The organism is Cupriavidus sp. 05T41 (assembly GCF_056396525.1).
In genome coordinates this window covers 1-57,671 of sequence record NZ_JBFTLQ010000044.1, presented here as the reverse complement: position 1 = coordinate 57,671, position 57,671 = coordinate 1, and the positions used below count along the sequence as shown (strand labels likewise).

At 66.8% G+C, this 57,671-nt stretch carries 51 protein-coding genes, 1 tRNA gene and 1 pseudogene (1 of these 53 running past the window's edge); 22 read left to right on the top strand and 31 right to left on the bottom strand.

Annotated features, from left to right (window positions below; genetic code table 11):
* The 5 genes from AC1DKV_RS24270 to phaC all read right to left on the bottom strand — a co-directional run.
* Positions 1 to 325: the beginning of a tRNA dihydrouridine synthase gene (locus AC1DKV_RS24270; RefSeq protein WP_441616027.1), read on the bottom strand. Its footprint begins 656 nt before the window's first position; the window shows 325 of its 981 coding nt (coding positions 1-325); its start codon is at positions 323 to 325; its stop codon lies off the left edge, out of view.
* Positions 326 to 788: 463 nt separating this feature from the next.
* On the bottom strand, positions 789 to 1,340 hold the full coding sequence (phaR, locus tag AC1DKV_RS24265; protein WP_006155938.1) for a polyhydroxyalkanoate synthesis repressor PhaR: 552 nt from the start codon (positions 1,338 to 1,340) through the stop codon (positions 789 to 791).
* A gap of 427 nt (positions 1,341 to 1,767) precedes the next feature.
* Positions 1,768 to 2,508: a 3-ketoacyl-ACP reductase gene (locus tag AC1DKV_RS24260; RefSeq protein WP_477138173.1), complete on the bottom strand. Its 741-nt coding sequence runs from the start codon at positions 2,506 to 2,508 to the stop codon at positions 1,768 to 1,770.
* Between the two features lie 118 nt (positions 2,509 to 2,626).
* Entirely contained in the window at positions 2,627 to 3,808 is a 1,182-nt protein-coding gene (locus AC1DKV_RS24255; protein ID WP_477138172.1) for an acetyl-CoA C-acetyltransferase, read from the bottom strand.
* A gap of 76 nt (positions 3,809 to 3,884) precedes the next feature.
* Positions 3,885 to 5,681, bottom strand: a complete 1,797-nt coding sequence (phaC, locus tag AC1DKV_RS24250; RefSeq protein ID WP_477138171.1) for a class I poly(R)-hydroxyalkanoic acid synthase — start codon at positions 5,679 to 5,681, stop codon at positions 3,885 to 3,887.
* 393 nt (positions 5,682 to 6,074) lie between these two features.
* On the opposite strand from phaC, the gene AC1DKV_RS24245 reads away from it, so the two are divergent.
* Positions 6,075 to 6,383: a hypothetical protein gene (locus AC1DKV_RS24245; RefSeq protein ID WP_441616036.1), complete on the top strand. Its 309-nt coding sequence runs from the start codon at positions 6,075 to 6,077 to the stop codon at positions 6,381 to 6,383.
* Between the two features lie 12 nt (positions 6,384 to 6,395).
* On the opposite strand, the gene pgeF is transcribed toward AC1DKV_RS24245, so the two are convergent.
* Complete coding sequence (pgeF, locus tag AC1DKV_RS24240; RefSeq protein WP_477138170.1) at positions 6,396 to 7,190, bottom strand: peptidoglycan editing factor PgeF; 795 nt, start codon at positions 7,188 to 7,190, stop codon at positions 6,396 to 6,398.
* Positions 7,180 to 8,397 carry an RluA family pseudouridine synthase gene (locus tag AC1DKV_RS24235; protein WP_477138169.1) on the bottom strand — a complete coding sequence of 406 codons (1,218 nt, stop codon included), beginning with the start codon at positions 8,395 to 8,397 and terminating at the stop codon, positions 7,180 to 7,182. The genes pgeF and AC1DKV_RS24235 overlap by 11 nt, the downstream gene beginning before the upstream one ends.
* A gap of 16 nt (positions 8,398 to 8,413) precedes the next feature.
* Here AC1DKV_RS24235 and AC1DKV_RS24230 point away from each other — a divergent pair, with 16 nt between their 5' ends.
* Positions 8,414 to 9,244 (top strand): outer membrane protein assembly factor BamD, encoded by an 831-nt coding sequence (locus AC1DKV_RS24230; RefSeq protein ID WP_477138168.1) that lies wholly within the window; start codon positions 8,414 to 8,416, stop codon positions 9,242 to 9,244.
* Between the two features lie 71 nt (positions 9,245 to 9,315).
* On the opposite strand, the gene AC1DKV_RS24225 is transcribed toward AC1DKV_RS24230, so the two are convergent.
* The 3 genes from AC1DKV_RS24225 to AC1DKV_RS24215 form a co-directional block, all read right to left on the bottom strand.
* Positions 9,316 to 11,523, bottom strand: a complete 2,208-nt coding sequence (locus AC1DKV_RS24225; protein ID WP_477138167.1) for an ATP-dependent DNA helicase — start codon at positions 11,521 to 11,523, stop codon at positions 9,316 to 9,318.
* Positions 11,524 to 11,590: 67 nt separating this feature from the next.
* On the bottom strand, positions 11,591 to 11,794 hold the full coding sequence (locus tag AC1DKV_RS24220; protein WP_477138166.1) for a DUF465 domain-containing protein: 204 nt from the start codon (positions 11,792 to 11,794) through the stop codon (positions 11,591 to 11,593).
* A 125-nt stretch (positions 11,795 to 11,919) separates the two neighbouring features.
* Positions 11,920 to 12,639: a hypothetical protein gene (locus AC1DKV_RS24215; RefSeq protein ID WP_441616047.1), complete on the bottom strand. Its 720-nt coding sequence runs from the start codon at positions 12,637 to 12,639 to the stop codon at positions 11,920 to 11,922.
* Between the two features lie 260 nt (positions 12,640 to 12,899).
* Here AC1DKV_RS24215 and AC1DKV_RS24210 point away from each other — a divergent pair, with 260 nt between their 5' ends.
* Positions 12,900 to 15,251 (top strand): Tex family protein, encoded by a 2,352-nt coding sequence (locus AC1DKV_RS24210; protein ID WP_477138165.1) that lies wholly within the window; start codon positions 12,900 to 12,902, stop codon positions 15,249 to 15,251.
* An 11-nt stretch (positions 15,252 to 15,262) separates the two neighbouring features.
* On the opposite strand, the gene AC1DKV_RS24205 is transcribed toward AC1DKV_RS24210, so the two are convergent.
* The 10 genes from AC1DKV_RS24205 to AC1DKV_RS24160 all read right to left on the bottom strand — a co-directional run bounded on the left by AC1DKV_RS24205 (position 15,263) and on the right by AC1DKV_RS24160 (position 26,788).
* Complete coding sequence (locus AC1DKV_RS24205; protein WP_477138164.1) at positions 15,263 to 16,606, bottom strand: type II toxin-antitoxin system HipA family toxin; 1,344 nt, start codon at positions 16,604 to 16,606, stop codon at positions 15,263 to 15,265.
* Positions 16,607 to 16,616: 10 nt separating this feature from the next.
* Positions 16,617 to 16,877, bottom strand: a complete 261-nt coding sequence (locus AC1DKV_RS24200; RefSeq protein WP_477138163.1) for a helix-turn-helix domain-containing protein — start codon at positions 16,875 to 16,877, stop codon at positions 16,617 to 16,619.
* A 165-nt stretch (positions 16,878 to 17,042) separates the two neighbouring features.
* The gene (locus AC1DKV_RS24195) at positions 17,043 to 18,941 is read right to left on the bottom strand and encodes a potassium transporter Kup (protein ID WP_477138162.1); all 1,899 of its coding nucleotides are present in this window, start codon (positions 18,939 to 18,941) and stop codon (positions 17,043 to 17,045) included.
* A gap of 360 nt (positions 18,942 to 19,301) precedes the next feature.
* Positions 19,302 to 20,012: an ABC transporter ATP-binding protein gene (locus AC1DKV_RS24190; protein ID WP_441616057.1), complete on the bottom strand. Its 711-nt coding sequence runs from the start codon at positions 20,010 to 20,012 to the stop codon at positions 19,302 to 19,304.
* Positions 20,009 to 20,818: an ABC transporter ATP-binding protein gene (locus AC1DKV_RS24185; protein ID WP_441616059.1), complete on the bottom strand. Its 810-nt coding sequence runs from the start codon at positions 20,816 to 20,818 to the stop codon at positions 20,009 to 20,011. The genes AC1DKV_RS24190 and AC1DKV_RS24185 overlap by 4 nt, the downstream gene beginning before the upstream one ends.
* Positions 20,815 to 21,759 (bottom strand): branched-chain amino acid ABC transporter permease, encoded by a 945-nt coding sequence (locus AC1DKV_RS24180; protein WP_477138177.1) that lies wholly within the window; start codon positions 21,757 to 21,759, stop codon positions 20,815 to 20,817. The genes AC1DKV_RS24185 and AC1DKV_RS24180 overlap by 4 nt, the downstream gene beginning before the upstream one ends.
* An 87-nt stretch (positions 21,760 to 21,846) precedes the next feature.
* On the bottom strand, positions 21,847 to 22,713 hold the full coding sequence (locus AC1DKV_RS24175; protein WP_477138161.1) for a branched-chain amino acid ABC transporter permease: 867 nt from the start codon (positions 22,711 to 22,713) through the stop codon (positions 21,847 to 21,849).
* A 146-nt stretch (positions 22,714 to 22,859) separates the two neighbouring features.
* Positions 22,860 to 24,041, bottom strand: coding sequence for an ABC transporter substrate-binding protein (locus tag AC1DKV_RS24170; RefSeq protein WP_477138160.1), 1,182 nt, complete (start codon positions 24,039 to 24,041; stop codon positions 22,860 to 22,862).
* Between the two features lie 154 nt (positions 24,042 to 24,195).
* A complete protein-coding gene (locus tag AC1DKV_RS24165; RefSeq protein WP_477138159.1) occupies positions 24,196 to 25,011 on the bottom strand; it encodes an alpha/beta fold hydrolase in 816 nt (271 codons plus the stop codon).
* A 127-nt stretch (positions 25,012 to 25,138) separates the two neighbouring features.
* On the bottom strand, positions 25,139 to 26,788 hold the full coding sequence (locus AC1DKV_RS24160) for a benzoate-CoA ligase family protein (RefSeq protein ID WP_477138158.1): 1,650 nt from the start codon (positions 26,786 to 26,788) through the stop codon (positions 25,139 to 25,141).
* A 225-nt stretch (positions 26,789 to 27,013) separates the two neighbouring features.
* Between AC1DKV_RS24160 and AC1DKV_RS24155 the strand changes: the two genes are divergently transcribed.
* From AC1DKV_RS24155 to AC1DKV_RS24085, 15 genes are all read left to right on the top strand, one after another.
* A complete protein-coding gene (locus AC1DKV_RS24155) occupies positions 27,014 to 27,952 on the top strand; it encodes a helix-turn-helix transcriptional regulator (protein WP_477138157.1) in 939 nt (312 codons plus the stop codon).
* A 113-nt stretch (positions 27,953 to 28,065) separates the two neighbouring features.
* Positions 28,066 to 29,757 carry a 2,3-epoxybenzoyl-CoA dihydrolase gene (boxC, locus tag AC1DKV_RS24150; protein ID WP_477138156.1) on the top strand — a complete coding sequence of 564 codons (1,692 nt, stop codon included), beginning with the start codon at positions 28,066 to 28,068 and terminating at the stop codon, positions 29,755 to 29,757.
* Between the two features lie 48 nt (positions 29,758 to 29,805).
* Positions 29,806 to 31,242, top strand: coding sequence for a benzoyl-CoA 2,3-epoxidase subunit BoxB (gene boxB, locus AC1DKV_RS24145; RefSeq protein ID WP_477138155.1), 1,437 nt, complete (start codon positions 29,806 to 29,808; stop codon positions 31,240 to 31,242).
* A gap of 95 nt (positions 31,243 to 31,337) precedes the next feature.
* Positions 31,338 to 32,585: a benzoyl-CoA 2,3-epoxidase subunit BoxA gene (boxA, locus tag AC1DKV_RS24140; RefSeq protein WP_477138154.1), complete on the top strand. Its 1,248-nt coding sequence runs from the start codon at positions 31,338 to 31,340 to the stop codon at positions 32,583 to 32,585.
* Positions 32,586 to 32,719: 134 nt separating this feature from the next.
* Positions 32,720 to 33,133 (top strand): antitoxin Xre/MbcA/ParS toxin-binding domain-containing protein, encoded by a 414-nt coding sequence (locus tag AC1DKV_RS24135; RefSeq protein WP_477138153.1) that lies wholly within the window; start codon positions 32,720 to 32,722, stop codon positions 33,131 to 33,133.
* Positions 33,093 to 33,845: an RES family NAD+ phosphorylase gene (locus AC1DKV_RS24130; RefSeq protein ID WP_477138152.1), complete on the top strand. Its 753-nt coding sequence runs from the start codon at positions 33,093 to 33,095 to the stop codon at positions 33,843 to 33,845. Before AC1DKV_RS24135 ends, AC1DKV_RS24130 begins: the two co-directional genes overlap by 41 nt.
* 127 nt (positions 33,846 to 33,972) lie before the next feature.
* A tRNA-Met gene (locus AC1DKV_RS24125) sits at positions 33,973 to 34,048 on the top strand.
* Positions 34,049 to 34,241: 193 nt separating this feature from the next.
* On the top strand, positions 34,242 to 34,826 hold the full coding sequence (locus AC1DKV_RS24120; protein WP_477138151.1) for an NUDIX hydrolase: 585 nt from the start codon (positions 34,242 to 34,244) through the stop codon (positions 34,824 to 34,826).
* A 58-nt stretch (positions 34,827 to 34,884) separates the two neighbouring features.
* Positions 34,885 to 35,637: a leucyl/phenylalanyl-tRNA--protein transferase gene (aat, locus tag AC1DKV_RS24115; RefSeq protein ID WP_441616082.1), complete on the top strand. Its 753-nt coding sequence runs from the start codon at positions 34,885 to 34,887 to the stop codon at positions 35,635 to 35,637.
* 91 nt (positions 35,638 to 35,728) lie between these two features.
* Complete coding sequence (locus tag AC1DKV_RS24110; protein WP_441616084.1) at positions 35,729 to 36,571, top strand: arginyltransferase; 843 nt, start codon at positions 35,729 to 35,731, stop codon at positions 36,569 to 36,571.
* A gap of 107 nt (positions 36,572 to 36,678) precedes the next feature.
* On the top strand, positions 36,679 to 37,746 hold the full coding sequence (locus AC1DKV_RS24105) for a quinone-dependent dihydroorotate dehydrogenase (RefSeq protein WP_477138150.1): 1,068 nt from the start codon (positions 36,679 to 36,681) through the stop codon (positions 37,744 to 37,746).
* Positions 37,747 to 37,803: 57 nt separating this feature from the next.
* A complete protein-coding gene (locus tag AC1DKV_RS24100) occupies positions 37,804 to 38,862 on the top strand; it encodes an aldo/keto reductase (protein ID WP_441616088.1) in 1,059 nt (352 codons plus the stop codon).
* A gap of 282 nt (positions 38,863 to 39,144) precedes the next feature.
* Complete coding sequence (locus AC1DKV_RS24095) at positions 39,145 to 40,116, top strand: ABC transporter substrate-binding protein (RefSeq protein ID WP_477138149.1); 972 nt, start codon at positions 39,145 to 39,147, stop codon at positions 40,114 to 40,116.
* A gap of 161 nt (positions 40,117 to 40,277) precedes the next feature.
* Positions 40,278 to 41,171 carry an ABC transporter permease gene (locus AC1DKV_RS24090; RefSeq protein ID WP_441616092.1) on the top strand — a complete coding sequence of 298 codons (894 nt, stop codon included), beginning with the start codon at positions 40,278 to 40,280 and terminating at the stop codon, positions 41,169 to 41,171.
* Position 41,172: 1 nt separating this feature from the next.
* Positions 41,173 to 41,967 carry an ABC transporter ATP-binding protein gene (locus AC1DKV_RS24085; protein WP_441616094.1) on the top strand — a complete coding sequence of 265 codons (795 nt, stop codon included), beginning with the start codon at positions 41,173 to 41,175 and terminating at the stop codon, positions 41,965 to 41,967.
* A gap of 102 nt (positions 41,968 to 42,069) precedes the next feature.
* Here AC1DKV_RS24085 and AC1DKV_RS24080 read toward each other — a convergent pair whose 3' ends face one another.
* From AC1DKV_RS24080 to AC1DKV_RS24070, 3 genes and pseudogenes are all read right to left on the bottom strand, one after another.
* Positions 42,070 to 42,345, bottom strand: coding sequence for a hypothetical protein (locus AC1DKV_RS24080; RefSeq protein WP_441616095.1), 276 nt, complete (start codon positions 42,343 to 42,345; stop codon positions 42,070 to 42,072).
* A pseudogene (locus tag AC1DKV_RS24075) lies at positions 42,342 to 43,754 on the bottom strand (LutB/LldF family L-lactate oxidation iron-sulfur protein). Before AC1DKV_RS24075 ends, AC1DKV_RS24080 begins: the two are co-directional and overlap by 4 nt.
* A 73-nt stretch (positions 43,755 to 43,827) precedes the next feature.
* Positions 43,828 to 44,553: a (Fe-S)-binding protein gene (locus tag AC1DKV_RS24070; RefSeq protein WP_477138148.1), complete on the bottom strand. Its 726-nt coding sequence runs from the start codon at positions 44,551 to 44,553 to the stop codon at positions 43,828 to 43,830.
* Positions 44,554 to 44,792: 239 nt separating this feature from the next.
* On the opposite strand from AC1DKV_RS24070, the gene AC1DKV_RS24065 reads away from it, so the two are divergent.
* From AC1DKV_RS24065 to AC1DKV_RS24055, 3 genes are all read left to right on the top strand, one after another.
* Positions 44,793 to 45,578, top strand: a complete 786-nt coding sequence (locus AC1DKV_RS24065) for an IclR family transcriptional regulator (RefSeq protein ID WP_477138147.1) — start codon at positions 44,793 to 44,795, stop codon at positions 45,576 to 45,578.
* Positions 45,579 to 45,781: 203 nt separating this feature from the next.
* Entirely contained in the window at positions 45,782 to 46,510 is a 729-nt protein-coding gene (locus tag AC1DKV_RS24060; RefSeq protein ID WP_477138146.1) for a FadR/GntR family transcriptional regulator, read from the top strand.
* Positions 46,511 to 46,539: 29 nt separating this feature from the next.
* Positions 46,540 to 47,952, top strand: coding sequence for an FAD-binding oxidoreductase (locus AC1DKV_RS24055; protein WP_477138145.1), 1,413 nt, complete (start codon positions 46,540 to 46,542; stop codon positions 47,950 to 47,952).
* A gap of 121 nt (positions 47,953 to 48,073) precedes the next feature.
* On the opposite strand, the gene AC1DKV_RS24050 is transcribed toward AC1DKV_RS24055, so the two are convergent.
* The 5 genes from AC1DKV_RS24050 to AC1DKV_RS24030 form a co-directional block, all read right to left on the bottom strand.
* Positions 48,074 to 49,282 carry a serine hydrolase gene (locus AC1DKV_RS24050; RefSeq protein WP_477138144.1) on the bottom strand — a complete coding sequence of 403 codons (1,209 nt, stop codon included), beginning with the start codon at positions 49,280 to 49,282 and terminating at the stop codon, positions 48,074 to 48,076.
* Positions 49,283 to 49,569: 287 nt separating this feature from the next.
* Positions 49,570 to 50,271 (bottom strand): nitroreductase, encoded by a 702-nt coding sequence (locus AC1DKV_RS24045; protein ID WP_441616109.1) that lies wholly within the window; start codon positions 50,269 to 50,271, stop codon positions 49,570 to 49,572.
* A gap of 26 nt (positions 50,272 to 50,297) precedes the next feature.
* Complete coding sequence (locus AC1DKV_RS24040; protein ID WP_441616111.1) at positions 50,298 to 50,750, bottom strand: acyl-CoA thioesterase; 453 nt, start codon at positions 50,748 to 50,750, stop codon at positions 50,298 to 50,300.
* 20 nt (positions 50,751 to 50,770) lie between these two features.
* Positions 50,771 to 51,676 carry a DMT family transporter gene (locus AC1DKV_RS24035; RefSeq protein WP_477138143.1) on the bottom strand — a complete coding sequence of 302 codons (906 nt, stop codon included), beginning with the start codon at positions 51,674 to 51,676 and terminating at the stop codon, positions 50,771 to 50,773.
* Positions 51,673 to 52,626 (bottom strand): histone deacetylase family protein, encoded by a 954-nt coding sequence (locus AC1DKV_RS24030; RefSeq protein ID WP_477138142.1) that lies wholly within the window; start codon positions 52,624 to 52,626, stop codon positions 51,673 to 51,675. The genes AC1DKV_RS24035 and AC1DKV_RS24030 overlap by 4 nt, the downstream gene beginning before the upstream one ends.
* 398 nt (positions 52,627 to 53,024) lie before the next feature.
* Between AC1DKV_RS24030 and phaP1 the strand changes: the two genes are divergently transcribed.
* Entirely contained in the window at positions 53,025 to 53,603 is a 579-nt protein-coding gene (phaP1, locus tag AC1DKV_RS24025; protein ID WP_477138141.1) for a TIGR01841 family phasin PhaP1, read from the top strand.
* 411 nt (positions 53,604 to 54,014) lie between these two features.
* Here phaP1 and lpdA read toward each other — a convergent pair whose 3' ends face one another.
* From lpdA to AC1DKV_RS24010, 3 genes are all read right to left on the bottom strand, one after another.
* Positions 54,015 to 55,799, bottom strand: coding sequence for a dihydrolipoyl dehydrogenase (lpdA, locus tag AC1DKV_RS24020; protein ID WP_477138140.1), 1,785 nt, complete (start codon positions 55,797 to 55,799; stop codon positions 54,015 to 54,017).
* Between the two features lie 28 nt (positions 55,800 to 55,827).
* Positions 55,828 to 56,445 (bottom strand): MFS transporter, encoded by a 618-nt coding sequence (locus AC1DKV_RS24015; RefSeq protein WP_477138139.1) that lies wholly within the window; start codon positions 56,443 to 56,445, stop codon positions 55,828 to 55,830.
* A 95-nt stretch (positions 56,446 to 56,540) separates the two neighbouring features.
* Positions 56,541 to 57,671, bottom strand: a 1,131-nt coding sequence (locus tag AC1DKV_RS24010; RefSeq protein WP_477138138.1) for a dihydrolipoyllysine-residue acetyltransferase, incomplete at its 5' end; no start/stop codon positions are given.

The following is a 57,671-nucleotide window of genomic DNA, read 5'->3' as shown; positions in this document are numbered from 1 at the left end:
CGCCGTGCCGGTTGACGAGCTTGGCGGGGCAGCCGAAGTTCAGGTCAAGACCATGCGGCGACAGCGTAGCGGCCTGGGCGGCATTGCGTGCCAGCCACTCGGGATCACTGCCGAGCAGCTGGATCACCATMGGCGTGCCGCCGGGTGTATGGCCGCCGTCGAGAACCTCGGGGGTATCCCGCTCGTAGACGCGATCGGGAAGCAAGGAGCCCGTCACCCGGACGAACTCAGACACGCAGCCGTCGTACCCGCCCGTGCCGGTCAGCACGTCGCGCAGCACGTAGTCCGCCAGCCCTTCCATGGGGGCAAGGAACAGCCGGCTCATGCGAAAGCCGCCGCCGCTGGGCAGCGCTTCTGCCGGCGCCCAGCCGGAAGACCGGAGAACGGGCAAGCGGCGCCTGGAACGGGCCTGGCCGCGGCGGCAAGCGCGTGGCGAATGTCTGGGAATTCGGGGGGCATTGCGATTCGGGCTTTGCAGGCGAGTCCGCAAAATGAATCGCCACATTTGTGATGGATGGCCGGCGCGGGATTCCGCGCGTCAGCCGAATAGGCGTGATTTTAACCGATTGCCCGTGGGGCCCCAGGCGACGGGCCATGGGGAGCGGCATCGAGTCGCCAGCCAGGCGGCGAAAGCGATCAGGAGTCGACGCCATAACACGACGCCACCACACGGCGCGGCACTGGCCGTATCCACCGTGCGGGCACGCCGCGCCCCCGCGAACGGGAGCRGGCGAAAGGGGGCGAAAGGGGGCGAAAGGGGGCAGGCAGGAAGCCGGTGAACGCCCGCCCTACTTCTTGTCGGGCTGGTTGAACGGGAACGTGCCGAACATGTTCTTGGCCTGGCTCTGCATCTGTTCCTGCATCTGCACGAACAGGTTCTTGCTCTGCTCGATGTAGTTGCTCATCATCCCCTGCATCATCGGGCCCTGCATGTTCATGAACTGGGACCACATGTCCGGGCTGAACGGCTCGCCCGAGTACAGGCCCTTGGAGTTCTCGGCCAGCTTGCTCTGGATGTCGATGAAGGCCTGGATATTCTTTTCCAGGTAGGTGCCCATCATGCCCTGCATGGCATGGCCGTAGTAGCGGATGATCTGCGAGAGCATCGAGCTGGAGAACATCGGTACCCCGCCGGTCTCTTCTTCCAGGATGATCTGCAGCAGGATGCTGCGCGTGAGTTCGTCGCCCGACTTGGCGTCGATMACCTTGAAATCCTCGGTGTCCATCACGAGCTGCTTGACGTCGGCCAGCGTGATGTAGGTACTGGTTTGCGTATCGTAGAGCCGGCGATTTGGATACTTCTTGATCAGTCGCTCTGCGCCTTTCTTGGTGGTAGCCATCGGTGCTCTATCCTTTATCGTCGCTGTTGCATGCTGCTGCACCGCATGCTGTGCGGTGCGCAATGGGAACCGGCAGCGGGGGATGCAACGTGTTTGACCTGCAACGCATGATCTATTTTGGTGCGGGCAAGCCGCTGCCCTGATTCTATGCCCAACAAGGCACTATTGAAAGCCGGAGCCTTTAAGGAAAACCCGCACGGGGCAACGGATTGCGGGAAGTCAGACGGCAAAGACCGCCGTTTGCAGCGCAGCGTTGATGCAGTGCGGGCGGTGCGATGCAATATCCGCGACCGGAGGGCATCCGGCCGCCCCGCCCTGTGCCGGTCGCGTTACGCCAACCGGCCTTCGCCCCAAAAGAAAGAGCCCTCCTGAGAGGGCCCTGCAGAGCAAGAAAGGCCACCCCGCACAAAGAGGTGGCCTGCCGGACTCAACCCATGTGCAGACCGCCGTTCAGCGAGAAGTCCGCACCGGTCGCGAAGCCCGACTCGTCMGAGGACAGCCATGCGCAGATCGACGCGATCTCCTCCGGGCCGCCGAGGCGCTTGACGGGAATCGTGCCGACGATCTTGTCCAGCACATCCTGGCGGATCGACTTGACCATGTCGGTGGCGATATAGCCCGGCGACACCGTGTTCACGGTCACGCCCTTGGTCGCCACTTCCTGTGCCAGCGCCATGGTGAAGCCATGCAGGCCAGCCTTGGCGGTGGAATAGTTGGTCTGGCCGAACTGGCCCTTCTGCCCGTTGACCGACGAGATATTGACGATGCGGCCGAAACCGCGGTCGGCCATGCCGTCGATGACCTGCTTGGTCACGTTGAACAGCGAGGTCAGGTTGGTGTCGATCACCGCATCCCAGTCGGCGCGCGTCATCTTGCGGAATACCACGTCGCGGGTGATGCCGGCGTTGTTGATCAGGATATCGACTTCGCCCACTTCGKACTTGACCTTGTCGAACGCGGACTTGGTCGAATCCCAGTCGGCAACATTGCCTTCGGACGCAACGAAATCGAAGCCCAGAGCCTTCTGCTGCTCGAGCCACTTCTCGCGGCGCGGCGAGTTCGGGCCGCAACCGGCCACCACCTTGAAGCCTTCCTTGGCCAGGCGTTGGCAGATGGCGGTTCCGATGCCGCCCATGCCACCCGTTACGTATGCAATGCGCTGAGTCATATCTACTCCTTGATGGCTAATTGTTATTTAAGCTGGCGGCGGGAAAAGCCTTCGCGCCGCCGGCACACCCCTCTGATAGGCCAGTCCGCCACGTATCGCGGGCCGGCCGTCCGCTTCCTTACTTGCGCTCCACCGCGAGCGCCACGCCCATGCCACCGCCGATGCACAGCGAGGCCAGGCCCTTCTTGGCGTCGCGGCGCTTCATCTCGTGCAGCAGCGTGACCAGCACGCGGCAGCCCGACGCACCGATCGGGTGGCCGATGGCGATKGCGCCGCCATTGACGTTCACCTTGGAGGTATCCCAGCCCATCTGCTTGTGCACGGCCAGGGCCTGCGCGGCGAAGGCTTCGTTGATCTCCATCAGGTCCAGTTCTTCCACGCTCCAGCCGGCGCGCGACAGGCAGCGCTTGGATGCCGGAACCGGACCCATGCCCATCACCTTCGGATCGACGCCGGCGGTGCCGTAGGCGCGGATGGTCGCCAGCGGAGTCAGGCCGAGTTCCTTGGCCTTGGCCGCGGACATCACCACCACGGCGGCGGCGCCGTMGTTCAGGCCCGAGGCATTGGCCGCGGTGACCGAGCCGGCCTTGTCGAATGCCGGCTTGAGGCCGGACAGGCCGTCCAGCGTGACACCATGACGCACGAACTCGTCGGTGGCGAACTGCACCGGATCGCCCTTGCGCTGCGGAATCGGCACCGGGACGATTTCCTCGTCGAAGCGGCCGGCCTTCTGGGCGGCTTCGGCCTTGTTCTGCGAAGCGACCGCGAACTCGTCCTGCGCCTCGCGCGTGATGCCGTATTCCTTGGCCACGTTCTCGGCGGTGACGCCCATGTGGTACTGGTTGTAGACATCCCACAGACCGTCGACGATCATGGTGTCGACCAGCTTGGCATCGCCMATGCGGAAGCCGTCGCGCGAGCCCGGCAGCACGTGCGGCGCGGCGCTCATGTTCTCCTGGCCGCCCGCCACCACGATCTCGGCATCGCCGGCGGCGATGGCGTTGGCGGCCAGCATCACGGCCTTCAGGCCGGAGCCGCACACCTTGTTGATCGTCATGGCCGGCACCATCACCGGCAGGCCTGCCTTGATCGCGGCCTGGCRCGCCGGGTTCTGGCCGGAGCCGGCGGTCAGCACCTGGCCCATGATCACTTCGCTGACCTGCTCGGGCTTGACGCCAGCGCGCTCGAGTGCAGCCTTGATGACGATGGCGCCCAGCTCCGGCGCGGGGATCTTGGCGAGCGAGCCGCCGAACTTGCCAACCGCGGTACGGGCAGCGGATACGATGACAATGTCAGTCATTGGGAGGTCCTCTCGAGGTAAATGCGTGAAATGAGTGAATCAGACCGGCGCCGCACGGCGCCGGCACGGACGAATCTCATGCCTTGGCCTTGACGTAGCGGCCGGGCGCGGGCTCGATGGCGCGATAGTCCTTGTTGCCGTAGTCGGCAGGGGCGGCCTTGCGCGCGCCGGCATGCTTGGCCAGCCAGGACGCCCAGTCCGGCCACCAGCTGCCGGCATGCTCGGTGGCATCGGCCAGCCATTCCTGCGCCGAGGCAGCGACCTTGTCATTGGTCCAGTGGCTGCGCTTCTTCTTGGCCGGCGGATTGATGACGCCCGCGATATGGCCGGACGCGCCCAGCACGAAGCGCACCTTGTTCTCCAGCAGCCCGGTCGAGGCATAGGCCGACGTCCACGGCACGATGTGGTCCTCGCGCGAACCGTAGACATAGGTGGGCACGTCGATGCTGCCCAGGTCCACCGGCGCGTTGCACACGGTCAGCTTGCCCGGCACCTTCAGTTCGTTCTGCAGGTAGGTGTGGCGCAGGTACCAGCAGTACCAGGGGCCCGGCAGGTTGGTGGCATCGCCGTTCCAGAACAGCAGGTCGAACGGCACCGGCGTGTTGCCCTTGAGGTAGTTGTCGACGACGTAGTTCCACACCAGGTCGTTGGGACGCAGGAAGGAGAAGGTATTGGCCAGCTCCACCCCGCGCAGCAGCGCGCAGGGCGTGCCCGCGGCACCGCCGAGGGTGGCCTCGCGCAGCGCCACATGCGCCTCGTCGACAAAGACATCCAGCACGCCGGTATCGGCGAAATCCAGCAGCGTCGTCAGCAGCGTCAGGCTGGCCGCGGGGTGCTCGCCGCGCTGGGCCAGCACCGCCAGTGCCGTGGCGACAATGGTGCMGCCGACGCAGAAGCCGAGCACGTTGATCTGGTCCTGGCCGCTGATCTCGCGCGTGACGTCGATGGCGCGGATGGCCGCGTGCTCGATGTAGTCGTCCCAGCCCAGCTCGGCCATCGATGCGTCCGGATTGCGCCAGGACACCATGTAGACCGTATGGCCCTGCGCCACCATGTAGCTCACCAGCGAGCTTTCCGGCTGCAGATCGAGGATGTAGTACTTGTTGATGCAGGGCGGCACCAGCAGCAGCGGACGGGCAAACACCTTGTCGGTGGTGGCCTTGTACTGCAGCAGCTGGAAGTAGGCGTTCTCGTAGACCACCGCGCCTTCGGTGACCGCCACGTTGCGGCCCACTTCGAAAGCGGATTCGTCGGTCTGCGAGATCTTGCCGCGGCCCAGGTCGTCGAGCATGTTGCGCACGCCGGCACGCAGCGATTCCCCGCCCGATTCGATCAGCCGCTTCTGCGCTTCCGGATTGGTGGCGAGGAAGTTGGCCGGCGACATGGCGTCGACCCACTGCGAGACCGCGAAGCGGATGCGCTGGCGCGTCTTGGCGTCGGCTTCCACCGCGTCCGCCAACTCGTTCATGGCGCGCGCATTGATGAGGTAGAAGGCGGCCGCGTAGTGGAAGGCCGCGCTGCTGCGCCAGGCCTCGCCGGCGAAACGKCGGTCGCGCAGGGCCGTCGAGGGATTGCCGCCCCCCTCGGCCATGCCGCGCCACAGTTCGCTGAAGTCCTTCATGTAGCGCTGCTGGATGTCGGCAAGCTGGTMGGGCGCGAACTTCACGCCCGCCAGGGCGGAACCCGCCAGCGCCTCCAATCCAGGCAGGCCGGGCATGCCCTGGGGCATTGCCGCGCCGTTGCCGTTACCGTTGGCCTGTGCCTGACGGGACCATGCCAGCCATGCAGCTGGATCGAATGGCCCCGGTGCAAATGAAAACGGTTGGGACTTGTCTTCCTTGGCGGAAGCTGCCGCACCTTTGCCGGTTGCCATGATGTTTCGTCTCTCTGCCGTCACTTATTTGAAGGCTGGCCGGGCGCATGCCGCCACTGCGGACTGCCCCGCCGCCAGCCTCKAAACCGGCCCGCGCTGACGCCCTMGGCTGGTGACRCCATGCGGTATGCTTGCCGGACACGCCGCGCCGCCGACCGAAAGGTCCCGGCGAAGCCTGCGAATGCCTGCGAACTGACCTGCCTCGCAATACATTCGAGGCCATTGTTGCCTTGCAATGTTGTGCCTGTCAATGCGGAAAATTGCGCGGACCGGCGCCGCGGGCAAAATGCACCCTGCGCGCCCGGCGCCCATGCTGCGCGCCCCACCCGCACCTCGTGCCCGCCGCTCGCACCGGCCAAAGGGACGAGCTTGCCCGAGAAKGATGACGTTCTGATGTACATCGTTGCAATCGGCTGGATCTATGTGGTCCTGATGATGGCCATTACCGAGCACACCGTGGTCGCGGGCGTGGCCACCTTCGTCTTTTACGGCCTGGGGCCGGTCGCCATCCTGATGTACATCATGGGCACGCCGGGCCGCCGGCGGCGGCGCAAGGCCGAAGAAGCGAGACAAGAGCAGGCGGCAGTGCAAGCGCAGGCGCGGCCCACGCCGCCGGCTGGCGAGGCAGCGGAGGCAGCGGAGGCAGCAGCAGGCGCGGCGCCGCCCGCCAGCGCAGAGGGCCGCCCCGCTGCCCGCGAGTAAACCCGGCAGGCCTCAGGCGGCCAGCCAGACAAGGCTGGCCATGCGGCCGGTGACGCCGTCCCGGCGGTAGGAATAGAAGCGCTGCGCGTCGGTGACGGTGCAGGTATCGCCGCCATGCACGTCGGCGCAGCCGGCACGGGCCAGCCGGGTCCGGGCCAKGCCATAGATGTCGGCAAAGTATTTCCCGGGCGCGCCGGGACGGAAAGCCGCCTCGACGGCAGCCATCTCCTGCGGCAGTGCCGCGGCCAGGAAAGCCTGGCGCACTTCCGCCCCCACCTCGAACGCTTGCGGCCCGATGGCCGGCCCAAGCCACGCCAGCCACCGCGCCTGCGGTCCGGCCCGGGTGCTCATGCCTGCCAGCGTGGCCTCGATCACGCCCGCGCACAGCCCGCGCCAGCCGGCATGCGCCGCGCCCACCACGGTGCCGGCACGGTCGCATAGCAGCACCGGCAGGCAGTCGGCGGTCATCACAGCGCAAACGCGGCMCGGCGTCGTGGCGATGCTTGCGTCAGCCTTCGGCACCACGGCATCGCCGCCGGCGAATTCGTCCCCGCTCGCGACGGCGCAGCCATGCACCTGCTCCAGCCATGCCGGCGCGCTGGGCAGCCGCGCCGCCAGGCGCGCACGGTTGCCGGCCACGGCCGCGGGGTCGTCGCCCACATGCGTGCCCAGGTTCAGCCCGCCCTGGCTGCCGTCCGCCAGGCCATAGGGGCTGACGCTCAGGCCACCCTGGCGCGTGGTCGACAGCGCGCGCACGCGCGCGGGCGCCGGCCAGTCAGGCACCAGCCAGGCGGGGTCAGTCGTCATCGCCGTACACCCACACGCCGTCTTCGCCCTCCACCCAGCCATCGTCCTCATCGTCGGCATCGTCGCCTTCGAAGTCGAGGACGTCGATAAGCGCCTGCAGGTCGTCGGGCKGCGGCGCCTCCCACGAAATGTCCTTGCCCGTGACTGGGTGCACCAGCCCGAGCCGGAATGCGTGCAGGGCCTGACGGCCCAGCGGCACGGGCAGCGGCGCCTTGATGGCCGGACGCTGGCCGCGCCGCGTGGCGGCGCGGTGATAGACCGTGTCGCCGAGCAGCGGGTGGCCGATGGATTCGAAATGCACGCGGATCTGGTKKGTACGTCCGGTCTCGAGCTGGCACATGACCATGGAGACATTGCCGCGTCCAAGCGGCACCGTGCCCAGCGTGCGGAAATGCGTGCGCGAAGGCTTGCCGCTGTTGGTCAATACCACGCCCATGYGTGTGCGCTCGCGCGGATCGCGGCCGATCGGCGCGTCGATGGTGCCGGAGTCGGGCGTCGTGCCCCACACCAGCGCCAGGTAGCGGCGCTTGACGGTGCGCGCCTGCAACTGCCGCACCAGGTCCGTCTGCGCGGTCAGCGTGCGCGCCACCACCATCAGCCCCGTGGTTTCCTTGTCGAGCCGGTGGACGATGCCCGCACGCGGCAGTCCCACCKCCTCGGGATAGCGATGCAGCAGGCCGTTGAGCACGGTCCCGCTCCAGTTGCCGGCAGCCGGATGGACAACCAGGCCGGCGGACTTGTTGATGACCAGCAGCGTGGCGTCTTCGTACACCACGTCCAGTTCGACGTCTTCCGGCACGAAGGCGCGCGATTCGGGCGCGACCTGGGGCCGGACCTCGATGCGCTCGCCCATCTGCACGGCATCGCGCGAACGGCGCGCGGTGCCGTTGACCAGCACCGAGCCGCCTTCGATCCATTGCTGCAGGCGGCTGCGCGAGAAGCCGCTGAGATGGCGGGCCAGCAGCTTGTCGAGGCGCTCTCCATGTGAGGCACTATCGACATCGAACGACACCGGCTGCATTTCGGTCTCGATCGGCGACAGCTGCGCGCCGGCCGGCAGGCCGTCCAGCGCGGCCACGTCGACCAGGTCTTCGAGATCCTCCACCTCGTTCAAGGTGTCGGCAAGATCCTCGGCTTGCTGTGTGGGGCCCTTGGCCGCGGTTTCGGGCAAGGGGCTTGGGCTATAATGCTTGATGCTATTTTTCATCCGGGATACGTTGCCCATGCAATTGATGAGCATGAAGCGCGCCAGCTGGCGCGCAAGAATTGGAGCGATTCTGCTCGCAGGCGGCTGCGTCATGCTGTCGGCATGCGGCCTGCTGTCGGATCAACCAGACKAGACTGCCGGCTGGTCGGCTAACAAATTATATTSTGAAGCCAAGGAAGCCCTCGATTCAGGTGACTTTACCCGCGCAGTCAAGCTGTACGAAAAGCTCGAAAGCCGCTACCCGTTCGGCCGTTTCGCGCAGCAGGCACAGATCGATACCGCCTATGCCAACTACAAGGATGGCGAGACCGCCGCGGCACTGGCTTCGGTCGATCGCTTCATCCAGCTGCACCCKAGCCACCCGAATATCGATTACGCCTACTACCTCAAGGGCCTGATCAACTTCAACGACAACCTGGGATGGCTGGGCCGCTTTTCCGGCCAGGATCTCAGCGAGCGCGACCCGAAGGCCGCGCGCGCCGCGTATGACGCGTTCAACACACTGGTCTCGCGCTTCCCGGAAAGCAAGTACACGCCCGACGCCGCGGCACGCATGCAGTACATCGTGAATTCGCTGGCACAGCATGAGGTCCATGCGGCACGCTACTACTACCGCCKCGGCGCCTACCTGGCCGCCGCCAACCGGGCCCAGCAGGCKCTCAAGGACTATGACGGCGCGCCGGCCAACGAGGAAGCGCTGTACATCATGATCCGCTCGTACGATTCGCTGGGCATGAAGGATCTGCGCGACGACACCGCCCGCGTGATGGAAAAGAACTTCCCKAACAGCGATTACATCAAGTACGGCGAGCGCCGCAAGGACAAGTCCTGGTGGGAAGTGTTCTGAAAGTCAGCCACCCGGCCGCAAAAAAGCCCGATTCCGATCGGGCTTTTTTATTTTCGTTGTCCCCGCCGGCCTCAGTCGGCGGGTGATGCATCGCCGTCACCGGCGCCGACCGCGTCTTCCACSGCCTGCGCGGGCTCGCCGCCATTGCGCAGCGTTTCCAGGAAATGGATCACCGTCTCGGCCTCGCGCGTGCGCTTGAACGGCGGCAGGCTTTGCCAGATTTGGCGGCCATAGGGCTTCTCCACCAGCCGCGTGTCGCAGATCACCAGCACGCCGCGATCCGTCTCCGAGCGGATCAGGCGCCCCGCGCCCTGCTTCAGCGTGATCACCGCGTGTGGCAGCTGATGCACGGCAAACGGACTCAGGCCCTTCTTCTGCAGCACYTCCATCCGSGCGGCCAGCACCGGATCGTCGGGTGGCGCAAACGGCAGCTTGTCGATGATCACCAGCGATAGCGCCTCGCCACGCACATCCACCCCCTCCCAGAAACTCTGGCTGCCAACCAGCACGGCATTGCCCAGTTCGCGGAAACGGTCGAGCAATTCGGTGCGGCTGGCCTGGCCCTGCACCAGCAGCGGCAGTTCGAGGCCACGCTCGGCGAAGGCGTCATAGAGCAGGTCCGAAGCACGCTGTACCGCGCGCAGCGTGGTACAGAGCAGGAAGGCCCGCCCTCCGGCCGCCTCGATCAGCGGCAGCGCGGCCTGCACCACGGCGTCGGTGAACTGCGGCGACTGCGGCGCCGGGAGATMGCGCGGCACGTAGAGCAGGCCCTGCTCCGCATAGTCGAAGGGGCTGGGCAGGGTCAGCGATTTGTCCTTGTCCAGGCCGAGCTGCGCGGCGTAATGGCTGAAATTGCCCTTCACCGACAGCGTAGCCGAGGTGAAGACCCAGGCCCGCGGATGCCCTTCGCGCTGGCGAGTGAAGATCGGCGCGATCGACAAGGGCGTGCGGTGCAGCTGCACGGTATGGGAGAACACCTCCACCMAGCGCACCGTGTCCGGCCCGAAGGCGGCTTCCGGCGCGGCAGCGGTTGCAGCCTCGTCGCCGGCCGGCGCGGGTTTCGGCGCGGCCTTGGCCTCGCTGCGCCAGGCAGCCAGGCGCTGCTCCAGCTCCACCGCGCGCCGATGGCACTGTTCGAGCGATTCGGCGCGCTCGGCCTGGCTCTCGAGCAAGGCCACGAATTCCCCCAGCGCGGCTTCCAGCGCGTCCAGCGTTTCGAAGAACGGCTTGCTGATGCGGGGGTCGGCCTCGATCTGGCTGACCGCCAGGCGCGCATTGTCCTTGGTGAAGGCCAGCCGCAGGTCGCGCGCGGCGCGCTCCAGCGGCGCGGCAATGCGCACCCAGTCGGCCGCGTCCCGCGCGTGCGAGAGGCCCTCGGCCACGGTGTCGCGCGCGATCTCCAGCAACTGGCTGGTCGACAGACTCTCGCCGAAGAACAGCGTGGCGGTTTCGGGCAGCTGATGGGCTTCGTCGAAGATCACCGTGTTGGCCGCCGGCAGCAACTCGGCCATGCCGGTATCGCGCAGCACCACATCGGCAAAGAACAGGTGATGGTTGACCACCACCATGTCCGCCTGTTGCGCCTCCTTGCGGGCACGCATGACGAAGCACTCTTTGTAGTTCGGGCACTCCGTGCCAAGGCAGTTGTCGCGCGTCGAGGTGACGAGCTGCCAGACCGGCGCATTCTCCGGCACCGAGGCCAGTTCGGCCTTGTCGCCCGAAGCGGTGACCTTGGCGAAGCGCGCGATCTCGCGCAGCCACGCCGCGTCCTGGCGCGATGCCAGCCGGCCCTGGGCCTCGGCGCGTTCCAGATGGTAGTGGCAGAGGTAGTTGGCCCGCCCCTTGAGCAGGGCGACCGACACGGGCACATTGAGCGCCCGCCGCACGGTGGGAATGTCGCGCAGGAAGAGCTGGTCCTGCAGGTTCTTGGTGCCGGTCGAAAGGATCACCTTGCCGCCCCACAGCATGGCGGGCACCAGGTAGGCAAAGGTCTTGCCGGTGCCCGTGCCGGCCTCGACGATGACGGTGTCGCTGGTTTCGATCGCACCTGCCACGGCCGCGGCCATGCGCTCCTGCGCATCGCGCGGACGATAGCCCTCGATGGCCTGCGCCAGCGTGCCGGTCTTGGCGAAGATGGTGGCAAGCTGGGCCGCCTGGGCGGCCGCGTTGCCGGCAGGCACGGCGGCGCCGGTGCCGCTGGCGGCACCGCCGTGCGCGTCGCTCGGCGCGGGCGTCAGGGCGKCKGCCGGCGCGTCTGGAATGTCTTCGGAAGCAGGCAAGGCAAGGCTTTCTGGCGAGCCGGCTCAGCGCCGGCCCGGGGATGAGAGGAATGGCAAGGTGATCAGGTCAGGCCGGCACGTCCRGCTCGAGCTGCAACTGGAGCAGCGTGATCGCATCCTTGAGCTTGAGACGGCGCTTTTTCAGGCGCCGCATCTGCAGTTCGTCATGGGTGGCGTCAGCCGCCATGCGGTCGATCAGGTAGTCGAGATCGCGATGTTCGATCTGCAACTCCATGATCTGTCGCTCCAGGGTATTCAGATTGCGGTCCATGGGCTCCCCCGCTCAATGCCGGCGCTGGCGCCGGCGGGCCGGCATGGTGTCGGGCACCGGCTGTTGTCGCCAATCAGGCTATTGTCGCCGGTATTGCCCCCGGCCGTGGGCGCGGCTCGCACCGCTCAGAAACCGAAGGGCCGCGGCGCGGACGCCGGCCCTTGCTGCTCCTTGGCCTTGGCGCGACGCTCGTCGACATCCTTCTGCCGTTGTTCGGCGTCGTGCTGCTTGGCCTCGAAGGCCTTTACGTTCTCTTGCCGCTGCTGCGCCTTCTGCGCGCCCTGCTCCTGCGCTTGCCTGACGCGGGCATCGAAGTCGGCCTGCTTCTTGTCATAGGCCTGCGCATTGGCTGCGCGCTGCGGGGCGCCCGCCTGGTGCTCGGCGTCGCGCAGCTGCTGCTCCTGCTGCTTGCGCTCGAAGCTCGCGCGGCTGGCCTGCTCGTTGGCCTGGCGCTTGGGTTGATCGGCCTCGTATTCGGCACGCCGGATGGCCTGTTCGCGATCGCGCTCGACCGCCTTGAACGCGCGCTCCGCATCGCCCACCTCGAGCTCGCGCTTGCGCAGCACCTGCAGTTCCGCGCGCTGCACGTCCTTGGCCTTGTCCACGCAGTGCGTGACGAAGAACTTGGCGTAGCAATCGTGCGCCGCCTGGCCGTAGCGGTAGTTGGTCCAGTCGCGCGAATCGTTGATGGCCTTGCGCTCGGCGGCGAAGTCCCGGGGCGGCGCCTGCGGCGCTGCAGCTTCGGCGGCAGGCGCAGCACTCTGCGCGGCGCCCGGCACCGGCGCCAGCAAGGCTGCCGCGCTGGCAACCAGCAGGATGAAGTGAGCCCGCAGCGAGCGAGGCATGCGGGTCGCCGCGCGGGTAGCGCGAAGGGCTGGGAACGCGGGCGCGCAAGCGGCCGGATGTGGCTTGACGATCATGCCCCGATTCTAACATCCGGCCTGCTTGTTGCCCCACTGGGGCCGCACCGGGGCCGCACCCGGGCCGCATTGATATCACGCCGGCCGCATGCCGGCGTGGCGGCACCACGCCGGCTTGCGCGCACCGCGTCTCGCCGCGTCGCGCTTGTGGCAAAATGCCCCGCTTTCGACTGACTGTTTTCCTGATGTCCAAACTGCCAGCTTCCGTCACGCAAAAGATCGTGTCGCTCATCGCGGCCGAACTGTCCGTCCAGCCCCGCCAGGTKGCGGCGGCCGTTGAACTGCTCGACGAAGGCGCGACCGTGCCTTTTATCGCCCGCTACCGCAAGGAAGTGACCGGCAACCTGGACGACACGCATCTGCGTACGCTGGAAGAGCGCCTGCTCTACCTGCGCGAGATGGAAGAGCGCCGCGCCGCCATCCTGGCCTCCATCGAGGAACAGGGCAAGCTCACGCCCGAGCTGCGCGCCGCCATCGAAGGCGCCGAGACCAAGCAGACGCTGGAAGACCTCTACCTGCCCTACAAGCCCAAGCGCCGCACGCGCGCCCAGATCGCACGCGAATGCGGGCTGGAGCCGCTGGCCCAGGCGCTGCTGGCCGACCCCACGCTGGATCCGCAGGCCGAGGCCGCCAAATACGTCAACGGCAACCCCACCGCCGACGGCGGCGTGCCCGACGTCAAGGCCGCGCTGGACGGCGCGCGCGACATCCTCTCCGAGCAGTTCGGCGAGACCGCCGAGTTGCTCGGCAAGCTGCGCGAGCACCTGTGKAGCAACGGCCTGGTCAGTTCTTCCGTGATGGAAGGCAAGGAAAACGCCGAAGAAGAAAAATTCCGCGACTACTACCAGTACAGCGAAACCATCCGCACCGTGCCGTCGCACCGCGCGCTGGCGCTGTTCCGTGGCCGCAATGCCGGCGTGCTGATGGTCAAGCTGGGCCTCGGCGAAGAACAGGACGCGCTGGTGCCGCATCCGTGCGAAGGCATGATCGCGCGCCATTTCGGCATCCAGAACCAGAACCGCCCGGCCGACAAGTGGCTCGGCGACGTCTGCCGCTGGTGCTGGCGCGTCAAGGTGCAGCCGCACCTGGAAACCGAACTGCTGACGCAGGTGCGCGAGAGCGCCGAGAACGAGGCCATCAAGGTGTTCGGCCGCAACCTGCATGAACTGTTGCTGGCCGCGCCGGCGGGCCCGAAGTCCGTGATGGGCATCGACCCGGGTATCCGCACCGGCTGCAAGATCGCCGTKGTCGACACCACCGGCAAGCTGATCGACACCGCCACCATCTACCCGCACGAGCCGCGCCGCGACTGGAACGGCTCGCTCGCCACGCTGGCGCGCCTGGCCCGCCAGCACAACGTGATGCTGGTCTCGATCGGCAACGGCACCGCCAGCCGCGAGACCGACAAGCTGGTGCAGGACCTCATGAAGCAATTGCCCGAAGCCAAGCTGACCAAGATCGTGGTCAGCGAGGCAGGCGCTTCGGTCTACTCGGCATCCGAGCTGGCGGCCAAGGAATTCCCCGACCTCGACGTGTCGATCCGCGGCGCGGTCTCGATCGCGCGCCGCCTGCAAGACCCGCTGGCGGAACTGGTGAAGATCGACCCCAAGTCGATTGGCGTGGGCCAGTACCAGCATGACGTCAACCAGCGCGAGCTGGCGCGCGCGCTGGACGCCGTGGTCGAGGATTGCGTGAACGCCGTGGGCGTGGACGTCAACACCGCCTCGGCCCCGCTGCTGGCGCGCGTGTCGGGCCTGAACACGGTGCTGGCGCGCAATATCGTCGACTACCGTGACGCCAACGGCGCCTTCCCCAACCGCGATGCCCTCAAGAAGGTGCCGCGCCTGGGCGACAAGACCTTCGAGCAGGCCGCCGGCTTCCTGCGCGTCAACGATGGCGACAACCCGCTGGACCGTTCCTCGGTCCACCCCGAAGCCTACCCGGTGGTCACGCGCATCCTCGAACACATCAAGAAGGGCCTGCCCGACGTGATGGGCAACCGCGAAGCCTTGCGCGGCCTGTCGCCGACGGCTTTCACCGACGAGACCTTCGGCCTGCCGACGGTGCGCGACATCCTGTCCGAGCTGGAAAAGCCCGGCCGCGATCCGCGCCCCGAGTTCAAGACCGCCACCTTCCAGGACGGCGTGGAAGACATCAAGGACCTGCAGCCGGGCATGGTGCTCGAAGGCGTGGTCACCAACGTGGCCGCCTTCGGCGCGTTCGTCGATATCGGCGTGCACCAGGATGGCCTGGTCCACATCTCGGCGCTGTCCACCAAGTTCATCAAGGATGCGCACGAGGCGGTCAAGGCCGGCCAGATCGTCAAGGTCAAGGTGATGGAGGTGGACGTCAAGCGCAACCGGATCGGGCTGAGCATGCGGCTCGACGACGAACCCGGCCAGGGCCCGGCGCGTGCCGGCCAGGGCGAGCGCGGCAACGCGCCGCGCCAGGGCCAGAACAAGGGCGCTGGCGGCGGACGCCGGGAAGCCGAGCCGAGCGGCGCGATGGCGGCCGCCTTCGCCAAGCTCAAGCGCTGAAAGGCGGGGGGCTACCGCCCCCCTCGCTTGCCCATCAGGCCGGACCGTCCGATCACGGTCCCCGTCTTGTGCGCCGGCTCCGGGTCAGAGAAACCGGCCGCCTCGATGGCMGGCGACAGTTGCCGCAAGCCGGCATTCCTGCGCGCGCTGCGCAGCGACTCCATGCCGTCGTTCCACGCGTGCAGCATCTGCTTGGCCACGTCTCGCCATTGCGGCTCGTTGCGCGACGCCGCGATGAGTTCATGGCCGACCGCCACCGCCGAATCGCACAACGCCTCGACCATGGCCGCATAGCGGCGCGGCGCGATGCCCATGCGTGTGTTCAGCAACCGCTCCAGCGCCTTGCCTGCCGCCCAGGTCTTGCGTCCGTCGATGAAGAGTCCGGGCGGGTTGCTGGCGTAGCGCGGGTAGGCCTGGGTCGTGACGATGTCGTAGACCGGGGTGAACCTCACATCGTCCACGCCCGAGTAGTACAGCGCGATGTTCTTCGCGTGGCAATCGGCATTGCGCACCACATAGTTGACCAGCAGATGCCAGGCCAGGTGTTCCATCTGTGCCTGCAAGGCATCGCGCGCCAGGTAGKAGCGGGCCGCCGCCAGCACCTTCTCCGTGGTGGCAGCGTACTTCTCGTGCGGCGGCAAGCCGAGCAGGCCGCACATGTCTTCCACGCCGTACACCGGCAGGCCCGCTTCATCCACGTCGAAACGCTCGACCACCAGCGCGCGGCCATCGTCCGACATGCGCGTGGCGGCCACCGGCACCACGCCCAGGCGCTCGAGCACGCGCATCGAATGGAACTCGTTGAAACCGAGGAACGGCGTGCTGTCGTCCGATCCCTTGACGATATAGCGGCTGGTGCGCAAGGTGGGCTTGCCAAGCGGCATCGCCTCCTCGTCACGCGCGTCCGGCGCGATGAATTTCGGCACCGCGCCGGAAATGGCCGCGCGGGCATATTCCCTGACCAGGGCCGCGAAATGCGCTTCGGTGTTGTCACCGTGCAGGATACGCTGCACGTCCAGCCCCTGCAGTTCCGTGCCGGGCGCCACGCCCTCCGGCGTGACCGTGACGCGGCCGATGCCCATGGCACCCACCACCGCCAGCAGCGACAGATCGGTGCCGTCGAGCAAAGGCCCGAACTGCTCGCGGATCAGGTTGAGCAGGAAGCCCTCGGGCAGGTTCTGGCGAAAGAAGGGATGCAGGTCGCGCGGCCAGCGCCAGGGCTCTTCGCGCACCGGCATGGCAAGCGAGACGAAGTCTTGCGGCTGTGCCTGCGCGAGATACTTGAGCACGTATTCGTCGCGCTCGCGGTAGAGCGTGGCGACGCGCCGCCGCATGACATGGACATCGAGCCTCATGGCAGCACCCTCATTGCGGCGTCTCGCGCTGCTCGGCCAGGATGTCGTCGAGGGTGCGGCCGTGGCCATGCCTGACCACCTTGAGGTCGTAGCCGGCCGATTCGAGCAGCCTGACCAGCGCGKAGACGCTCATATCGCCGCGGGCGAGGGTTTCCATGCGGGCGACGGTAGTGCGTGCCACCCCGGCGCGGTCGGCCAGTTCCTGCTGGGACAGGCCGGCTTMGCGGCGGACCTCGCGAAGCATCTCGCCGACATCGGCCATGGTTGTCATTCTGTAGCCCCCGAGCATCAAAACAGTTCGAAAACCGTTTTATTGTAGCCGGTGGGCGACAAAATAAAAGGTCAATCCTGATGCCTTCGGGCTACAAAATTGGCGGAAAGCCCGTATTCTGTAGCCCATGGGCATCAAATGCCGGGCTCCTGGCGCCGAACCGGATCAGATCTCTACCTTCGTCCMCAGCTCCACCACCCGATTGGCCGGGATCTGGAAGAAGTCAGACGGCTTGGCGCCGTTCTGATGCATCCAGGCAAACAGGCTTTCGCGCCACATCGACATGCCCGGCAGCTTCGAGGGAATCACCGATTCGCGGGCGATGAAGAAGGAAGTTTCCATCAACTCKAATTRCATATTGAGCTTGCGCTGCGCGAGATCCAGCACGCGCTGCACGTCCGGGGTCTCCTTGAAGCCGTAYTTGGACTTGAGGAYRAASACGCCGCCGCCSAGATCCTTGCAGRTCAGGCGRTGRTCGTCRTCCACGAAGGGGATGTCGCGCGTGACAAAGCTCAGGAACACCACGCGCTCGTGCAGCACGCGGTTGTGCTTGAGATTGTGCAGCAGCGAAACCGGCACCGATTCGGTATTGCCGGTCAGGAACACGGCCGTGCCTTCGACGCGATGTGGCGGATGCGCCAGCAGCCCGCCGATGAACGGCTCGAGCGGGATGCCGTCTTCCAGGCTGCGGGCGCGCAGCAGCTTGCGGCCGCTGTGCCAGGTCATCAGCAGGAAGAAGGCGGTGCCGCCCATCAGCAGCGGGAACCAGCCGCCTTCGGCGACCTTGAGCAGGTTGGCCGCGAAGAAAGCCAGGTCGACCAGCAGGAAGGTCAGTCCGATCACCGTCACCAGGACGGGGTTCCACTTMCACACATTGCGCATCACCACGGCGGCCAGGAAGGTGGTGATMACCATCGTGGTMGTCACCGCGATGCCGTAGGCGGCGGCAAGGTTCTCCGACTTCTTGAATGCCAGCACCACGGCCACGACCAGGACCAGCAGGATCCAGTTGATCACCGGCAGGTAGATCTGGCCGATCTCGGCGGCGGAGGTGTAGCGGATGCGCATGCGCGGCACGAAACCAAGCTGGATKGCCTGGCTGGTCAGCGAGAATGCGCCCGAGATGACGGCCTGCGAGGCGATCACGGTGGCGCAGGTGGCCAGCAACACCATCGGCAGCAGCAGTGGCTCCGGGACGATCAGGTAGAAGGGATTCTGGATGGCCGCCGGGTTCTGCAGGAGCATCGCGCCCTGGCCGAAATAGTTGAGCATCAGGCAAGGCATCACCAGCACGAACCAGCCCAAGCTGATCGGGCGCCTGCCGAAATGCCCCATGTCCACATACAGGGCTTCMGCGCCGGTCAGCACCAGGAACACCGAGCCCAGCACCACGAAGGCCTGCAGCGAATGCTCCGTCAGGAAGCGCACGCCATAGAGCGGGTTGACGGCCAGCAGGACCGACGGCACGCCCACCAGGTTATACAGGCCAAGCGCGCCCAGGGCCAAGAACCAGACGATCATGATCGGCCCGAACAGCTTGCCCACCGCGCTGGTGCCGCTGCGCTGGATCATGAACAGCGCCACCAGGATCACCAGCGTGATCGGGATKACGAAATGCGACAGGCCTGGCGCCGCGATCTCCAGCCCCTCCACCGCGGAAAGCACGGAAATGGCGGGGGTGATGACCGCATCGCCATAGAACATGCAGGCGCCGAAGATGCCCAGCATCATCAGCATCTTGKCCGTCCTGGAGCGTGGCGCAGCCGTGCGCAGGGCCAGCGCCATCAGCGCCAGCACGCCGCCTTCGCCATCGTTGTCGGCCCGCATGACGAACATCACGTACTTGATGGACACCACGATGGTCATGGCCCAGAACAGCATCGAGATGATGCCCAGTACCGCGTCTGCGCTGAAGGGAATGCCGTGCTCGGCGCTGAAGCACTCTTTGAGCGAGTACAGCGGGCTGGTACCGATATCGCCAAAGACGACGCCGATCGCGCCGATCACCAGTGCACGCTTGCTAGGGCTTTCGACGAAATAATGACTGGTTGCGGTCTGGGTCATGGATATGGGTCTGGTTGAAAGGCTCGCGCAACGCTTCCGGCGCCTGGCCGGACCGCCATGACTGGCGGAACTGGCAAAGCGGCCGAAACAGGCGAAACGGGCGAAACGTGCGAAACGGGCAACAGAACCCCGTCACGCTATTGCATTGCACAAACGCGCGCCATTCTAGATGAAGTGCCGGGAGACGACCACTGGGGAGCATCCTGCCTTGAGAACCTGCCTCGAGCCGGTGACTGGTCAAGCATGCGAGGGAAGCCCCGCCCGGTCAAGCGCTTGCGCGCGCCAGCGCACCAATTCCTGGCAGGGCCGCGCGGGCATGCCGTTGCTGCGTCGCCACAAAACATGCCTCTTAATCCACATCTATACGCCGAGGTAGCGGTCCAGCACGCCTGGCTGCGCGGACAGCTCCGCCGCGGGCCCGTTCATGACCACCAGGCCCTTCTCCAGCACCACCACGCGGTCGGCATTGGCCAGCACGGTGCGGAAGTTGCGGTCCACCACGACCGAGGCGATGCCGGTAGCGCGCACGGTGGCGATCACCTGCCAGATTTCCGCCACGATGCGCGGTGCCAGGCCCTCGGTGGCTTCGTCGAGGATCAGGCAGTCGGGATTGGTCATGAGCGCGCGGCCGATCGAAAGCATCTGCTGCTCGCCGCCGGACAACTGCTGCCCACCGTGAGCGAGGCGCTCCTTGAGGCGGGGGAACAGATCAAGCACCCTGGCCTCGTCCCAGTCGAGCCGGCCGGACGGTCCCTTGCGGGCCGCCATCACCAGGTTCTCGCGCACCGAGAGATTGGGGAAGATACCGCGCCCCTCGGGCACGTAGGCCACCCCCAGCCGCGCCACCTCATACGGCTGGGCACGCGAGACATCGCGCCCGCCGGCGAAGACGGTGCCCTGGCGCTGCCGCACATGCCCGAGCAGGGTCCGCAGCAGCGTGCTCTTGCCCATGCCGTTGCGGCCGAGCAAGCCCACCGTTTCGCCCTTGCCGACGCTGAAATCGATGCCGCGCAGGACATGGCTGCTGCCGTACCAGGCGTTCACGCCGGTGGCTGCGATCATTTCGCTCATGCTGCCTGCTCCTTGCATGCCGCGCGCTGCTGCCCGCCTGCGTGGGCTCCCCCGTGGTCGTCCTCTTCCCCCAGGTATGCCTGTTGCACCTCCCGGTTGACGCGGATCGCGTCCGGCTCGCCGGAGGCGATCACGGTGCCGTTGACCATCACCGTGATCCGGTCGGCGACCGAGAACACCGCTTCCATGTCATGCTCGACGAGCAGCACCGCGTGGCCGTCGCGCAGCGAGCGCAGCAGTGCCAGCATGCGCGCCGACTCCTCCGCGCCCATGCCCGCCAGCGGCTCGTCCAGCAACAGCACGGTGGGCTGCGTGGCCAGGCACATGGCCACCTCCAGCTGGCGCTTCTGGCCGTGTGACAAGGCGGCGGCCAAGGTATCGGCACAGCCGGCCAGGCCGGCGCAATCCATCGCCTCGTCGCCCAGCGCCCGGCTGGTGCGGCAGCGCTGCGCGCCCTCCCACAGGCGCCATGCGCGCTGGGCGCGCGACTGCGCCGCGAGKCGGCAGTTCTCGCGCACCGTCAGCGGCAGGAAGATATTGTTGCGCTGGTAGCTGCGGCCAATGCCCTCGCGCGCCAGCCGCGGCTGCGCCCACCCGGTCACATCGCGCCCCTGCAGCCGCAGGGTGCCCGAGGACGGCGGCAGCTCGCCGGAAAGCATATTGATCAGCGTGGACTTGCCAGCGCCGTTGGTGCCGATCACGGCGTGGATCTCATGCAGGGCGAGGTCGATATCCACGTCGCCCACTGCCGTGAGTCCGCCGAAGCGGCGCGTCAGCTTGCGGGCCGACAAGACCGGTGCGTTCATCGCGATTCTCCTTGGCGGCGGCGCGCGAACACGCGCGCCAGGCTGATCAGCCCGTGCGGCAGCAAGGCCACCGCCACGATGATGAAGCCGCCCATCAGCAATTGCCAGTGCTTGGTCAGCGTGCTKAACCATTCCGCCAGCAAGACGAAGGAAAAGGCGCMCAGTACCGCGCCGGCCAGGCTGCCCGCCCCGCCCAGGATCACCATCAGCATGGCATTGCCAGACTGGTGCCAGGATGCGATTTCCGGGTTGACGAAGCCATACTGGATCGCATACAGGTAGCCTGCCAGCCCGGCGAAGGTCCCGGCCACCACGAAGGCGCCGAGCTGGTAGCGGTAGGTGGCATAGCCCGCCGCGCGCATGCGCTGCTCGTTGTGCCGGATGCCSACCAGCGCGTGGCCGAAGCGCGAGCGCAGCAACAGCGCCAGCMCCGCCACCGTCAGCACCAGCGCGCCGAGCACCAGCCAGTAGAAATGCGCGACGTCGTTGACGTCGAACGGACGCGCGCCCAGCAGATCGAACTCGGGCCGGAAATAGATATAGGTGCCGTCGCTGCCGCCTGCGATCTTGGTGTCGTGGAACACGAAGAACACCATCTGGGCGAAGGCCAGCGTGACCATGATGAAATAGATGCCGCGCGTGCGCAGCACCAGCGCGCCCACCACCAGCGCCAGCGCCGCCGCCGCGCCGAGCGCGCCTAGCAGCAGCAGCCAGCCGTTGCCGGGACCGGCCTGCGGCGCCAGTATCGCGGTAGCGTAGGCCGCCACCGCGAAATAGGCCGCGTGTCCCAGGCTGACCAGCCCGGTGTAGCCGATCAGCAGCTGCAGCGACAGCGCGAAGATCGCCATGATCATGACCTTGCTGAGCAGCTCGATATAGAAGCGCTGCCCTTCCGCGCCCAGCAGCAGCGGCATCACGGCCAGCGCCGCGAACACCGCCATCCAGCCCAGCCCGCCGCGCCAGGGCACGGCCCCGGCACGCACGCGCGGCGCGCCATCCAGTGCATTGATATCGCTCGGCATATCTTCCTACCCCGCCTTGAACAAGCCCTGGGGTTTCCAGAGCAGGATGAGTGCCATCAGCAGGTAGACCAGCACGCCCGAGGCCTCCTGCCAGAACACCTTGCCGAAGGTATCGACGAAACCCAGCAGCAGCGACGCCACCATGGCGCCCTTGACAGAGCCGATGCCGCCGATCACCACCACCACGAAGCACACGATCAGCACGTGGCCGCCCATGCCCGGGTAGACCGAGGACACCGGCGCGGCGATCATGCCGGCCAGCACCGCCAGCGCCACGCCKAGCGCGAACACGAACCGGTACAGCACCGTCACGTTGATGCCGAGCGACTGCACCATCTCCCGGTTGGTGGCGCCGGCGCGGATCATCATGCCCAGGCGCGTGCGACGGATCACCACGTACATGGCGGCCGCCACCAGCAKGCAGATCGCCGAGATGAACAGGCGATAGACCGGATAGGTCATGTCGTTGCCGATCGGCAGCGCCCAGTCGAGGATGGGCGGCACGGTGACACCGTGGACGTCGTCGTCCACCAGGATGCTGCGCATTTCCTCGAAGACCAGGATCAGGCCGTAGGTCATCAGCACCTGCTGCAGGTGCTCGCGCTGATAGAGATAGCTGAAGAACACCCACTCAAGCACATAGCCGAATGCTACCGCCAGCACGATGCCCAGCGGGATGGCGACCAGCAGGTTGCCGGTCAGCCCGGCCAGCGTGAAGGCCAGGTAGGCGCCCAGCATGTAGAAGCTGCCATGGGCGAGGTTGATCACGCCCATGATGCCGAAGATCAGCGTCAGGCCGCTCGCCACGAGGAAGAGCAGCAAGCCGTACTGGATGCTGTTAAGGCACTGTATGAAGAAGGAAACGATATCCATGGATGCCCATGCGCCAAAGCGGCAACGCAGTTGCGGTATGCGACCGCGCCGTCCCGCGGCTGGCGCGGGGACGCGGCGCGGAGGAACTGACTTTGGCCCGCCACCGCGCGATCGGCGGGCCGCGGCGGTCAGCCGCCATCAGCCGCTCAGAGGCGGCAGCCGCGCGCCGGATCGGCCAGCGCCTTCACGGCGATGCCGCCGATCTTGTTCTCGCGGCCATCGACCTTGCGCAGGTAGAAGTCCTGCACCGGGTTATGCGCCTTCGACAGCGTAAAGGAGCCGCGCGGGCTGTCCACCCGGGTCTGCTCCATCGCCTTGATCACCTCGGCCTTCTTGCCCATGTYGCCCTTGACCGCGTTCGCCCCCGCGGCCAGCAGCTGGGCGGCGTCGTAGCCTTGCACCGCGTAGACGTCCGGCTGCAGCTTGTAGGTCTTGGCGTAGCCCAGGCGGAAGCTCTGGTCGCGCGGGTTGGCCAGGCCGTCGGCGTAGTGCAGCGTGGTTTCCAGGCCCTGCGCGGCCGGGCCCTGCGCCTCCAGCGTGCCGTCGGTGAGGAACCCMGAAGCGTACAGCGGGATCTTGTCCTTGAGGCCAGCCGCGGCCCAGTCCTTGACGAACTTCACGGCGCCGCCGCCGGCGAAGAACACGAACACGGCGTCCGGCTTGATCGACGCCACCTCGGTGATCAGCGCCTGGAACTCGACATTGGKGAACGGCAGGCTCAGCTCCTTCACCACCTTGCCGCCCTTGGCCTCGAAGGCCTCCTTGAAGCCCTTGACCGACTGCTCCCCGGCCGCGTACTTCCATGTCAGCGTGACCACCTTCTTCATGCCGCGATCGGCGAGCACATGGCCCATGGCATAGCCGGGCTGCCAGTTCGAGAACGAGGAGCGGAAGATGTTCGGGCCGCACAGCGGGCCGGTGGCTTCGTCCACGCCCGCGTTGGGAATGATCAGCAGCGTGTTGTTTTCCTTGGCCACCTTGACGATGCCCATCTGCACGCCCGAATGCACGGTGCCCACCACCACGTCGACCTGGTCGCGCTTGATCAGCTTGGTGGCATTCTCCGGCGCCTTGGCCGGATCGGACTCGTCGTCGACCTTGAAGTATTCGATTTCCCGGCCGCCGAGCTTGCCGCCCTGCTCCTGCACATACATCTTGAAGCCGTTCTCGATGGCATTGCCGAGCGACGCGTAGGTGCCCGTGTAGGGCAGCATGAACCCGACCTTGATCTTGCCGGTGCCCTGGGCGGCAGCGCCGCCGGCGAAGGCAAGGGATGCCGCGATGGCAAGGCAAGCGGGGGCCAGCCCGCGCGATGTAAAGCGATGCATGGATGTCTCCTCTGGTGGTCAAGCCGACTTCCGTCGCCGTGGCATGCATCGCCCKCCGGCAGGCTCCGCACCGTGACGGCCAGGCGTGCGCCGCAAAGGCGCCACGGATGACCGCAATGGCAGGAAACGCAGGCTGACGCGCAGGGGCGCGAAATTATTTTAGGTATGAAGTATGTGTCGTTATAAACCGGACTGCCGCCTGCGTCAACGGGTCCGGCTGGTCGCGATGTGGCGAGTGCCCGCACCGCGMGAGTTTAAGCAGCACGGTTTGCGGCGCATATCGATGGATACCCTCGATCTGTTCCATGGTCCCGTACTCGTCGTCCTCGCCCTGCACCGCCAGTACCGGGCAGCGCAGTTGTGCCAGCAGCGGGCGCAGGTCGAAGGCGCGGAAGGYGGGGTCGAGCCAGATGTCGTTCCAGCCCCAGAAGGCCGAATCCACATCGTCGTGGTAGCGCGCCAGCTTGCTGCGCAGGTCGGTCTGCAGGTAGGCCTCGCGCGTGGCCTGGATGCTGGTGACCGAGATGTCTTCCACGATGATGTGCGGCGCCAGCACGGTGATGCCATCCACCGCCTGGGGGAAGCTGGCCGCATGGATCAGCGCGATCGAGCCGCCGTCGCTATGGCCGAACAGCCAKGGCGCGCCCTGGCCGCGGCCAGGCCCGATGTCCAGCGCATCGAACAGCGCAGGCAAGGCCTCGCGCGCCTGGCGGTGCATGAAATCGACGCCCCACTTTTCCTCGGCCGGGCGCGGCGTCGCGCGGCCGTAGCCGTAGCGCGAGATCACGAGGCCGCGAAAATCGCCGGCCTCGCAGAGCGTGGCGGGATAGTCGCGCCACAAACCKACCGAACCGAGGCCTTCGTGCAGGAAGACCAGCAGCGGGCGTTCGCGCCGTTCGGGCCTGAGCCACTGCACCTCCACCCGGATACGGCGGCCGTCGAAGGGAATCTCAACCAACTCGCTTTGCATGCATCTGCCTGTTGTTGCTGTCTTGTCGCTGTCTCGTCGCTGTCTCGTCGCTGTCTCGTCGCTGTCTCGTCGCTGTCTCGTCGCTGTCTCGTCGCTGTCCTTGCCTTGCGCTGCCGATCCCGGCCCGTCAGCCCGCATCGGCCGGCGCCGGGCGGGTGGCTTCGGCGGCGCCGGCGGCTTCTTCGCGCTGGCGCAGGCKGAAGCGCTGGATTTTGCCGGTGGCGGTCTTCGGCAGCTCCGCCACGCACTCGATCTGGCGCGGGTATTTGTAGGGCGCCAGGCGCGACTTGACGAAGGCTTGCAGCTCCGCGGCCATCCCCTCGTGCCAGGGCTGGCCCGGCCGCGGCACGACGAAGGCCTTCGGCTTGACCAGCCCGTCGGCATCGCTCACGCCGATCACCGCGGCTTCGAGTATCGCCGGATGCTGGGCCAGCACGGCCTCCACCTCGAACGGCGAGACATAGATGCCGCCTACCTTGAGCATGTCGTCGCTGCGCCCCGCGTAGATGAAATAGCCATCGGCGTCCTGCAGGTACTTGTCGCCGCTGCGCGTCCATTCGCCCACGAAGGTGTCGCGGCTCTTGTCGCGGTTGCCCCAGTACATCAGCGCGGCGCTGGGTCCCTTGATGAAGAGGTCGCCGATCTCGCCCGGCGCGCACGGATGGCCCGCCTCGTCGAGCAGCTTGACCTCGTAGCCCGGGACCGGCTTGCCGGTGGTCCCGTAGCGCACCTCGCCGGGCCGGTTCGAGAGGAAAATGTGGAGCATCTCCGTCGAGCCGATGCCGTCGAGGATGTCGCAGCCGAAATGCGCCAGGAAGCGGTCGCCGATATCCCTGGGCAGCGCCTCGCCCGCCGAGGTACACACGCGCAGCGAGACCTGCGCGCGCGGCGGCAGCTCGGCCGCCGCCAGCATGCCGGCGTAGAGCGTGGGCACGCCGCAGAACACGGTCGGGCGCTGCTCGCACAGGCGGCGGAACACGGCCTGCGGCGTGGGCCGCTCGGCCATCAGCACGGTGGTGGCGCCCACGGAAAGCGGAAAGGTGAGCGCATTGCCAAGCCCATAGGCGAAGAACAGCTTGGCCGCCGAAAACACCACGTCGTCCTCGCGCAGGCCCAGCACCTGGCGCGCATAGAGATCGGCCGTATGGAACAGGTTGCCGTGGGTATGCACCGTGCCCTTCGGGCGTCCGGTGGAGCCGGATGAATAGAGCCAGAAGGCAATGTCGTCCTGGCGGGTGGCGGCCGCCTCGGCCAGGGCGATGCCCTGCTCCGCCATGCCGGCCACGCTCGGCGCGGCACGGTCATCATCGGCATCGGGCGCGGCGAGGACAAATGCKGGCGCGCAGCCCGCCCTGGCGGCGGCTTGGCGCAGCACGCCCGCCAGTGGCGCCGAAACCACCACGGCGCGCGCGCCGCTGTGCTCCAGCATATAGGCGTAGTCGTCGACGGTCAGCAACGTATTGACGGCCACCGGCACCACGCCGGCCAGCAGGCAGCCGAGGAACGCCGTGGGGAAATCGATGGTGTCGAGCGCGCACAGCAGCAAGCGCTCCTCCGGGCGTATGCCGCTGGCCAGCAGGGCCGACGCGAAGCGGCGGCAACGCTGCTMGAGTGCCGCSAAGCTCAGCGTACCGGTGTCGTCTATATAGGCGGTCTTGGCGCCGCGGCCGGCGGCAAGGTTGCGGCCGAGCAGGTCGGCTGCCGCGTTGTAGCGGGCCGGCAGCGCGGCCACGGCTGCTCCGGCCGGCGGTTGCGGGGATGCAACTGGGGGCGTCATGTCTCCACTCCTCGGTGCCGTTCCCGGGATGCGCATGGCGCCCGGGGATACGAAGTCGGTTTTTTTCGGCAGCGTGCTTGTCTGCTTCTTTTGACAATGCATTTTATTGCATATCGACTATTATGCAAGCAGAGAAATGCACTATATGACACGAGTAATGTGTCGCTTATAATCGCCACCCCGCCGCAACCGGCGGCCTTCCATCATCTCCTTTGCCGCCCCGCCATGCGCCGCGATCCTGACCCCCTGCTGGCCCCCGACCCCGCCGGCGCCCRCCACCCCGGCGAGCGCGACCCCTACCTGACCCAGCTGGGCGAGCGCATCCGCTCGCTGCGCGCTGCGCGCGGCATGTCGCGCAAGGACCTGGCGCGCGGCGCCGAGGTGTCGGAGCGCTACCTGGCGAACCTGGAAACCGGCACCGGCAACGCGTCTGTGCTGCTCCTGCGCCAGGTCGCGCGCGCGCTCGACGTGCCGCTGCCGGTGGTGCTGGCCGAGATCGACAACCGCCATGCACAGGACGGCCAGCCGGCCGCCGAGTTCKCGCAGWTGGTGCAATGGCTGGCGCAACTGCCCGCGGGCGACCTGGCGCGCGTGCGCGAAGCCTGCCGCCACGCGCTGGCGCCATCCGAATCGCACGATGCGCGCCACCGCCGCATCACCCTGATCGGCCTGCGCGGCGCGGGCAAATCCACGCTGGGACGCGCCCTGGCCGAGGCCATGGAAGTGCCCTTCGTGGAACTCAACGGCGCCATCGAACAGGAAGCCGGCGCCAGCCTGGCGGAAATCCACTCGCTCTATGGCCAGGCCGCGTACCGCCGCTATGAAATGCGCGCGCTGGAACGCGTGCTGCGCGACAACGACCGCATGGTGCTCGCCACGCCTGGCAGCCTGGTCTCCGAGCCGTCGACGTTCAACCTGCTGCTGGCGCGCTGCTACACCGTGTGGGTAAGAACCTCGGCCGAGGAACACATGGCGCGCGTGGTGGCGCAGGGCGATATGCGGCCGATGGAAGGCAACCGCGAAGCCATGGCCGACCTGCGCCGCATCCTGCAGGCCCGCACGCCACTCTATTCCCGCGCCGACCTGACGATCGACACCAGCGGCCAGGATCCGGCCGCGTCCCTGCAAACGCTGCGCGCGCAACTCCGGCTGATMGGCGCCTGAGCATGCGCGTGCGCGGCCGGCCTAAGGCTGACCCGGGATTGCGCCGTGCGTCTCAATGCACTATATTTCATCGCACAAGGTGATMAAAAATATAATGCATACAGGAGACCACGATGTCCGACACCGCTGCGTCCGCATCCCCATCCGGTGACCAGGCAACACCGGTCACGTTCGAACGCGACCCGGCCCAGTATCGCCACTGGAAACTGACCTTCGACGGCCCGGTCGCCACGCTCGCCATGGACGTGGACGAGAACGCCGGGCTGCGCCCCGGCTACGCCTTAAAGCTGAATTCCTACGACCTCGGCGTCGACATCGAACTGCACGATGCCCTGCAGCGCATCCGCTTCGAACACCCCGAGGTGCGCACGGTGGTGCTCACCAGCGCGAAGGACCGCATCTTCTGCTCCGGCGCCAATATCTTCATGCTCGGCAAGTCGTCCCATGCGTGGAAGGTGAATTTCTGCAAGTTCACCAACGAGACCCGCAACGGCATCGAGGACGCCAGCCGCCACTCCGGCCTGAAGTTCATCGCCGCCTGCAATGGCACCACCGCGGGCGGCGGCTACGAGCTGGCGCTGGCCTGCGACGAGATCGTGCTGGTGGACGACCGTGCCTCGGCCGTCAGCCTGCCGGAGGTGCCGCTGCTGGGCGTGCTGCCCGGTACCGGCGGCCTGACGCGCGTCACCGACAAGCGCCGGGTGCGGCGCGATCATGCCGACATCTTCTGCACCACCACCGAAGGGGTGCGCGGGCAACGCGCGCGCGACTGGAAGCTGGTCGATGAAGTGGTCAAGCCGGCCCGCTTCGCCGAATACGTGCAGCAGCGCGCCCTGGCGCTCGCCGCCGGCAGCGACCGGCCCGCGAACCAGCGCGGCGTGCGGCTCACGCCGCTCTCGCGCAGCCAGGATGCCCACGGCTATCGCTACGACACCGTGCAGGTCCACCTGKACCCCGCCGCCYGCAAGGTKACGCTGACCGTGGCCGGGCCCGGCAAAYACCAGCCGCAGACGATCGAAGCCATCGTCGCCGCGGGGGCCGACTGGTGGCCGCTGAAGATGGCGCGCGAACTGGACGACGCCATCCTCACGCTGCGCGCCAACCACCTGGACCTTGGCATCTGGATCCTCAAGACCGAAGGCGACCCGCGCCAGGTGCTGGCCAGCGACGCCCTGCTGGCGGCGCATGCCGGGCACTGGTTCGTGCGCGAGACCATCGGCATGCTGCGACGCACGCTGGCGCGCCTGGACGTCACCTCGCGCAGCCTGTTCGCCCTGATCGAGCCGGATTCCTGCTTTGCCGGCACATTGCTGGAGCTGGCGCTGGCCGCCGATCGCAGCTACATGCTGCATTTGCCCGACGCGCCCGACGACGCGCCGCGCCTGTTTGCCAGCGCCGCCAACTTCGGCAGCTATCCGATGCCCAACGGCCTCACGCGCCTGGCCGCGCGCTTCTACCAGGACGAAGCCGCCATCGAAGCCGTGCGCAGCCATGCCGGCGCGCCGCTCGACGCGCTCAGCGCGGCCTCGCTCGGGCTGGTCACCGCCACCCCGGACGACATCGACTGGGAAGACGAGATCCGCATCGCCATCGAGGAACGCGCAAGCCTGTCGCCCGATGCGCTGACCGGGCTCGAGGCCAACCTGCGCTTCGGCCCGGTGGAAACCATGGCGACCCGCGTCTTTGGCCGCCTGACGGCATGGCAGAACTGGATCTTCAACCGCCCCAACGCGGTCGGCGAGCAAGGCGCCCTCAAGGTATTCGGCACCGGCAACAAGGCCCGCTTCGACMGCGAGCGCGTGTAGGCCCGCACAGACATTACAAGCCGGCTCGCACAAGAAGCCGGCGCAGACATGGAGACCCCCGTGAGCATCGACTACAGCCAGAAGATCCSCAACAACGTCAACCTGTCCGACGACCGCGCCCTGCAGCGCGCACTMGAACACTGGCAACCGGCCTTTCTCGACTGGTKGCGCGACATGGGGCCGGAAGGCTCGCATCAGCACGACGTCTACCTGCGCACGGCCGTATCGGTGGATCCTGCGGGCTGGGCGCATTTCGAGCACGTCAAGATGCCGGACTACCGCTGGGGCATCTTCCTGCAGCCTGCGGACCCGGGGCGCCGCATCCATTTCGGCGAGCACAAGGGCGAGGCGGCCTGGCAGGAAGTCCCGGGCGAGCACCGCGCCAACCTGCGCCGCATCATCGTCACCCAGGGCGATACCGAGCCGGCCTCGGTGGAGCAGCAGCGTCACCTCGGCATGACCTGCCCTTCGCTCTACGACCTGCGCAACCTGTTCCAGGTCAATGTGGAGGAAGGGCGCCACCTGTGGGCCATGGTTTACCTGCTGCACCGCCATTTCGGCCGCGATGGCCGCGAAGAAGCCGAGGCCCTGCTGGGCCGCCGCTCCGGCGACGAAGACAACCCGCGCATCCTGGGCGCCTTCAACGAGCGCACCCCCGACTGGCTGGCCTTCTTCATGTTCACGTACTTCACCGACCGCGACGGCAAGTTCCAGCTATGCGCGCTGGCCGAGTCGAGCTTCGACCCGCTGGCGCGCACCACGCGCTTCATGCTGACCGAGGAGGCCCACCATATGTTCGTGGGCGAATCGGGTGTCTCGCGCGTGATCCAGCGCACCTGCGAAGTCATGCGCGAGCGCGATATCCGCGATCCGGCCGACGTGCGCGCCGCCGGCGTGATCGACCTGCAGACCATCCAGCGCTACCTCAACTTCCACTACAGCGTGACGATCGACCTGTTCGGCGCGGACCAGTCGTCCAACGCCGCCACCTTCTACAGCGCCGGGCTCAAGGGCCGCTTCGAGGAGGGCAAGCGCGACGACGACCATGTGCTGAAGAACGATGTCTACCGCATCCTCGACGTCAGGGACGGCCGCCTGGGCGAGCGCGAGGTGCCCATGCTCAACGCACTCAACGAAGTGCTGCGCGATGACTACATCAAGGATTCCGTGGGCGGCATCGCGCGCTGGAACAAGGTGATCGAGAAGCACGGCATCGATTTCCGCCTGACCGTGCCGCACAAGGCCTTCAACCGCAAGATCGGCAGCTTCGCCAATGTCCATGTGTCGCCGTCCGGCGAACTGCTGACCGAGGCGCAATGGCAGGCCCGCGAGCGTGAATGGCTGGCCACGGAAGAAGACCGCGCCTTCGTGGCCTCGCTGATGGGGCGCGTGACCGAGCCCGGCAGGTACGCCAACTGGATCGCGCCGCCGATGGTGGGCGTCAACCGCCAGCCGGCGGACTTCGAGTACGTGCGCTTCAACTGACGGACCGGGCGAYGACCCGGCCGGCGGTACAGGAAACGGGCGGTGCAGCGGCGGCAGCAGACCGGCCGCCGCCGCCAAACCGAGAGAGACAAGAGATGGGCGCCCCCGACATCATCAAGCAGCACCTGATCGACCCCGAGATCTGCATACGCTGCAATACCTGCGAAGACACCTGCCCGATCGACGCGATCACCCACGACGACCGCAACTACGTGGTCAGGGCCGACGTATGCAACGGCTGCGGCGCCTGCCTGCCGCCCTGCCCGACCGGCGCCATCGACAACTGGCGTTTGCTGCCCAAGCGTGACGCCTATCCCGTCGAAGCCCAGCTGCTGTGGGATGAACTGCCGGCAAGCGTCCCGTTGCCGGCGGACCTGGGCGCCCCCGCGGAGCCGGACGGGCCCGCGCCAGATGGCGTGCCGGTGGCGCCACCGGAGGCGCTGGCGCAGCAGGTAGAGACCAGCCGCCACGCCTCGCCGAGGGCGCCGTGGTCGGCCGCGCATCCCTATGTGAACCTGCACGGCGTGCGCGCGCCGGTCGCGGCTGTCGTGGCCGGCAATTACCGCCTGACCGCCGAGGACGCTTCCAGCGACGTCCACCACATCGTGCTGGATTTCGGGCAGCACTTTTTCCCCGTGCTCGAAGGCCAGGCCATCGGCATCGTGCCGCCCGGCACCGATGCGTCCGGCAAGCCGCACTACATCCGCATGTATTCCATCGCCAGCCCCCGCGACGGCGAGCGGCCCGGCTACAACAACCTGGCGCTCACCGTGAAGCGCGTGCTGCAGGATCACGAAGGGCGTCCGGTAGCCGGCGTGGCGTCAAACTTCCTGTGCGACCTGGCGCGTGGCGACGAAGTGCGCGTGGTGGGCCCGTTCGGCAGCACCTTCCTGATGCCGAACCACCGCGAAGCCAGCGTGATGATGATCTGCACCGGCACCGGCTCGGCCCCGATGCGCGCCATGACCGAGCGGATGCGCCGCAACCTGGACCATTTCGCCGGCCAGCGCATGCTGTTCTTCGGCGCGCGCAATGCGCGCGAATTGCCGTACTTCGGCCCGCTGATGAAGTTGCCGCCGAGCTTTCTCGATATCCATTTCGCCTTTTCGCGCGATCCMGGCCAGCCCCGCCGCTATGTGCAGGACGCCATCCGCGAGGCCAGCGCGCGCGTGTGCGAGTTGCTCAACGACCCGCACGGCCATGTCTACATCTGCGGGCTCAAGGGCATGGAGGAAGGCGTGCTGAACGCGTTCGCGCACGCCTGCGCCGCCACCGGCCTGCCCTGGMCGGAGCTGGAGGCGGCCATGAAGGCGGAGGGCCGCCTGCATATCGAGACCTATTGAGCGAATGACAGGGTACGCAAGAKACGCAGGGACCACGCCGGGACTTCCCGGGAGATTATCCGCAAGGTGTTGTTTAGTGCTTCCCTTGCGAAACGTGGCGCCTATAATGTTTCTCAAGAAACAGGAGCGAGGCGATGCAAACCAGGCAAGTTTCCGACCATGTATCCGAGCGTATTCCTGACCGTGGCTCAGCAGCCAGTCMGGATCCCGGCACCACCCTGACCAAGGCCGTCATGCGCGCGGCCGGCTTCCTGGGCATCAGCCAGGCAGGCGTGGCCAGCGTGCTGGGCATCAGCACGGCATCGGTGTCGCGCATGGCTTCGGGCGGCTACGTGCTCGATTCGCACCGCAAGGAGTGGGAGTTCGGCGTGCTGTTCGTGCGCCTGTTCCGCTCGCTCGACGCCATCCTGGGCCACAGCGACCAGGCCCGCCTCTGGCTGGCCAACGAAAACCTGGCTCTCGGCGGCAAGCCGAGCGATCTGATCCGCACTACCGAGGGCCTGGTACGTGTCGTCCACTATCTGGATGCAACCCGCGGTCGCGTCTGAGCGCCGGCCGTTCGCGCTGACGCTCTGGCGCGCGGTGGAGGCGCAGCACGTGGTCTCGACCATGCCGCTGGTCGACAGCCTGGAAGAACAGGCCGTGCTGGAGGCCGTGCTCGATGCCGGCAAGCCCGCCGTGCCGGCCGAGGCGCGCCACMTCCACTATCTCCTGTTCACGCCGTTCCGCTACCCGCCTTCGCTCTGGGGCTCGCGTTTTCGTGGAGAGCAGGATCCGGGCGTGTTCTATGGCGCGKAGCAGATCCGCACCGCCTGCGCCGAGCTTGGCTACTGGCGCTGGCGCTTCCTGCGCGACAGCCCCGCGCTGCCGCGCATCGACGCGCGTCCGCACACGTTGTTCCAGGTCAGCGTGCGCACCGACGGCATCGCACTCGATGCGCCCCCGTTCGCGGAAGACGCGGCCAGATGGACCGACCCCGACAACTACGATGCCTGCCATGCGCTGGCACGTTCAGCGCGCGAGGCCGGCCTCGGCATGATCCGCTATACCTCGGTGCGCGATCCCGGCCACGGCCCCTGCGCGGCACTCCTGACGCCACGCGCCTTTGCCGAACCACACCCGCTCGTGACGACCACCTGGATGCTGACCGTGCGGCCCGACCGCGTCATCTGGCAGCGCGACGACCTGTTGCAGCGCGACAGTTTCCAGTTCCCCGCCGACTCCTGGCTGCCGGCCGCGACAGCGCCCCGGCGCGAGTGAACGCCGCGCCGCGCCGCGCCATGCAGTCCAACCTGCATGGCGTTCCCGCTGCGCCCCCCGACACCAAATTGTGACTGGGGTGTTGCAATGCAAAAGGAATTACCATATAATCTTTTTCTTCGACGGACGCGGGGTGGAGCAGTTGGCAGCTCGTCGGGCTCATAACCCGAAGGTCGCAGGTTCAAGTCCTGCCCCCGYAACCAACGCCGTGCAGTTCGATGCAACGGTCGTCGAGACACAAGACAACGCCCATCACGGGCGTTTTTTGTTTTGTGCGCCGGACGATCTACATCGGCATCCGGACATTCCCGAATCCCCCCTGCCCCAGCGCATCCCACCGCCCGGYAGCGTCCGTCGGCGGTGATACACTTTCGCCATTCCTCCCGGACGCCCCTCATGAAATTCTGCTCGAACTGCGGCCATGCGGTCGTGCTGCGCATCCCCGAAGGCGACTCGCGCCCGCGCCACCTGTGCGAGAGCTGCGGCACCATCCATTACGTCAACCCGCGCAATGTGGTCGGCACCATTCCCGTGTGGGAGGACAAGGTCCTTCTGTGCAAGCGCGCGATCGAACCCCGCTATGGCTTCTGGACGCTGCCGGCCGGCTTCATGGAAATYGGCGAGACCACCGCGCAGGGCGCCGCGCGCGAGACACTGGAGGAAGCCGGCGCGCGCGTACAGGTCGGCGAACTGTTTTCGATCCTGAATGTGCCGCATGTCCATCAGGTGCACATGTTCTACCTGGCCACGCTGGAGGATCTCGATATCAGCGCGGGCGAGGAAAGCCTGGAAGTGAAGCTGGTGGAAGAGGCGGACGTTCCGTGGGACGAACTGGCCTTCCCCACCGTGATCCACTCGCTGCGATGCTTCTTCGCCGACCGTGCCGCGGGCCGGCTGGCCGACGGCAGCTTCCGCCTGCACAGCCTGGATATCGACAAGCCGATGCGCCCGCTTACCAGCCGCGCCAAGGTCGAGCCCTGATTCCTGGTCCATCCATCCCGAGGCAAACCCCCGCTGCCCGCAAGCCCGTCAATCCTGCATGATCACCTGGCTGGATCCGCATGATCCGTTTCCGCCGGTCGAGCGTGCGCTCGGCCCGGGCACGGACGCGCCCGGCTTGCTCGCGGCCAGCCGCGAACTGTCGGCCCAGCGCCTGCTGCTGGCTTACCGGCAAGGCATCTTCCCCTGGTACGCCGAGGGCCAGCCGGTGCTGTGGTGGAGCACGGACCCCCGCATGGTGCTGGCGCCGCAGGCGCTGCGCGTCTCCGCCACCTTCCGCAAGACCCTCAAGCGCGTGCTGCGCGACCCGGACTGGGAAATCCGCATCGACGTCGATTTCGTCGAGGTAATGCAGGCCTGCGCCCTCACGCCCCGCGACGGACAGCACGGCACTTGGATCACCGAAGACATCATCGCCGCCTATGGTGCACTGCATCGCAACGGCCTGGCCCACTGCGTGGAAAGCTGGTACCGCGGCGAGCGCGTGGGCGGCCTGTACGGCGTGGCGCTGGGGCGCATGTTCTACGGTGAATCGATGTTTGCGCGGCGCACCGATGCGTCCAAGATCGCACTGGCCGCCTTATGCGCGTTCCTCGGCATGCACGGCGTGGCGATGATAGACTGCCAGCAGGAAACCGACCACCTGGCCTCGCTCGGCGCCAGCCCGATTCCCCGCGCGGAGTTCGCGGCGCATGTGCGCATCGCCACCCGCCAGCCGGAAATCGTGCCGTGGCGCTTCGACAAGACGGTGCTGCAGCATTGGACTCAGGCTGCGGATCCGGCCCAGGCCTAGCGGGTCGCCCGGCGCCTTGGCCGCAAGCCCGGCGGGCGCGGCGCGGACGGCTTCCCCGCCTTGCCGTTTCACCTCTGGCCGTTGCAGACACATGAGCAAGCTAAAGGAACTACCCCTTTCCGCGCTGCAGTTCTACGCCACTGCGCCCTACGCTTGCAGCTATCTCGACGGGCGCATGGCGCGCTCGCAGGTAGCCACCCCGGCCCACCTGATCAATGCCGACGTCTATTCGCGGCTGGTGCGTGCCGGCTTTCGCCGCAGCGGCATCTTCACCTACCGGCCCTACTGCGACGAATGCCACGCCTGCACGCCCTGCCGCGTGCTGGTGGACCGCTTCCAGCCGGACCGCAGCCAGCGCCGCGCCTGGCGGCAGCACCAGGACCTGCAGGCGCTGGTGGCGCCGCTGACCTACGTCGAAGAGCACTACGCGCTATATCTGCTGTACCAGTCGATGCGCCACGCCGGCGGCGGCATGGACCAGGACAGCCGCGACCAGTACGAGCAGTTCCTGCTGCAAAGCCGCGTCAACTCCCGCCTGGTGGAGTTCCGCGAGCCGCCGGGCTCGCCGCAGGCCGGGCGCCTGCGCATGGTCAGCATGATCGACGTGCTCGACGACGGACTGTCTTCGGTCTACACCTTCTACGATCCGCTGGAGACGGGCGCCAGCTATGGCACCTACAACATCCTGTGGCAGATCCGGCAGGCGCGGGAACTCGCCCTGCCCCATCTCTACCTTGGCTACTGGATCGCCGACAGCCGCAAGATGGCCTACAAGGCGCGCTACCAGCCGCTCCAGGTGCTGACCGGCAACCAGTGGCGCTCGTTCGACGCGCCGCCCGTCCCTGCGCCACCGGGCTCGCCGACGGCGGCACCCGTGATCCCGTCGCAGCCCGGCGACGAGGACGGCGCAAGCGAGAACCTGCCCGGCCGGTAGCCAGGCGCCGGCCTGCGGCGTTGTGCAAACCCGGCAGGCCCGGCAGGCCTGGTGGCGGCTCAACCGTTACAATGCCGGCCTGGTCCCGACTTCCAAGCTGACTCCCCGTGCTGAACGCGCTCTACCCCCTGTTTCGCCCCGCCCTGTTTTCGATGGATGCGGAGGATGCCCACCACTTCACCCTGAACAACCTGCGGCGCGCCAAACGCCTGGGGCTGGCGGGCTGCCTCGGCAACACCATCGCCGACGACCCGCGCACCGTGATGGGCGTGCGCTTCCCCAACCCTGTCGGCCTGGCCGCCGGGCTGGACAAGGATGGCGCCTATATCGACGGGCTGTCCGCCTTCGGCTTCGGCTTTATMGAGGTGGGCACCGTGACGCCGCGCGCGCAGGCCGGCAATCCGCGCCCGCGCATGTTCCGCCTGCCGCAGGCCGATGCGCTGATCAACCGCATGGGCTTCAACAACGGCGGCGTGGACGCCTTCATCGCCAACGTCAATGCGTCCGAATGGAAAGCCAGGGGCGGTGTGCTGGGCCTGAACATCGGCAAGAACGCCGACACCCCGATCGAGCGTGCGGTGGACGACTACCTGCACTGCCTGGAGCGCGTCTATCCGCACGCCAGCTACGTCACGGTCAACATCTCCTCGCCCAATACCAAGAACCTGCGCCAGCTGCAGGGCGCGAGCGAGCTGGACAGCCTGCTCTCCACGCTCAAGGACGCGCAGCAGCGCCTGGCCGACCAGCACAAGCGCTATGTGCCGCTGGCGCTCAAGATCGCCCCCGATCTCGATGCCGACCAGATCGGCAATATCGGCGACGCCCTGGTCCGCCACCGCATCGACGGCGTGATCGCCACCAACACCACCATCGCGCGCGACGCGGTCAAGGGCATGCCGCACGGCGAGGAAGCCGGCGGCCTGTCCGGCCGGCCGGTGTTCGCGGCTTCCACGCGCGTGGTGGAAGGCCTGCGCGCGGTGGTCGGCGACGCGGTACCCATCGTGGGCGTGGGCGGCATCTTCAGCGGCGCCGACGCACGCGCCAAGATCGCCGCCGGCGCGCAACTGGTGCAGGTGTACAGCGGACTGATCTACCGCGGGCCGGCACTGGTCAAGGAATGCGCGGACGCGCTGCGCGCCTKACGCGCACGGCCGCACGCCGGCATACTGCCGTAGCCGTATCGTCTGCGCCTCGCACTCGTCCACCCCACCCTCAGCGTGACAAGGAACGCCATGGAAACCATCCGTCTGGGCCGCAGTGACCTGCAGGTCTCGCGCATCTGCCTCGGCACCATGACCTTCGGCGAGCAGAACACCGAAGCCGAAGGCCACGACCAGCTCGATTACGCCGTGTCGCGCGGCATCAACTTCATCGATACCGCCGAGATGTACCCGGTCAAGCCGCGCGCCGAGACCTACGGCAGCACCGAGCGCATCGTCGGAAGCTGGCTCAAGCGCCAGCAGCGCGACCGCATCGTGCTGGCCACCAAGGTCGCCGGCCCGGCGCGCATGCCGTGGATCCGCAATGGCGGCGACCTGACGCCGGAGAGCATCCGCGCCGCCGTGGACGCCTCGCTGGCGCGCCTGCAGACCGACTACATCGATCTCTACCAGATCCACTGGCCGGCCCGCAACGCGCCGATCTTCGGGCAAAAGCAGTTCGACCCGGCCAAGGAGCGCGAATGCGCGTCGGTCCAGGCCCAGCTCGAAGCCATGGGCGAGCTGGTGCGCGCCGGCAAGATCCGCTACGTGGGGGTGTCMAACGAGACGCCGTGGGGCGTGGCGGAGTTCGTCAAGCAGGCCGAGCTGCACGGCCTGCCGCGCATCGCCACCGTCCAGAATCCGTACAACCTGCTCAATCGCAGCTTCGAGCAAGGCACGGACGAGGCCTGCTTCCGCACCGACGTGAGCCTGCTGGTGTACAGCCCGCTGGCCTTCGGCCAGCTGACCGGCAAATACATCGGCGGCACGCCCGAGCAGCCGGTGTTCGACACGCAGGCCCAGGGACGCCTGACGCGCTTCCCGCCCGAGTGGAGCCCGCGCTACCTGCGCCCGGACAGCCTGGCCGCCTCGGCCCGCTACGTGAAGCTGGCGCGCGAACACGGCATCTCGCCGGCCACGCTGGCGCTGGCCTGGACCTACTCGCGCTGGTTCGCGGCGAGCACGATCGTCGGCGCCACTTCGGTGGAACAACTGCGCGAGAACATCGATGCCTGGCAGGTGCCGCTTTCGGCAGACATCGCCGCGGGTATCGAGCGCATCCACGCCGCGATCCACAACCCTGCCCAGTAAGCCCCTGCCGCGCCCGGCTTGCTCCCCACCGACGCACTAGAACGGGGCAAACCGGGCAAATCGCGCGGCGAAAATGGTATCCTCGCAGGCTTATCGCCGTCGCAACCGTGGCGCCGCAGCGAGGCGCCTGCCCGCCGCCAGGCGGCTCGCCACGCCACGGAGCGGCTGGCCCGTGCCGACCGGATCCGGTCGGCGGCCAGTCAGGACGGCGGACCGAGCCTGATCGGCAACAACGAACAGCGGCTTACCACCCAGAACCCATATCCGGCGGAGAACAAGACCATGAAGTGCCTGAAGACATCGACCAAGACCATCCTGGGCAGCGCCGTCGCCCTCGCGCTGCTGTACGGCGGCGCCGTGCAGGCCCAGACCGTCAAGGTGCTTTCGATCGTCGACCACCCCGCGCTCGACGCCATCCGTGATKGCGTGCGCGACGAACTGAAGACCGCCGGCTACGACGCCGACAAGAACCTGAAGTGGGAATACCAGAGCGCGCAGGGCAACACCGGCACCGCCGCCCAGATCGCCCGCAAGTTCGTCGGCGACCAGCCCAGCGTGATCGTTGCCATCGCGACGCCGTCGGCCCAGTCCGTGGTTGCCGCCACCAAGTCGGTGCCGGTGGTGTATTCCGGCGTGACCGATCCGGTCGCTGCCCAGCTGGTGAAGGGCTGGGGCGCTTCGGGCACCAACGTGACCGGCGTGTCGGACAAGCTGCCGCTGGACCGCCAGGTTGCGCTGATCAAGCGCGTGGTGCCCAAGGTCAAGACCGTGGGCATGGTCTACAACCCGGGCGAAGCCAACTCGGTGGTGGTGGTCAAGGAACTGAAGGCCTTGCTGGCCAAGGACGGCCTGGCGCTCAAGGAAGCCGCCGCACCGCGCACGGTTGACATCGGCGCCGCCGCCAAGAGCCTGATCGGCAAGGTCGACGTGATCTACACCAACACCGACAACAATGTGGTGTCGGCGTACGAAGCCCTGGTCAAGGTCGCCAACGAATCGAAGATCCCGCTGGTGGCGGCTGACACCGACAGCGTGAAGCGCGGCGCCATCGCGGCCCTGGGCATCAACTACGGCGACCTCGGCCACCAGACCGGCAAGGTGGTGGTGCGCATCCTGAAGGGCGAGAAGCCCGGCGCGATCGCCTCCGAGACCAGCGACAAGCTCGAACTGTTCGTKAACACCGGCGCGGCCGAAAAGCAAGGCGTGACGCTGTCGCCCGAGCTGATCAAGGAAGCGAAGACCGTCATCAAGTAATACGGCACGCTGACCCCGCGCGCCCTGGCGCGCGGTTGGCCCCGCCGCCGGCCTTACCCGGGCCCGCCCCGGAACGCCCGTGGCGCGCCGCCTGATCCGGGCGGCGCGCCAGGCGTTTCAGATCCGGCCCCCCGTGCCGGAAACAGCAACTGGATTTCCCCATGTCCCTCTTTTCCATCCTGGGTGCACTGGAGATCGGCCTGATCTTCAGCCTCGTCGCCCTGGGGGTGCTGATTTCCTTCCGCATCCTCAACTTTCCCGACCTGACCGTCGACGGCAGCTTCCCGCTGGGCGGCGCCGTGGCGGCCACGCTGATTGCCGCKGGCCAGGATCCCTTCGTGGCCACCGCGCTGGCGATCGTGGCGGGCGCCTTTGCCGGCTTCGTCACCGGCTGGCTCAATGTGCGCCTCAAGATCATGGACCTGCTGGCCAGTATCCTGATGATGATCGCGCTGTACTCGGTCAACCTGCGCATCATGGGCAAGCCCAATGTGCCGCTGATCACCGAATCCACCATCTTCACCATCCTGCAGCCTGACTGGCTGCCGGATTACATGTTGCGCCCCGCACTGCTGCTGGTCGTGGTGATCGTGGCCAAGCTCGGCCTCGACTGGTTCTTCTCCTCGCAGCTCGGCCTGGCCATGCGCGCCACCGGCGCCAACCCGCGCATGGCGCGCTCCCAGGGCATCGCCACCGGCCGCGCCACGCTGGCCGGCATGGCGCTGTCCAACGGCCTGGTGGCACTGGCGGGCGCGCTGTTCGCGCAGACCCAGGGCGGCTCCGACATCTCCATGGGCATAGGCACTATCGTGATCGGCCTGGCCGCGGTGATCATCGGCGAAAGCATCCTGCCGGCGCGCCGGCTGGTGTACACCACGCTGGCCGTGGTGCTGGGCGCCATCCTGTACCGCTTCTTCATCGCGCTCGCGCTCAACAGCGAGTTCATCGGCCTCAAGGCGCAAGACCTGAACCTGGTCACCGCCGTGCTGGTCACCGGCGCCCTGGTGCTGCCGGGCACCCGCAAGAAGCTGTTCGGCCGCAAGGGAGGTGCCTGAGATGCTGCGCGCACAAGACCTGAAACTCACCTTCAATCCCGGCACCCCGATCGAGACGCGCGCCCTGCGCGGCCTCAGCCTGGATATCCCGACCGGCCAGTTCGTGGCCGTGATCGGCTCCAACGGCGCCGGCAAGTCGACCTTCCTCAACGCCATCAGTGGCGACCAGATGGTGGACACGGGGCGCATCACCATCGATGACGTCGATGTCACCCGCAAGCCGGCCTGGGACCGCGCTCCCCTGGTGGCGCGCGTGTTCCAGGACCCGATGGCGGGCACCTGCGAGGCGCTGACGATCGAGGAAAACATGGCGCTGGCCATGGCGCGCGGCAGCCGCCGCGGCTTCCGCGCAGCGCTCAACAAGCCCTCGCGCGAGCTGTTCCGCGACAAGCTGCGCCTGCTCAACCTGGGCCTGGAAAACCGCCTGACGGACCGTATCGGCCTGCTCTCGGGCGGCCAGCGCCAGGCGGTCAGCCTGCTGATGGCCTCGTTGCAGCCCTCGCGCATCCTGCTGCTCGACGAGCACACCGCCGCGCTGGATCCCAAGACCGCCGCCTTCGTGCTGGAGCTGACCGCCAAGATCGTGGAAGAGAGCAAGCTCACCACCATGATGGTCACGCACAGCATGCGACAGGCGCTGGACTACGGCCAGCGCACGGTGATGCTGCACCAGGGACAAGTGGTGCTCGACGTCTCCGGCGAACAGCGTGCCGGGCTCGACGTGCCGGATCTGCTGCGCATGTTCGAGCAGACGCGGCATGAGCAGCTCGATGACGATGCGTTGCTGCTGAGCTGATCCCCGCTCCGGCACGAATGCAAAAGGCCCCCGCCATTCCCGGCGGGGGCCTTTTGCTTTTTCCCTTCCGGTGCGCGATGGCAGGGTCGGCGACGCCGATGCTCAGACGGTAGCCGCCTTGTCCAGCCACCGCTTCATCTGGTCGGTCACCGCCGAACTCGAGAATGAGCAGCTGTCCTGCGCGAACACGGCCGACATCTCCAGCCTGCGCAGCAGTTCTTCCATCGCCTGCCCGAACACGGGCGGCAGCGTCAGCGCGGGCGCGGCTTCGCGCCAGGCGCGCACCAGTGCGTCGGCGCCCAGCGAGCCGCCCAGATGCTGCTCCAGCGCCGCGCGCATGCCCGCCAGTGCTGTCGAATTTCCTGTAGAAGCACTCATCGGCGCGCCCTCCTTTCCTTGTAGAGTTCGCGGAACGTGCGGCCGCCGGGGGCCGGCATGTCGCGGGTTTCGGTCCAGCCGCGGCCAGCCATCGGCAGGCTGGCGATCAGCTTGTTGCTGCCGCCCATGCGCGCCAGCAAGCGCGCGCCGATGCGGGTGGCGAAAGCATAGAGGCCTGGCCGGCTGGCCACGTAGCCCCAGGCCTTCAGGCCGAGCCGCTCCTGCCAGGGCCGCAGGCCGCGCTCCATCTGTTTTTCGCGCAGCTTGCGCAGCAGGTCCGAGAGCGGGATCGAGGCCGGGCAAACGCGGTTGCATTCGCCGCACAGCGTAGCCGCCTGCGGAAGGTCCAGCGCATTGTTCAGCCCGACATAGCTAGGCGTCAGCACGCTGCCCATCGGCCCGGGGTAGACCCAGCCGTAGGCATGCCCGCCGATCTTCTGGTAGACCGGGCAGTGGTTCATGCAGGCGCCGCAGCGGATGCAGCGCAGCATCTCCTGGAACTCGCCGCCGATCAGGCCACTGCGCCCGCCGTCGACCAGCACGAAGTACATATGCTCCGGGCCGTCGCGCTCGCCTTCGGCGCGCGGGCCGGTGAGCAGCGAGAAATAGTTGGAGATCGCCTGGCCGGTGGCCTAGCGCGGCAGCAGGCGCATCACGGTGGCCAGGTCTTCCAGCGTGGGCAGCACCTTCTCGATGCCGGTCACGGCCACGTGCACSCGCGGCATCACCGTGCACATGCCTTCGTTGCCCTCGTTGGTCACCACGGCCACCGAGCCGGTCTCGGCGATGATGAAATTGCCGCCGGTCACGCCCATGTCGGCCGAGAGGAATTCCGGGCGCAGCACTTCGCGCGCCTCTCGCGTCATCTCGGGAATATCGGTCAGGCGTGGCTTGTGGTGGACCCGSGCGAACAGGTCGGCGATCTCGTCCTTGTCCTTGTGCACCACCGGCGCAATGATGTGCGAGGGCGGCTCGGCATCGTTGATCTGCAGGATGTACTCGCCAAGATCGGTCTCGATGCTCTGCACGCCMATMTCGCCGAGCACCTGGTTCAGGCGCATCTMCTCGGTCACCATCGACTTGCTCTTGATKACCTTCTTCACGCCGTGCTTCTGCGCGATCTCCGCGACCAGCCGCGCGGCGTCGGCGGTGGTCTCKGCAAACAGCACGGTAGCGCCGCGGCGGGTGGCGTTTTCCTCGAAGGTGGCGAGCCACACGTCGAGGTTGTCCAGCGCGCGGTTGCGGCGMTCCTTGAGCGCTTCGCGCGTGGCATCGAAGTCGATGTCGCGGATCRCGTCGGCGCGCGCCGTGACGAACTTGGTGGAGAGCTTCTTGAGGTTCTGCTGCAGGCGCTGGTCGGCCAGCTTCTGSCCSGCSMGCGCCTTGAATTCCATGCTGCGAACTTGCATAGCGGGGATCTCGCTGAAGTCTGTCTGAGGTCGGTCTGAGGTCGGTCTGAGGTCTGTCGTCAGGCGGCGGCGCTCAGGCGTCGCCGGCCAGCACCTGCGCGATATGCAGGACCTGGGTACGCGTATCGCCCGTGCGGCGCAGGCGGCCTTCGATATTCAGGATGCAGCCCAGGTCGCCCAGCACCACGGCATCGGCGCCGCTGGCCTTGATATTGGCGCACTTCTCGTCGACGATGGCGGTCGAGATGTTGYCGTACTTGACCGAGAAGGTGCCACCGAACCCGCAGCACGCCTCGCAGTCCTTCATCTCGCTGAGCTGCACGCCGGGCAGTTGCGCCAGCAAGGCGCGCGGCTGGCTCTTGACGCCCAGCTCCCGCAGCCCGGAGCAGGAATCGTGGTAAGTGATGTGGCCGGCGAACTTCGAATCGAACTCGCCCAGCCGGGCGACGTTGACGAGGAAGTCGGTCAGCTCGAACACGCGGGCGCGCAGGGTTTCGTAGCGGCCGTTGAGCTCCGGGTCGTCGCGCAGCAGGTCGGCATAGTGATGCAGCACCATGCCGCCGCACGAGCCGGACGGGATCACCACGTAGTCGAACATCTCGAACTCGCGCAGGAATTTCTCCGCCAGGTCACGCGCCACGGCGCGCTCGCCAGAATTGTAGGCAGGCTGCCCGCAGCAGGTCTGTGCCTCGGGGACCATCACTTCGTATCCCGCCTTCTCCAGCAGCTTCAGCACCGAAAAGCCGATCTCCGGACGCATGAGGTCCACCAGACAGGTGGCGAACAGGCCAACTCGCATTGTTTCCCTTTTTTCCAGACCCCGAAACGTCGCAATTATGCGCTTTCGCGCACCGCGGCGCATCCCTCGGCTGGATGGCACGCGGGTAAATTTGCCAGCTTGCGCAAACGTCTGCGGCGATGCGCGCCGGCCGCGGAATGCGAGGTTTCGTGCGGCAATCGCATTTCACCTATTKAAATTTTCACAATGCGAGATAGAATCAGGCAACCGCTTAATTTGCCGCACGGCAACATTTCCCCATGGCAGAAGCAGAGAAAGAACCCGGCAAGACGTCMATCCAGGTCATMGAGCGCATGATGACCCTGCTGGACTCGCTGGMGCAGCATGCCGATCCCGTGAGCCTGAAGGAGCTGTCGCTGGCCACTGGCCTGCATCCCTCCACCGCGCACCGCATCCTCAACGATATGGTGGCCTGCCGCTTCGTCGATCGCTCCGATCCCGGCAGCTACCGGCTCGGCATGCGGCTRCTGGAACTTGGCAACCTGGTCAAGGCACGCCTGTCGGTACGTGACGCGGCGCTGGCACCGATGCGCGCGCTGCATCGCGTGACGGGACAGACCGTCAACCTGTCGGTGCGCCAGGGCGACGAGATCGTGTACATCGAGCGCGCCTACAGCGAACGCTCCGGCATGCAGGTGGTGCGCGCCATTGGCGGACGCGCGCCGCTGCACCTGACTTCGGTCGGCAAGCTGTTCCTGGCGGCCGACGAGGTTAGCCGGGTGCGCAACTATGCCACCCGTACTGGCCTGGCCGGCCATACGCGTACCTCCATCACCGACCCGGTCAAGCTCGAGCGCGAGCTCAACTGGGTGCGCACCAACGGCTACGCACGCGACAACGAGGAACTCGAGCTCGGCGTGCGTTGCATCGCAGCCGGCATCTATGACGATTCGCGCCGGCTGGTCGCCGGCCTGTCGCTGTCGGCCCCCGCCGACCGCCTGCAGGACAGCTGGCTGCAGAACCTGAAGGACACCGCGCTGCAGATCTCGCGCGGCATGGGCTACGCAACCGACGTGGCAGCCTGATCCCGGGCGGCGCGAGCTTTCTCCCGAAGCTCGCGCCGCCCGCGCCTCGTTCTATCCTCGCTTCCTCCCTTTCCCTGCCTTCTTCCCCGCTCGCCGTCGCGCGCCTTGCGTACCGGATTCGCCGGCTGTCTGCGACTGCCTCGCGTCTTTAAAGGGTTTACCCGTGGTTTTCAGATAACCTGAATAGCCGTATGCTGCGGGGCATGCGAACCAAGGCCATTACGCTTACCGAACAGGTCACCCAGCAATTGCGCGCGGAGATCGCGGACGGAATCCATCCCGTCGGCGCCCGCCTGCCCTCGGGCAAGCAGCTCGCAGAGCGCTACGGCGTCAGCCCCGCCGTGATTCGCGAAGTCACGGAKCACCTGCGCTCGCAGGGACTGGTGGAAAGCCGTCAGGGGCTCGGCAGCACGGTGTTGTCCCGTGTCGGCAACGCCGGCTTCCGGCTGCCGCAGGAAATCGGCATGGACCGCGACGAGCTTGCCAGCATCTACGAGCTGCGGCTCGACCTGGAGAGCGCCGCCGCGGCCCTGGCCGCGCAGCGGCGCACCGCGGCAGACTTGACGCACATGCAGGCGCTGCTMGACCAGCTTGCCACGCAGTTGCACGACCCGCACCGCAGCGTAGAAGCCGATACGGCCTTCCATGTGGCAATCGCGGCGGCCACGCACAATCCCTACTACCTGCAGCTGCTGCAATACCTGAACCTCCAATTGCACCAGGCCGTGCACGCGGCGCGGCTCAATACGCGCCAGCAGGAAGGCTTGTCGGAGCAGGTCCACCAGGAACACCTGGCCATCTTCCATGCCATCCGCGCAGGCGACGCCGGGCGCGCGTGCGCGGCCGCGGTATCGCACCTGCAAGGCGCGGCCGTACGGCTGGGCCTGCCGATCGCATCGCGCATCCCGAATCCATCCCATCCAGCGGCCTGAGCCGCGCCGTCCTACCGGATTGAACCACCATGCAAAATCCCGCTTTCCTGCCCCGCCTGGTCGAAGCCCTGGGCCCCGACGTGGTCGCCACCGAGCCTGACCAGGTAGCGCCCTGGCTTGCCGACTGGCGCGGCCTCTACCGTGGCAACGCTCAGGCCGTGGTACGGCCGCGCTCGGCGGATGACGTGGCGCGCTGCCTGGCACTGTGCCAGCAGGCGGCGGTGCCGGTGGTGCCGCGCGGCGGCAATACCGGGCTGTGCGGAGGCGCCGCGCCGGACAGCAGCCCCGCCAACGTCGTGCTGAGCCTGGACCGCATGAATGCAATCCGCTCGATCGACACCATCGCCAACACGATGGTGGCCGAAGCCGGCTGCATTCTCGGCAACCTGCGGCGCGCGGCGGCMGAGGCCCATCGCCTGCTGCCGCTCAGCCTGGCGGCCGAGGACTCCTGCCAGATCGGCGGCAACCTCGCGACCAACGCCGGYGGCGTCAACGTGGTGCGCTACGGCATGACGCGCGAGCTGGTGCTGGGCGTGGAAGCCGTGCTGCCGAACGGCGAKATCTTCCATGGGCTGCGCGCCTTGCGCAAGGACAACACCGGCTATGACCTCAAGCAATTGCTGATTGGTTCGGAAGGCACGCTCGGCGTGATCACGGCCGCCGCGCTGCGACTGTTCCCGCGCACCGATGCACGCTCAGTGGTGCTGGCCGCGGTGGCGTCGCCGCAGCAGTCGCTCGCGCTGTTCGAGCTGCTCTTTGAACAATGCGGCGCGCGCCTGCAGGCGTTCGAGTTCTTCACCGGCGATTGCGTCGACCTGGTCCTCAGGCATGCCGAAGGCGTCCAGGAACCGTTCGGCCAGCGCTATCCGGCCTACGTGCTGGTGGAACTGGCGGACACCACCGACGAGGAGGCGCTCAACGCGCTGCTCGAACGCGTGATTGGCGAAGCGCTGGAGCGCGAACTGTGCCTGGACGCGGCGGTTTCGGCCTCGCTCGCGCAGCTGCAAGGCTTGTGGAAACTGCGCGAGGAAATCTCGGAGGCGCAGCGTGCCGACGGCCCGCACCTGAAGCACGATGTCTCGCTGCCGATCGAACAGATCCCGGCSTTCATGGCGTCGATGGAGACGCGCCTGAAGGCGCTCAGCCCCAGCATCCGCCCGTTTATCTTCGGCCACTTCGGCGACGGCAACCTCCACTACAACCTGTCGCGTCCCGCCGGCGCCGAGCGCGACTGGGCGGCCGTGCACGGCAAGGCGCTGAGCGCCGAGGTGCTGGACGAAGTGGCGCGCTACGGCGGCAGCATCAGCGCCGAGCACGGCATCGGCCAGCTCAAGCGCGATGATTTCCTGCGCCTCAAGGATCCGCTGGAGCTGCGCCTGATGCAGGGCATCAAGCAGTTGCTCGATCCGGCCGGCATCATGAATCCCGGCAAGCTGCTCTGAGCGCCCTGCCCGCGTGCGCTACCCAACAAAAAACGCGCCGTCACCGGCGCGTTTTTTGTTCTTCGAATTGCGCGGACCGATGGCCAGGCTCGCCGCCTGGCCGCTCACTCCGGGGCCGCCATCAGATGCCACGAGGCTGCTGGGCGGCCAGAACCGCCTGGGGGCTGTTGGGCGTCCCTTGCGTCAGGTTGGGCGAGGTTGGGAAAGGGCGGGCCGGGCTGGAGGGCGAATGCTCCAGCCAGTCCTTCACGCGGGTTGCGTCGGCGAAACGCGAGAGCTTGCCCACCGAATCGAGGAACACCATCACCACGTTGCGGCCGTTCACGCGCGCCTGCATCACCAGGCACTGGCCAGCCTTGGAGATAAAACCGGTCTTCTGCAGGCCGATCTCCCAGTTGCCGCCTCGCACCAGGCGGTTGGTGCTGACGTAGTGCTGGGTGCGGCCAAGCACATTGACTTCATGCTCGGTCTGCGTGGAGTACTCGCGGATGGTGGGATTGCGGTAGGCCGCGTTGACCATGCGCACCAGGTCTACCGCGCTCGAGACATTGCTGCTCGACAGACCGCTGGAATCGACGAAGTGGCTGTCGTTCATGCCCAGCTCGCGCGCCTTGCGGTTCATCGCCTGCACGAAGGCCGGCAAGCCGCCCGGGTAGCTGCGGCCCAGCACGGATGCAGCACGGTTCTCGGAAGACATCAGCGCCAGCAGCAGTAGTTCCTGGCGGCTGAGCTGCGTGCCGAAACGCAGGCGCGAGCTGCTGTGCTTCTCGTTGTCGCGATCGTCTTCGCTKATGGTGAGGACTTCATCCATCGGCAGGTGCGAGTCCATCACGACCAGTGCCGTCATCAGCTTGGTGATGGAGGCGATGGGCAGGACCGCAGCGGAATTCTTCTGGAACAGCACCTCGTTGGTGCTCTGGTMCATCACCAGCGCCACGCTGGAACGCAGCGCCAGCGCATCTTCCGTGTTGCGCAGGCCGAGCGCCTCGCCGAGCGACGGCTTGGCCGGCGTGAACGCCGCATGCACCGGCATCGCCTGGCGTTGTGCGATCACATGGCGCTTGCCGTTCCTGAGCACGACCACCTTGCGCGTGGTAACGCGCTCGGCAGTGCTGGCAGCCTGCTTGGATTTAGAGGAATTTGCCGATTTTTTTTCGGACTTGGAGACTTTTGTCGACTTTTTGCTGGATTGTGCCGTTTCCGATTTGGTGGCGGCATCGACCGTGGGGGCGGCCAGCATGGAGACGGTCAGCAGCATGGAAGCCGCTACCGTCGTCAGAGGGACAGAGCCGAAGAATCTGGAGAATAGGGTGGAATCAGACCGGAACATGATTCATTCAGCGCGCAGCTAGGATGGCGCCAGTTTAGGAAAAAAAGAAATTGTTAGCAACATTAAAGACTTACGAAGCCTCTTTAAAGTTCGATTTGCAAACAATTCCACATTATGAAAAAAGCGGGTCAGACATCACACAACACGTGGCGCTCGCCCGACTCGGACTGTGGTAATTCCACCGCAAGCACGCACCACGCCAGCCCGGATCGAGAAGGCATCCGGCGACCGGAAAAAACGGGTTGCGCACTGCATCGATACACGACGGTTACTCTGCTATCTGCTCCTCAAGAAAGAAAACGCGCGAACTCGCTTACCGGTTCACGCTCCGTACTAAGGGTATTCTCTATGGCCGCCGGGTCGGCATGGCCCAGCGACATGCCGCAGACCACCATTTCGTCCGCCGTCAGCCGCAAGTGGCGGGCAATGACCGCATGGAACTGGGTGAACGCAGCCTGCGGACAGGTATCCAGGCCGCGCGCACGCGCGGCCACCATGATGCTTTGCAGGAACATGCCGTAGTCCAGCCAGCTGCCCTGCTCCAGGATGCGATCGATGGTGAAGATCATGCCCACCGGCGCGCCGAAGAACGTGAAGTTGCGCGAATGCTGCGCACGCATGCGGGCATTGTCCTCGCGGCTGATCTGCAGCAGGCTGTACAGGTCCCAGCCGACCTTGCGGCGGCGGTCGATATAGGGCGTGACCCACTCGCGCGGATAGTACGGATATTCCTCGCGGTATTTGCTGTCGCGCTGCGGATCGTCATAGGCGGCGAGCACGTCGGCCGACAGCCTGAGCTTGGCGTCGCCGGTCAGGACGTACACCCTCCACGGCTGCACGTTGGTGCCGGAAGGGGCGCGGCTGGCCACGGCCAGGATCTCGTTGACCACTTCGCGCGGCACCGGCGTATCGAGGAAAGCGCGCACCGAGCGCCGCGTGACGATGGCCTGGTCGACCAGCATGGCATCCCGCTTCTGCTGCGAATCCATACACCTGGGCTCCTTTGCGCCTCGTCTCACTGCGCCGCGGCAGGCGCTTCGTCCACCAGCGCCTGCAGGGCATTGCGCAGCGCGGCCGGCAACGGCACCGGGCGGCGCGTGGCGCGGTCCACATAGACATGGACGAAATGCCCTTGCGCGGCGGCAATCTCTTCGTCGTTGCGGAACAGGCCGACCTCGTAGCGCACGCTCGAATTGCCCAGCCGCGCCACGCGCAGCCCGGCCACCACCGTGTCGGGGAAACTCAGTGCGGAGAAATAATTGCACTGCGTCTCGATGACCAGCCCGATGGTTTCGCCAGCTTCGATGTCGAGCACGCCCTGCCGGATCAGGTAGGTGTTCACGACGGTATCGAAATAACTGTAGTAGATGACGTTGTTGACGTGGCCATAGACATCGTTGTCCATCCAACGCGTGGTGATCGGCTGGAAGTGGCGATAGGCGCTGCGGAGATCGGCGTTCGGCTTCATCGGGGCACGGTATGGAGGGATTAGCGGCGGATCACCAGGGCTACGCCGCCGGCGGCGAGGGCCATGCCAAGCGCGGCCAGCGGCGGAAAGCTCTCGCCGAACAGCAGCCACGCCATGGCGGCCGTGGTGGGCGGCGTGAGGTACATCAGGCTCGACACCTTGGTGGCCGCGCCCTGGCGGATCAGCAGGAAGAGCAGCGAGATGGCGCCGATGGACAGCGCCACCACCGACCAGGCCAGCGCGCAGATCATCTCGGCATTCCAATCGACATGGCGCGTCTCGGTCAGGAACATGAACGGCAGGCAGGCCAGCGCAGCCGCGGCAAACTGGATCACGGAACCCATGCGCAGGTCGAATACCGGGCAGTACCGCTTCTGGTAGAGCGTGCCGAAGGTGATCGAGAACAGCGCCCCCACCGCCAGCAGCAGACTCGGCACGGACAAGCCGGTGGCGGTGAGCTTGTTGGCCACCACCAGGCCGACGCCGGCGAGGCCGAGCAGCAGCCCCAGCCATTGCCGCCGGCGAATGGTCTCGCCCATGCGCGCGGCCGCCACCGCGGTCAGKACCGGTTGCATGCCGACGATCAGCGCCGACACCCCCGCCGGCATGCCCAGCTTGACCGCAGCCCATACGCCGCCCAGGTRGCCCGCCTGCAGGAACAGGCCGGCCAGCGCGATATGCCCCACCATGCGCCAGTCAGTGGCGCCGCCGCGGCGCGGCAGCCGCACCCGCGCCGCCACCACGAAGGGCACCATCAGCACCAGGACGCCGGCAAAGCGCAGGAACAGGAAGGTCATGGGCTCCGCATGCGGCATGCCGTATTTCGCCACGATGAAGCCGGTGCTCCAGATGACGACGAACAGCCAAGGCATGGCCGCCACCMACAATGTGCCGCGCAGCGCGCCGGCCTGGCTGCCGGCGCTCATCGGGAGACCGCCTGCGCAATGCCACCGGCGGTGGCCGGGTTCGGGCGCGCCGCATAGCGCGCTTGATACCGGGCCGCCAGCCCGATGGTTTGTGCGTGTACCGCCACGGTGTCCTCGATATGGTTGCCGTAGCCGCCGGCCATGGCCACGGCTACGGGCAGGCCCCGTCGCAGGGCGGCATCGAACACCAGGGTGTCGCGGCGGGCCAGGCCGGCGAGCGTCAGCTTGAGGCGGCCGAGACGGTCGCCCTCATGCGGATCCGCGCCGGCGAGATAGATGATCAGGTCCGGCGCGAAGCGCGCGAACAGCGTATCGAGCGCACCTTGCAGCGCCTCGGCATAGGCGTCGTCGTCGCAGCCGTCTGGCAGGCCCACGTCGAGGTCGCTCGCTTCCTTGCGGAAGGGGTAGTTATTCTCGCCGTGCAGCGAGAGCGTGAAGACGAAAGGGTCATCACGCAGGATGGAGGCGGTGCCATTGCCCTGGTGCACATCCAGGTCCACCACCGCCACGCGTGTCACGAGGCCATCGCGGCGCAGCTGGCGCGCGGCGATGGCGGCATCGTTGAASACGCAGAAKCCGCCGCCCTTGTCGGCATAGGCATGGTGCGTGCCGCCGGCCAGGTTGACGGCAATGCCCTCGCGCAGCGCGGTGCGGCAGGCCTCGATGGTGGCGCCGGCCGAGCGCCGCGAACGCTCCACCATCGCCTCCGACCATGGGAAGCCGATCTCGCGCTGGCGCGCCGCATCGAGCTGCCCGCGCGAGACGCTATCGACATATTCGCGTGTGTGCGCCAGCAACAGGGCGTCGTCCCCGGCACGCGGCGCCTCGACCAGCGCCAGCCCGGCAACGTCGCGCACGACCGCCTCCCTCAGCATGCTGTACTTGCACATCGGGAAGCGGTGGCCCTCGGGCAGGGGCAGGACGAAATGATCAGCGTAGAAGGCAAGCATGAAGGGAAACCGGCGGCGGACGACCGGTTGCATCGACACAGGCAGCGATTCCGGCAGACCGCGATGGTAGCACCGCCCCGCCCCGGGCGTCCGCGCAGAACGATCGGCAAGTGGCGGCAGCACCTCACGATATGACCAGCCGGCGTGACCCTTCTGCTACTTGCCGATGGGTTCAGCGAAACTTCTTTGTGCAATGCACAAGAAGCGCTTGACACCCGATTTCTTTCCCCTAGAATAGGAATTGTTGCGGCGCACCATCCGAGTTTGCCAGGCAAACGGAACGCGCCGATAACCCCCAACGCCTGGGGCTGGCAGACGAAAAGTTGTTGTTCGTCATGGCTTTGACATCTGGGCGGCCTAATTTTGCATGATCTTKAACTTCATTTTTKGAGACTCGCATGAACTTCACCCCGGAACAAGTCGCCGCGGCGCAAAAAGCTAATCTGGAAACCCTGGTTGGCCTGACCACCAAGGCCTTCGAAGGCGTTGAAAAGCTGGTCGAACTGAACCTGCAAGTGGTCAAGGCCACTTTCGCCGAAAACGTCGACAACGCCAAGAAGGCGCTGTCCGCCAAGGACCCCYAGGAATTCCTGGCCATCCAGGCTTCGCTGGTGCAGCCGGTCGCAGAAAAGACCCTGGCCTACAGCCGTCACCTGTACGAAATCGCTTCGGAAACCCAGTCGGAATTCACCAAGGTGGCTGAAGCCCAACTGGCCGAAAACTCGAAGAAGGTGCAATCCCTGGTCGAGAACCTCGCCAAGAATGCACCGGCCGGTTCGGAATCGACCGTGGCCATCGTGAAGTCGGCGATCAGCGCCGCCAACAACGCCTACGAGTCGGTCCAGAAGGCCACCAAGCAGGCTGTTGAAATTGCTGAAAGCAACTTCCAGGCAGCCGCTTCGGCCGCCACCAAGGCCGCCCAGCAAGCCAGCGTCACGGCTCGCACCGCGACCAAGAAGGCTCCGACCGCCGCCTAAGCAGCGCGCACGGTAGACGAACCGGCTTCKGCMGGTTCGTTGGCAAAGCGCCGCTGGACCGTCCAGTGCGTTTTGCCAACGAAGGGACTCAGGAACCCGGTGAGGCAACCAGCCCCCCAAGTCCCCTGCCCTCGACCGATGTCTCCTCGGTATCCCGGTTTCCTTGTATTCCAGTACCGTTAATGCCMGGCCATGCGCCGGGTTTTTTTGTGCGCGCGGCGCGCAGCCACCGGCACACCGCCCGGGTTCGCCCCCTCCCCCGATTCCATGCCGCCCCACCTCTGGCAGCGAGGTTTTTCTCGCGGCAGAGCCGCGCAGGATTGTGGTTTAAAACGCTTGGCCGTTAATTGCAAAGCTTGAGAAAAGAAAGCCCACCGCGAAGGGTGGGCTTTCATCTTGCTGGCCGGTTGCTCAGCGCTTGCGCGGCGGCGGCACGTCGGTGCAGACGCCTTCGTAGATCTCCGCGGCCATGCCGATCGACTCGCCCAGCGTCGGGTGCGGGTGGATCGTCTTGCCGATATCGACGGCATCCGCGCCCATCTCGATGGCCAGGCAGACTTCGCTGATCAGGTCGCCGGCATGCATGCCGACGATGCCGCCACCGATGATGCGGTGGGTTTCCTCGTCGAAGATCAGCTTGGTGAAGCCTTCGTCGCGACCGTTGGCGATGGCGCGGCCGGAGGCAGCCCAGGGGAACACGCTCTTGGCGTACTTGACGCCCTGCTCCTTGCACTGCTCTTCGGTCAGGCCGGCCCAGGCCACTTCCGGATCGGTATAGGCCACCGACGGGATCTGCTTGACGTCGAAGTAGGCCTTCTCGCCGTGCGCGGCCTCGGCGGCGACGTGCGCCTCGTGCACGGCCTTGTGCGCCAGCATCGGCTGGCCGACGATGTCGCCGATCGCAAAGATGTGCGGCACGTTSGTGCGCAGCTGCTTGTCGACCTCGATGAAACCACGGTCGGTCACGGCCACGCCGGCCTTCTCGGCACTGATCTTCTTGCCGTTCGGCACGCGGCCCACGGACACCAGCACCAGGTCATAGCGCTGCGGTTCGGCCGGCGCCTGCTCGCCTTCGAACTTGACGTAGATGCCATCGGGCTTCGCTTCCACGCCGACCGTCTTGGTCTTGAGCATGACCTTGTCGAAGCGCAGCTTGTTCATCTTGTCCCAGACCTTGACGAGGTCGCGGTCGGCGCCCTGCATCAGGCCATCCAGCATTTCCACCACGTCGATGCTCGCACCCAGCGTGCTGTACACGGTGGCCATTTCCAGCCCGATGATGCCGCCGCCGATGACCAGCATCTTGTTCGGCACCTCCGGCAGTTCCAGCGCGCCGGTGGAATCGACGATGCGCGGGTCTTCGGGGATGAACGGCAGCTTGACCGCCTGGCTGCCGGCCGCGATCACCGCCTTCTCGAAGCGGATCACGGTCTTCTTGCCGGTGGTGGCCTTGCCGTCGCCCTCGGTCTCCTGCACTTCCAGGTGATGCGGGTCGAGGAAGTTGCCGATGCCGCGCAGGACCTGCACCTTGCGTGCCTTGGCCATGCCCGCCAGGCCGCCAGTCAGCTTGCCGACCACGGTTTCCTTGTAGTGGCGCAGGCCGTCGAGGTCGATCTTGGCTTCGCCGAACAGGATGCCGTGGGCAGYCAGCGCCTTGGCTTCGTCGATCACGGCGGCGTTATGCAGCAGTGCCTTGGACGGGATGCAGCCCACATTCAGGCAGACACCGCCGAGCGTGCCGTAGCGCTCGACCAGCACGGTGTTCATGCCGAGGTCGGCGCTGCGGAAGGCGGCCGAGTAGCCGCCGGGGCCTGCACCCAGCACCAGCATGTCGCACGTGATATCGGCGCTGCCCGCATGCGTGGCGGCAGCCGGTGCCGGCGCGGCGGCAGCTACGGGGGCCGGCGCCGAAGCAGCCGGTGCCGGCGCAGCGGCCGGTGCGGCCGGCGCGGCCGCGGCGCTGCTTTCCACCGTGCAGATCACCRCGCCCTTGGCGACCTTGTCGCCCACCTTGACGCGCACCTCGACCACCTTGCCACCCGCCGATGCCGGCACGTCCATGCTGGCCTTGTCGGACTCGAGCACGATCAGCGACTGCTCCACCTCGATMGTATCGCCGGCCTTGACCAGCACCTCGATGACTTCCACCGCGTCGAAATCGCCGATATCCGGCACCTGGACTTCGATCACACTCATGCTTTGCTCCTCAAGGACGCGCCCCGCCTCAGATGTGGGCCGCGTCGTCGTTATTGGTTGCCCCGTCGCCGGGCATGTCGCGCAACTGCACCACCTGTACTTCGATCGGCCCCGCCGAACTCTTGTCGAACTCCACCCCCGCGTCCACGCCGATGCCGGCAATGTCTGCCGCGCTCAGCTCCGGCCGGTCGAATACCGCGTGCATGGCGCCGAGCGCATAGTTGCGCCCCGAGCCGATGCCCCAGAAACGATCGAAGGAGAACACTTCGCGGTACGAATAGACGCCGAAGATACCCGCCGGGTTGGCGATCAGGCAGACGATCTGCGACGACTCGTAGGGGTCGTCCTCGTCTTCCTTGGTGTTGATGAAATACTCGTTCTTGAGTTTTTCATGCACCTTGAGAAAAGTCCGGAAGACATCGTCCMGCGAGCCCAGCCGGCAGTCCTCGCCCAGCCCGGCCAGCAGGCTGCGCATGACCGGGAAATGCGCGGTGGTCCCGGCCAGCGCCACGAAGCTCTCGCCCACCGGGAACACCTTCTGGTTGCGCTCATAGGCACGCGTGAGCCGCGTGTCGCCGAACGTCACCAGCGCATCGGCTGCAATCGCCACTTCACCGGCCTTCTTGACGACAACGCAGGTGGTCATGGATTTCGCTTCCTGTTGGCKGCGATCAGKGGTCGGCGGACAGTAGTCCGGCGGTTGGAAGGCACGCGCGGCGAACCGCGCGCGCCCTGCCCGCCTTAAAGGATGATGCGGCGGAAGTCCGCCAGCAGCTGGCCGATATACGCGTTGAAACGCGCCGCGTCGGCACCGTCGATGACACGATGGTCGTACGACAGCGACAGCGGCAGGATCAGGCGCGGCACGAACTGCTTGCCATCCCAGACCGGTTTCATGGCCGACTTGCTGGCGCCCATGATGGCCACTTCCGGCGCGTTGATGATCGGCGTGAAATGCGTGCCGCCGATGCCGCCCAGGGACGAGATCGAGAAGCAGCCACCCTGCATCTGGTCCGGCTTGAGCTTGCCGTCGCGCGCGGCCTTGGCGAGTTCGCCCATTTCCCGGCTGATCTCGATCACGCCCTTCTTGTCCGCGTCCTTGAGCACCGGCACGACCAGCCCGTTCGGCGTATCGGCCGCGAAGCCGACGTTGAAGTACTTTTTGTAGACGAGGTTGTCGCCGTCGAGCGAGGCATTGAAGTTCGGGAACTTCTTCAGCGCCGCCACGGTGGCCTTGATGATGAAGGCCAGMATGGTGACCTTGACGCCGGACTTCTCGTTTTCCTTGTTCAGCTGCACGCGGAAGGCTTCCAGCTCGGTGATGTCCGCCTCGTCATTGTTGGTGACGTGGGGAATCATGACCCAGTTGCGGTGCAGGTTKGCGCCCGAGATCTTCTTGATGCGCGACAGCGGTTTGCTGTCCACCTCGCCGAAGCGGCTGAAATCGACCTTCGGCCACGGCAGCAGGTTCAGCCCTGCGCCGCCGGCCGGGGCAGCCGCGGCTTGCGCCGGCGCCGCGGCCTGGCCGCTCATCACACCCTTGACGAAGGCCTGGACGTCGTCCTGGGTGATACGGCCCTTGGGACCGGTGCCCGCCACGCGCGACACGTCCACGCCCAGTTCGCGCGCGAACTTGCGTACCGAGGGGCTGGCGTGGGCGGCGCTGCCAGTCACGCCGGAGGACGGCGCGGCGGCGGGTGCAGCCGGCGCGGCCTGCGGCGCCGGAGCCGGTGCCACGCGCGACACGTCCACGCCCAGTTCGCGCGCGAACTTGCGTACCGAGGGGCTGGCGTGGGCGGCGCTGCCAGTCACGCCGGAGGACGGCGCGGCGGCGGGTGCAGCCGGCGCGGCCTGCGGCGCCGGAGCCGGTGC

Bases quoted from the DNA above. Each gene is read 5' to 3' on its own strand.
- AC1DKV_RS24110 (WP_441616084.1), top strand. From the start codon at position 35,729: ATGAGCAAGCTAAAGGAACTACCCCTTTCCGCGCTGCAGTTCTACGCC.
- AC1DKV_RS24190 (WP_441616057.1), bottom strand. From the start codon at position 20,012: ATGAGCGAAATGATCGCAGCCACCGGCGTGAACGCCTGGTACGGCAGC.
- AC1DKV_RS24245 (WP_441616036.1), top strand. From the start codon at position 6,075: ATGTACATCGTTGCAATCGGCTGGATCTATGTGGTCCTGATGATGGCC.
- AC1DKV_RS24040 (WP_441616111.1), bottom strand. From the start codon at position 50,750: ATGAAGCCGAACGCCGATCTCCGCAGCGCCTATCGCCACTTCCAGCCG.
- AC1DKV_RS24080 (WP_441616095.1), bottom strand. From the start codon at position 42,345: ATGAGTGCTTCTACAGGAAATTCGACAGCACTGGCGGGCATGCGCGCG.
- AC1DKV_RS24085 (WP_441616094.1), top strand. From the start codon at position 41,173: ATGCTGCGCGCACAAGACCTGAAACTCACCTTCAATCCCGGCACCCCG.
- AC1DKV_RS24215 (WP_441616047.1), bottom strand. From the start codon at position 12,639: ATGCCTCGCTCGCTGCGGGCTCACTTCATCCTGCTGGTTGCCAGCGCG.
- aat (WP_441616082.1), top strand. From the start codon at position 34,885: ATGATCACCTGGCTGGATCCGCATGATCCGTTTCCGCCGGTCGAGCGT.
- AC1DKV_RS24045 (WP_441616109.1), bottom strand. From the start codon at position 50,271: ATGGATTCGCAGCAGAAGCGGGATGCCATGCTGGTCGACCAGGCCATC.